The sequence below is a fragment of the Mycoplasma sp. 1573 genome, assembly GCF_053851775.1.
The window spans coordinates 173,014-230,684 of the sequence record NZ_JBSQBG010000002.1 but is presented as its reverse complement, the minus strand read 5'-3'; the positions used below and the strand labels follow the sequence as shown (position 1 = coordinate 230,684).

The 57,671-nt window shown below is 30.9% G+C and carries 47 protein-coding genes, 10 tRNA genes and 1 other RNA gene (2 of these 58 only partly in view); 53 read left to right on the top strand and 5 right to left on the bottom strand.

Translation table 4 applies throughout. The features are described 5' to 3' along the window. The 6 genes from hisS to ssrA form a co-directional block, all read left to right on the top strand. Window positions 1-161, top strand: the 3' portion of a protein-coding gene (gene hisS, locus ACWXVT_RS02560; RefSeq protein WP_455967977.1) for a histidine--tRNA ligase. The gene continues 1,114 nt to the left of window position 1, outside the view; only the last 161 of its 1,275 coding nucleotides appear in the window; the start codon falls outside the window, past its left edge; it ends in the stop codon at window positions 159-161. A gap of 1 nt (window position 162) precedes the next feature. Then, window positions 163-1,860 (top strand): aspartate--tRNA ligase, encoded by a 1,698-nt coding sequence (aspS, locus tag ACWXVT_RS02555; protein ID WP_455967975.1) that lies wholly within the window; start codon window positions 163-165, stop codon window positions 1,858-1,860. A gap of 3 nt (window positions 1,861-1,863) precedes the next feature. Next, complete coding sequence (secG, locus tag ACWXVT_RS02550; protein ID WP_438341704.1) at window positions 1,864-2,106, top strand: preprotein translocase subunit SecG; 243 nt, start codon at window positions 1,864-1,866, stop codon at window positions 2,104-2,106. Then, window positions 2,096-4,255 carry a ribonuclease R gene (rnr, locus tag ACWXVT_RS02545; protein WP_455967974.1) on the top strand — a complete coding sequence of 720 codons (2,160 nt, stop codon included), beginning with the start codon at window positions 2,096-2,098 and terminating at the stop codon, window positions 4,253-4,255. The genes secG and rnr overlap by 11 nt, the downstream gene beginning before the upstream one ends. Continuing rightward, window positions 4,233-4,667 carry an SsrA-binding protein SmpB gene (gene smpB, locus ACWXVT_RS02540; protein WP_455967973.1) on the top strand — a complete coding sequence of 145 codons (435 nt, stop codon included), beginning with the start codon at window positions 4,233-4,235 and terminating at the stop codon, window positions 4,665-4,667. The genes rnr and smpB overlap by 23 nt, the downstream gene beginning before the upstream one ends. Window positions 4,668-4,697: 30 nt before the next feature. Next, window positions 4,698-5,079, top strand: a transfer-messenger RNA (tmRNA) gene (gene ssrA, locus ACWXVT_RS02535). 90 nt (window positions 5,080-5,169) lie between these two features. Here ssrA and ACWXVT_RS02530 read toward each other — a convergent pair. Beyond that, a complete protein-coding gene (locus ACWXVT_RS02530; protein WP_455967972.1) occupies window positions 5,170-5,310 on the bottom strand; it encodes a hypothetical protein in 141 nt (46 codons plus the stop codon). 93 nt (window positions 5,311-5,403) lie between these two features. Continuing rightward, a complete protein-coding gene (locus ACWXVT_RS02525; RefSeq protein WP_455967971.1) occupies window positions 5,404-5,901 on the bottom strand; it encodes a nitroreductase family protein in 498 nt (165 codons plus the stop codon). A gap of 99 nt (window positions 5,902-6,000) precedes the next feature. On the opposite strand from ACWXVT_RS02525, the gene prfA reads away from it, so the two are divergent. Genes prfA through ACWXVT_RS02485 form a run of 8 tightly spaced genes read left to right on the top strand, consistent with a single transcriptional unit; the run spans window position 6,001 to window position 12,678 of the window. After that, entirely contained in the window at window positions 6,001-7,083 is a 1,083-nt protein-coding gene (prfA, locus tag ACWXVT_RS02520; protein WP_455967970.1) for a peptide chain release factor 1, read from the top strand. A gap of 5 nt (window positions 7,084-7,088) precedes the next feature. Further along, window positions 7,089-7,802, top strand: coding sequence for a peptide chain release factor N(5)-glutamine methyltransferase (locus ACWXVT_RS02515; protein ID WP_455967968.1), 714 nt, complete (start codon window positions 7,089-7,091; stop codon window positions 7,800-7,802). A 27-nt stretch (window positions 7,803-7,829) separates the two neighbouring features. After that, window positions 7,830-8,966, top strand: a complete 1,137-nt coding sequence (gene dnaJ, locus ACWXVT_RS02510; protein ID WP_455967966.1) for a molecular chaperone DnaJ — start codon at window positions 7,830-7,832, stop codon at window positions 8,964-8,966. Window positions 8,967-9,012: 46 nt separating this feature from the next. Beyond that, window positions 9,013-9,417, top strand: coding sequence for a hypothetical protein (locus tag ACWXVT_RS02505; RefSeq protein WP_455967964.1), 405 nt, complete (start codon window positions 9,013-9,015; stop codon window positions 9,415-9,417). A gap of 2 nt (window positions 9,418-9,419) precedes the next feature. Further along, a complete protein-coding gene (gene cmk / locus ACWXVT_RS02500; protein WP_455967963.1) occupies window positions 9,420-10,091 on the top strand; it encodes a (d)CMP kinase in 672 nt (223 codons plus the stop codon). Between the two features lie 4 nt (window positions 10,092-10,095). Beyond that, a complete protein-coding gene (gene der / locus ACWXVT_RS02495) occupies window positions 10,096-11,412 on the top strand; it encodes a ribosome biogenesis GTPase Der (RefSeq protein ID WP_455967962.1) in 1,317 nt (438 codons plus the stop codon). Further along, on the top strand, window positions 11,405-12,400 hold the full coding sequence (locus ACWXVT_RS02490) for an NAD(P)H-dependent glycerol-3-phosphate dehydrogenase (RefSeq protein ID WP_455967960.1): 996 nt from the start codon (window positions 11,405-11,407) through the stop codon (window positions 12,398-12,400). The genes der and ACWXVT_RS02490 overlap by 8 nt, the downstream gene beginning before the upstream one ends. 2 nt (window positions 12,401-12,402) lie before the next feature. Next, entirely contained in the window at window positions 12,403-12,678 is a 276-nt protein-coding gene (locus ACWXVT_RS02485) for an HU family DNA-binding protein (protein WP_455967959.1), read from the top strand. Here ACWXVT_RS02485 and recU read toward each other — a convergent pair. Further along, the gene (gene recU / locus ACWXVT_RS02480) at window positions 12,668-13,159 is read right to left on the bottom strand and encodes a Holliday junction resolvase RecU (RefSeq protein WP_438341716.1); all 492 of its coding nucleotides are present in this window, start codon (window positions 13,157-13,159) and stop codon (window positions 12,668-12,670) included. The two genes, ACWXVT_RS02485 and recU, sit on opposite strands and share 11 nt — an antisense overlap. A 93-nt stretch (window positions 13,160-13,252) precedes the next feature. Between recU and ACWXVT_RS02475 the strand changes: the two genes are divergently transcribed. The 35 genes from ACWXVT_RS02475 to ACWXVT_RS02305 all read left to right on the top strand — a co-directional run bounded on the left by ACWXVT_RS02475 (window position 13,253) and on the right by ACWXVT_RS02305 (window position 42,120). Further along, window positions 13,253-13,549 carry a 4'-phosphopantetheinyl transferase superfamily protein gene (locus ACWXVT_RS02475; RefSeq protein WP_438341717.1) on the top strand — a complete coding sequence of 99 codons (297 nt, stop codon included), beginning with the start codon at window positions 13,253-13,255 and terminating at the stop codon, window positions 13,547-13,549. A 9-nt stretch (window positions 13,550-13,558) separates the two neighbouring features. Next, window positions 13,559-14,422 (top strand): lysophospholipid acyltransferase family protein, encoded by an 864-nt coding sequence (locus ACWXVT_RS02470; protein ID WP_455967958.1) that lies wholly within the window; start codon window positions 13,559-13,561, stop codon window positions 14,420-14,422. Between the two features lie 5 nt (window positions 14,423-14,427). After that, the gene (locus tag ACWXVT_RS02465; protein ID WP_455967957.1) at window positions 14,428-15,192 is read left to right on the top strand and encodes a segregation/condensation protein A; all 765 of its coding nucleotides are present in this window, start codon (window positions 14,428-14,430) and stop codon (window positions 15,190-15,192) included. Next, window positions 15,179-15,799, top strand: coding sequence for an SMC-Scp complex subunit ScpB (gene scpB, locus ACWXVT_RS02460; protein ID WP_455967955.1), 621 nt, complete (start codon window positions 15,179-15,181; stop codon window positions 15,797-15,799). Before ACWXVT_RS02465 ends, scpB begins: the two co-directional genes overlap by 14 nt. Further along, window positions 15,792-16,631: a pseudouridine synthase gene (locus ACWXVT_RS02455; protein ID WP_455967953.1), complete on the top strand. Its 840-nt coding sequence runs from the start codon at window positions 15,792-15,794 to the stop codon at window positions 16,629-16,631. The genes scpB and ACWXVT_RS02455 overlap by 8 nt, the downstream gene beginning before the upstream one ends. Before the next feature lie 9 nt (window positions 16,632-16,640). Then, the gene (locus ACWXVT_RS02450; protein ID WP_455967951.1) at window positions 16,641-16,934 is read left to right on the top strand and encodes an Asp-tRNA(Asn)/Glu-tRNA(Gln) amidotransferase subunit GatC; all 294 of its coding nucleotides are present in this window, start codon (window positions 16,641-16,643) and stop codon (window positions 16,932-16,934) included. After that, the gene (locus ACWXVT_RS02445; protein ID WP_455967950.1) at window positions 16,927-18,246 is read left to right on the top strand and encodes an amidase family protein; all 1,320 of its coding nucleotides are present in this window, start codon (window positions 16,927-16,929) and stop codon (window positions 18,244-18,246) included. The genes ACWXVT_RS02450 and ACWXVT_RS02445 overlap by 8 nt, the downstream gene beginning before the upstream one ends. Further along, window positions 18,246-19,652 (top strand): Asp-tRNA(Asn)/Glu-tRNA(Gln) amidotransferase subunit GatB, encoded by a 1,407-nt coding sequence (gene gatB, locus ACWXVT_RS02440; protein WP_455967948.1) that lies wholly within the window; start codon window positions 18,246-18,248, stop codon window positions 19,650-19,652. Before ACWXVT_RS02445 ends, gatB begins: the two co-directional genes overlap by 1 nt. Before the next feature lie 76 nt (window positions 19,653-19,728). Then, window positions 19,729-20,673, top strand: coding sequence for a YihY/virulence factor BrkB family protein (locus tag ACWXVT_RS02435; RefSeq protein ID WP_455967947.1), 945 nt, complete (start codon window positions 19,729-19,731; stop codon window positions 20,671-20,673). A 37-nt stretch (window positions 20,674-20,710) separates the two neighbouring features. After that, window positions 20,711-21,715, top strand: a complete 1,005-nt coding sequence (locus ACWXVT_RS02430) for an ECF transporter S component (RefSeq protein ID WP_455967946.1) — start codon at window positions 20,711-20,713, stop codon at window positions 21,713-21,715. 1 nt (window position 21,716) lies between these two features. Continuing rightward, complete coding sequence (locus ACWXVT_RS02425; protein ID WP_455967944.1) at window positions 21,717-26,504, top strand: valine--tRNA ligase; 4,788 nt, start codon at window positions 21,717-21,719, stop codon at window positions 26,502-26,504. Window positions 26,505-27,323: 819 nt separating this feature from the next. After that, complete coding sequence (locus ACWXVT_RS02420) at window positions 27,324-27,539, top strand: DUF2188 domain-containing protein (RefSeq protein WP_455967942.1); 216 nt, start codon at window positions 27,324-27,326, stop codon at window positions 27,537-27,539. After that, a complete protein-coding gene (locus ACWXVT_RS02415; protein ID WP_455967941.1) occupies window positions 27,539-28,414 on the top strand; it encodes a bifunctional 5,10-methylenetetrahydrofolate dehydrogenase/5,10-methenyltetrahydrofolate cyclohydrolase in 876 nt (291 codons plus the stop codon). The genes ACWXVT_RS02420 and ACWXVT_RS02415 overlap by 1 nt, the downstream gene beginning before the upstream one ends. Window positions 28,415-28,499: 85 nt before the next feature. Beyond that, on the top strand, window positions 28,500-29,876 hold the full coding sequence (locus ACWXVT_RS02410; protein ID WP_455967939.1) for a glycine--tRNA ligase: 1,377 nt from the start codon (window positions 28,500-28,502) through the stop codon (window positions 29,874-29,876). Then, a complete protein-coding gene (dnaG, locus tag ACWXVT_RS02405; protein ID WP_455967937.1) occupies window positions 29,863-31,791 on the top strand; it encodes a DNA primase in 1,929 nt (642 codons plus the stop codon). Before ACWXVT_RS02410 ends, dnaG begins: the two co-directional genes overlap by 14 nt. Beyond that, window positions 31,778-33,319 carry an RNA polymerase sigma factor gene (locus ACWXVT_RS02400; protein ID WP_455967935.1) on the top strand — a complete coding sequence of 514 codons (1,542 nt, stop codon included), beginning with the start codon at window positions 31,778-31,780 and terminating at the stop codon, window positions 33,317-33,319. Before dnaG ends, ACWXVT_RS02400 begins: the two co-directional genes overlap by 14 nt. Before the next feature lies 1 nt (window position 33,320). Continuing rightward, the gene (locus ACWXVT_RS02395; RefSeq protein ID WP_455967934.1) at window positions 33,321-34,100 is read left to right on the top strand and encodes a Nif3-like dinuclear metal center hexameric protein; all 780 of its coding nucleotides are present in this window, start codon (window positions 33,321-33,323) and stop codon (window positions 34,098-34,100) included. A gap of 52 nt (window positions 34,101-34,152) precedes the next feature. Further along, the gene (locus ACWXVT_RS02390; RefSeq protein WP_455967933.1) at window positions 34,153-35,331 is read left to right on the top strand and encodes a potassium channel family protein; all 1,179 of its coding nucleotides are present in this window, start codon (window positions 34,153-34,155) and stop codon (window positions 35,329-35,331) included. Further along, on the top strand, window positions 35,324-36,154 hold the full coding sequence (locus ACWXVT_RS02385) for a deoxyribonuclease IV (RefSeq protein ID WP_438341735.1): 831 nt from the start codon (window positions 35,324-35,326) through the stop codon (window positions 36,152-36,154). The genes ACWXVT_RS02390 and ACWXVT_RS02385 overlap by 8 nt, the downstream gene beginning before the upstream one ends. A gap of 79 nt (window positions 36,155-36,233) precedes the next feature. Next, window positions 36,234-36,386 carry a 50S ribosomal protein L33 gene (rpmG, locus tag ACWXVT_RS02380; RefSeq protein WP_438341736.1) on the top strand — a complete coding sequence of 51 codons (153 nt, stop codon included), beginning with the start codon at window positions 36,234-36,236 and terminating at the stop codon, window positions 36,384-36,386. A gap of 26 nt (window positions 36,387-36,412) precedes the next feature. Next, on the top strand, window positions 36,413-37,453 hold the full coding sequence (locus tag ACWXVT_RS02375; protein WP_438341737.1) for a M24 family metallopeptidase: 1,041 nt from the start codon (window positions 36,413-36,415) through the stop codon (window positions 37,451-37,453). A 71-nt stretch (window positions 37,454-37,524) separates the two neighbouring features. Continuing rightward, a complete protein-coding gene (gene obgE / locus ACWXVT_RS02370; protein ID WP_455967930.1) occupies window positions 37,525-38,790 on the top strand; it encodes a GTPase ObgE in 1,266 nt (421 codons plus the stop codon). A gap of 90 nt (window positions 38,791-38,880) precedes the next feature. Next, window positions 38,881-38,957, top strand: a tRNA-Pro gene (locus ACWXVT_RS02365). 8 nt (window positions 38,958-38,965) lie between these two features. Beyond that, window positions 38,966-39,042, top strand: a tRNA-Ala gene (locus tag ACWXVT_RS02360). A gap of 4 nt (window positions 39,043-39,046) precedes the next feature. Further along, a tRNA-Met gene (locus ACWXVT_RS02355) sits at window positions 39,047-39,123 on the top strand. A gap of 23 nt (window positions 39,124-39,146) precedes the next feature. Further along, window positions 39,147-39,223 (top strand) — tRNA-Ile (locus ACWXVT_RS02350). A gap of 2 nt (window positions 39,224-39,225) precedes the next feature. Next, window positions 39,226-39,316, top strand: a tRNA-Ser gene (locus ACWXVT_RS02345). Between the two features lie 42 nt (window positions 39,317-39,358). Continuing rightward, window positions 39,359-39,434: transfer RNA gene (locus tag ACWXVT_RS02340), tRNA-Met, on the top strand. 5 nt (window positions 39,435-39,439) lie between these two features. After that, window positions 39,440-39,515: transfer RNA gene (locus ACWXVT_RS02335), tRNA-Asp, on the top strand. A 4-nt stretch (window positions 39,516-39,519) separates the two neighbouring features. After that, a tRNA-Phe gene (locus tag ACWXVT_RS02330) sits at window positions 39,520-39,595 on the top strand. 164 nt (window positions 39,596-39,759) lie between these two features. After that, a complete protein-coding gene (locus tag ACWXVT_RS02325; RefSeq protein ID WP_455967929.1) occupies window positions 39,760-40,134 on the top strand; it encodes an MG284/MPN403 family protein in 375 nt (124 codons plus the stop codon). Beyond that, window positions 40,115-41,287 (top strand): MHO_1580 family protein, encoded by a 1,173-nt coding sequence (locus ACWXVT_RS02320; RefSeq protein WP_455967928.1) that lies wholly within the window; start codon window positions 40,115-40,117, stop codon window positions 41,285-41,287. The genes ACWXVT_RS02325 and ACWXVT_RS02320 overlap by 20 nt, the downstream gene beginning before the upstream one ends. Next, the gene (locus tag ACWXVT_RS02315; RefSeq protein ID WP_455967927.1) at window positions 41,268-41,783 is read left to right on the top strand and encodes an MHO_1590 family protein; all 516 of its coding nucleotides are present in this window, start codon (window positions 41,268-41,270) and stop codon (window positions 41,781-41,783) included. The genes ACWXVT_RS02320 and ACWXVT_RS02315 overlap by 20 nt, the downstream gene beginning before the upstream one ends. 8 nt (window positions 41,784-41,791) lie before the next feature. Beyond that, window positions 41,792-42,019, top strand: coding sequence for a phosphopantetheine-binding protein (locus ACWXVT_RS02310; protein WP_438341741.1), 228 nt, complete (start codon window positions 41,792-41,794; stop codon window positions 42,017-42,019). Between the two features lie 26 nt (window positions 42,020-42,045). After that, window positions 42,046-42,120: transfer RNA gene (locus tag ACWXVT_RS02305), tRNA-Trp, on the top strand. A gap of 104 nt (window positions 42,121-42,224) precedes the next feature. Here ACWXVT_RS02305 and ACWXVT_RS02300 read toward each other — a convergent pair. Further along, a tRNA-Thr gene (locus ACWXVT_RS02300) sits at window positions 42,225-42,299 on the bottom strand. Between the two features lie 79 nt (window positions 42,300-42,378). Here ACWXVT_RS02300 and ACWXVT_RS02295 point away from each other — a divergent pair. Beyond that, window positions 42,379-43,095: a pseudouridine synthase gene (locus ACWXVT_RS02295; RefSeq protein ID WP_438341742.1), complete on the top strand. Its 717-nt coding sequence runs from the start codon at window positions 42,379-42,381 to the stop codon at window positions 43,093-43,095. A 50-nt stretch (window positions 43,096-43,145) separates the two neighbouring features. On the opposite strand, the gene ACWXVT_RS02290 is transcribed toward ACWXVT_RS02295, so the two are convergent. Then, a complete protein-coding gene (locus tag ACWXVT_RS02290) occupies window positions 43,146-44,519 on the bottom strand; it encodes an FAD-dependent oxidoreductase (protein ID WP_438341743.1) in 1,374 nt (457 codons plus the stop codon). A 413-nt stretch (window positions 44,520-44,932) separates the two neighbouring features. Here ACWXVT_RS02290 and ACWXVT_RS02285 point away from each other — a divergent pair, with 413 nt between their 5' ends. The 3 genes from ACWXVT_RS02285 to ACWXVT_RS02275 all read left to right on the top strand — a co-directional run. Next, window positions 44,933-52,903: a hypothetical protein gene (locus ACWXVT_RS02285; protein ID WP_455967926.1), complete on the top strand. Its 7,971-nt coding sequence runs from the start codon at window positions 44,933-44,935 to the stop codon at window positions 52,901-52,903. Window positions 52,904-53,287: 384 nt separating this feature from the next. Continuing rightward, a complete protein-coding gene (locus ACWXVT_RS02280) occupies window positions 53,288-53,590 on the top strand; it encodes a hypothetical protein (protein ID WP_455967924.1) in 303 nt (100 codons plus the stop codon). A gap of 404 nt (window positions 53,591-53,994) precedes the next feature. Then, window positions 53,995-57,671: the 5' portion of a hypothetical protein gene (locus ACWXVT_RS02275; RefSeq protein WP_455967923.1), read on the top strand. 886 nt of this gene lie beyond the right edge of the window; only the first 3,677 of its 4,563 coding nucleotides appear in the window; the start codon lies at window positions 53,995-53,997; the stop codon falls past the right edge of the window.

Below are 57,671 nucleotides of genomic sequence, written 5' to 3'. Positions count from 1 at the left end.
TTAAAAAAGCAGAGCAAATTGAAGCAGACATCATCATTTTCAAAGAGTTAAATCAAGCTAAAAATCACTATAAGATTAAATATGTTGACAAAGGAAAAACCTTACTGTCTGAAAAAACAATTGAGCTAAAAAATATCGAACAATTTATTGAGGAAATTTAATATGAAAACAATATTTAACACAAGTTTGACCATTAAAAACGAAGGACAAAAAATCACTCTTTATGGTTGAATAGCAAACAAAAGAAAATTTAAAAAACAACTGTTCGTTGACTTGAGAGATAGAAGTGGAATTATTCAAGTAATTTTTACTGATGTTTCAGATCCTTTATTAACTAAAGAAAGTGCAATTGAAGTAACAGGAACTGTAACAAAAAGACTGGAAGCTAATCCAAATTTAGCAACTGGAGAGATTGAAGTTCAAGTTGAATCATACAAAATCCTTAACAGTGCGAGTCAAATTCCTTTTGAAATCAATGACAACGAAAAAAATACTGAAGCTAATGAAGACCTTCGTTTAGAATATCGTTTCTTAGATTTACGTCGTGAAAAAATGCAACAAAACATTGCTTTAAGACATAAAGTTTCACTAGAAACCCGTAAATTTTTCGATGCCAATGGATTTTTGGAAATTGAAACTCCTATTCTATGTAAATCAACACCGGAAGGAGCACGTGACTTTTTAGTTCCAACAAGAAAAAAGGGTAAATTTTTTGCACTACCACAATCTCCACAATTGTATAAACAACTTTTAATGGCTTCAGGGTTTGAAAAATACTTCCAAATAGCAAGAGTTTTCAGAGATGAAGACTCACGTAAAGACCGCCAACCTGAATTTACTCAAATTGACTTCGAAATGTCTTTTTCAACAGAAGAAGAATTGTTTAAACTTGTAGAAAATTACTATCAACACATTTTTAACTCATTAGGTTTAAAATTGAACATTCCATTTAGAAGAATGGATTTCTTTGAATCAATGGATAAATATGGAAATGATAAACCAGACACAAGATACGGATATCTTCTAACTGATTATTCAGAACTACTAGCAAGCGAAGATGCTTTAAAATTTATTGCTTTTGATAAAGATAGTTCAAACGATTGAAAATACATAACCGAAATAGCAACAAAAAATAATGCTAAAAATTTTGCTATTTACAAAATTGAATCTAACAAAATAACAGACCAAATGACAATAGGGAATAGTCTAGACAATAACCAACTTGAAAAACTACTATCGAAAGCAAACATTAGTGATGGTTCGCTATTTGTATGCTTTGGTAAATATAGTGACATAACAAAATCTTTAGGAGCTGTTCGTGTTGTTTTAAATGATTTATATCTTCTTGCTGATCCAAATCGTTATGATTTCTTATGAATCGTAAATTGACCAATGTTTGAATTTAATGAAGATAGTCAAACTTATGAACCAGCTCACCATGCTTTTACTATGATTGATGAAAAAACTATGTCTTATTTTGAAAACAATGAATATGACAAAGTTCGCGCTCGTTCATATGACTTAGTTTTAAATGGATATGAACTAGGTTCAGGTTCAGTTCGTATTAATGATCCAAAACTTCAATCATTAATGTTTGAAAAATTAAATATGTCGCCAAAAGAATATGAATCAAAATTTGGATTCTTCTTAAAAGCATTCAAATATGGTCTTCCGCCGCACTGTGGAATGGCTTTCGGACTTGAAAGAATCTTGATGATCCTAACTAATTCGCAATCAATTCGTGACGTTATTGCCTTTCCAAAAAATGCAAAACAAATTGATTTATTATCAAACTCTCCTTCAATGGTTACAAAAGACCAACTAGATGAGTACTTTTTAGCAATGAAAGGAGAAAAATAGTTAATGACTATTTGATTAGTTTTAATTGCTATAGTGGCAATCATAATCATCATTATTTCTTTTTTAATGTCACCAGATTCAAATGGTTTCAGTGGTGCCCTTGTAGGTAGTGGAGACCTTGACTTATTTAAAGTTTCAAAAGAAAGAGGTTTCAAAAAATTTCTTAAATATTCAATGATGATTTTCGGTTTTTTATTAATAATTATTGCTATTGTCCTGAGAGTTGTAATTCAAAATGGCAAATAGTTATAAACGTTTTAATTTACAAACTAAAGATATTGTTGACTTACTAAAAAAAGAAAAAAAACCACTTCAATTTATTGAAATAGCAAAGCAACTAAAAGTTGCTAAATTTCATAATAAAGAACTGTCCGAATTGATTTTTGAATGCGAAAAGCTAAGGCTAGTAGAAAAAAACCGTGAAGGTCAATATTTTGCTCTTGACTATGTAACAGGTGGTTTTTTTGAAATTTCAATAACTAACAAAAGATTAGGTTTTATTGATTTTGAAGAAGATAAAAGTGCTCTGGCTTTACCATTCCAACTAAACAATGTTTTAGACAAAGATATTGTCCATGCTGATATTTACGGCTATGAACAAGAAGAAAAAACATTTTATCGTGCTTTTGTTACTCACGTTAAGGAACATCAAAAGAAAGTTGTAGTTGGTAAATTTGTAAAAGGTTTTAATGTACCGACATTCTTTTTTGAAGCTTTTGATGATCGCGACAGAGCCAAATATTTTGTGCAAAAATTGCCAGATGATTTTGTTTACGAAACCGAGCAATTGGTAAAAATGGAAGTCTTAAGTCCTAAAGCAGGTGGGTCACGAGTAGATGTTAAGTTTATTGAATACATAGGTAACATCAATAATCCACGTGTAATAGAAAAGAAGATCATAGCTCAAAATAATATTGAAATAGATTTTGAAACTGAAGTTGAACAGCTTTCAAAATCATTACCACAAGAAGTTTTAGCTTCTGATTATCAAAATCGTAAAGACTTAACCCAATTATTTACTGTTACCATTGATGGCGATGACACAAAAGATTTTGATGATGCAATTAGTTGTCAAAAAAGATCTGACGGAACTTTCGATTTGTGAGTTCACATAGCTGACGTTTCACATTATGTCAAAGAAAATGATGCAATTGACAAAGAAGCATTGGAAAGAGGAACATCAATATATCTTCCCGACAAAGTTATTCCTATGCTTCCTTTTGAATTGTCAAATGGAATTTGTTCACTAAATCCACAACAAAAAAGATGTGCAATGACATTGCAAATGCACATTGATGAAAATGGTAAAAATATTTCGTATGAAATTTATCCATCAATAATTGAAAGTAATTATCGTTTAACTTATTCAAGAGTTAACGATTATTATGCTCAAAAACCTCACATTTTTGATTTTGAGACAACTTATTTGCTTGATACAGCATTAGATATAAGTAAACTAATTCGGAAAATAAAAAATGACGAAGGGTATGTTGATTTCGAAATAGAAGAGCCAAAAATTATTATGGATGGTGACAAGGTAGTAGACATAGTAATAAAAAAATCAGGTATCAGTGAAATGATGATTGAAGATTTTATGGTTCGTGCGAACGAAACAGTTGCGACCATGATGGCAGACAAGAAAATACCTTCAATTTATCGTATTCACGCCGAGCCAGAACCGGAAAAAATCTTTAATTTGCAAGAAGTTCTAAACTTTTTAAATTTAAATGTTAAAGTTCCTGACACTGGGCTTTCAAAAGATTTTGCCAAAATGATTGACAAAATAAAAGAAAAAGATCATTTTGATGATTTTCTTAAGGCTCACTTACTAAGAACCTTATCAAAAGCAAAATATTCAGAAATAAATATTGGTCATTTTGGGCTAGCAAGCAGTTGTTATGCTCACTTTACAAGCCCAATTAGACGTTATCCTGATTTATTATTGCATCGCCTAATAAGAGATTATATTTTTAATAGTCAGCCATTAAATGATGAAACAAAGGAATTATTAGAAAATAAAATCAGTGACATCGCCCAAAAGAACACTGATTCAGAAGTTGTGGCAATGTCAATTGAAAGAGATGTAGTTGATCTTAAAAAAGCAGAATTTTTTGAAGCTTTTGTTTCGCAAAAATATAAAGCTAAAGTGATCAGTTGTGAAAAATTCGGGGTATTTTTCGAATTGCCAAACTATAAAACCTCTATTCTTCTTAGGTTCGAAGATATTCAAAGAGAAATGGTTTCACAAATCTCGCCACTTCTTGCTAAGGGACCAACTTTAGAATTCAAAGCTGACAAAAATTATGAAATTGTAATTGCAAGCGTTGATAAAGCAAAGGGTCAAATCAACGCCTTATTACCAGAGGATTATTATGAAGCAAATAGTAAAAAATAAATATCCTCGTTATGAATATGAAATTAAAGAAACATATGAATGTGGTATTTCTTTACAAGGATGAGAAGTAAAATCATTACGAGCTCAAAATGCCAATTTAAATAATGCTTTTTGCACCATTAAAGGTAATGAAATGTGAATCAATAATTTTTACATTTCACAGTATATGAATGTTAAAGGTGATTTAGAAAGAACTAGAAAGCTTTTACTTCATAAGAATGAAATTATTAGAATTCAATCAAAAGTAGAGAGATTGGGACTGCAAATCATTCCAACTCTAGTTTATTGAAAAAATAATCACATAAAAGTAGAGATTGCTCTTGCTAAGCATTTGAAAGTACATGACAAAAGACAAAAAATAATTCAAGAAGAAAATGATAAAAAATTGCAAAAAATCTTGAAACAATACTAACCATAGCTTATAATTGCTATTGTTATTAATGGGGGTGTAATGGCTTCGACAGGCACAAGCTCCTTAAAAGCGCAGTAGTGTGGCAGACTATAATTGCTTCTAGGCTTTCAATGACCGGAAAAACTAGCAAAAACGAAGAACTATCAGTTTCACCTGTATTCTTCAATCGTCAATCAAATCTATTATTCGCTTAATGAATTTTAGTCAACTTTTCTATGCCCGCTAGAAAAAGTTGTCGTTAGGGCTTAGGTTTCAAAAGTGCAACTATTTTGAAACTGAAAAATGAGTTGCCATTAACAAATTGATTTTGTTGTCTTATTGATTTGTTAATGTATTTCAAAGACAACTAAACTGTAGTACTTGCAAGTAAGTTTGTGTGTGGACCGGGGTTCAATTCCCCGCATCTCCACCATTTTTTTATATCTTTTTTGCTAAAAAGACTGAAAAAGTAACAAAAAACTAGGAAAAAATTATCTTTTTCCTAGTTGTGAGTGTGTTTATTTTATTTGTTTTGTAATTTAAGGTCTCAAATTTCTTCGATTTCTTTAGTATTCATGTTGTATCTAGATGCACTTAGAATCGAGGCTTCATAGTATGAATATGCTTTTTTATCTGGAGCTAGTTTTGTAAAGTAATCTTCCAATTCTTTACTATATCTTTTAGCTTCGATATCTAATGAATCAATGTCATATTTACCTTCAAAAACCCTATTTAGTTTAGGTTTAACACTAACTTCTTAATCAGGATATCCAAGTGCTAAACCGATGACTGGAAATGCCTGACCTTTAATGTTTAATAGTTGTCTTAGTTCCGGAATCATTGTTCTTACTAAACCTAAAAAGCAAGTACCTAAACCATTCGAAATGGCAACGTCTTGTAACATAGTAGCTTGAATGTAAGCGTCTCCAGCAGCAACTAAAAATCCTTCTGTTGTGTGTAAATCATATTTAATTTCTGGGTAGTGCTTCTGAGCTAAATTCATGCGATTGAAATCAGCCACAAAAACAACAAACATTGCACAGCTTTCAACAGCTCGAGCAAATTTATTTGCCTGCCCGATTGCTTTTAGTTGTTCTTTATCGGTGATTATTATTGCACTTGAAGAATGTCAATTAGAAGAGTTAGGTGCCAATTTGATAGCATCGAATAATTTCTTTTTTAATTCATCGTCAATTGCTTTATCTTTAAATTTTCTAATACTTGTACGTTTTAAAATTGCTTGGTATAAATCCATATTTTTCTCCTTTTTTGTTATATTTTAGTCCAAAAAGGTTATTTTTGTCCAAATCTTAGTACCCTAAAGCAAGACAAATTATTGTATAATAATTTAATCATGGAAAAGACAATGCTTTCAAGCCTAAGTGCTATCAAAACTAAATATTTGGATATTCAAGAAGATTTATTAAAACCAGAAATTTACAATGACACCAAAAAATATGCAAAATTGCAAAAAGAACAAAATGCAATTCGTGACATTTATGAAAGCTTCGTAAAATGAGAAAAAAGTAATGATGCTTTTATTCAAGCTAAAGAAGTATTAAAAAACGAAAAAGATGCTGAATTGTTAGAATTAGCAAAAATGGAAATTGAATCGCTTGAAGAAGAAATGACCACTCTTGAAGAAGAACTAAAAATTCTTTTATTACCTAAAGATGAAAATGACGAAAGAGACGTTATCATCGAAATTAGAGGAGCAGCCGGTGGAGATGAAGCTAACATTTTTGCTGGTGACTTGTTTAGAATGTATCAAAAATATGCTGATCTAAATGATATGAAAGTCCAAATGATCGATTCAACATTTGGAGCAGCCGGTGGATTTAGTCAAGTTGTCTTTTCAGTGAGTGGAGATAAAGTCTTTTCAAAATTAAAATTTGAAAGAGGAGTTCACCGTGTACAAAGAATTCCTGCTACCGAAACAAAAGGTAGAGTTCATACCTCAACTGTTACTGTAACAGTTCTTCCTGCTGTCGATGATGATGTTGAAATTGAAATCAGACCTCAAGATTTAAAAGTGGACACTTTTCGTTCTTCAGGAGCAGGTGGGCAAAGTGTTAATACAACCGATAGTGCTGTCCGTATTACTCACATTCCAACAGGTTTAGTAGTTACATCACAAGACGAACGTTCACAAATTGCTAACCGTCAACAAGCAATGAAATTAATGAAATCTAAACTATATGAAATGGAAGTAAGAAAAAGAGAAGAGGAGGAAGGAACTATTCGTAAACTTGCTGGTTCAGGTGATAGAAGTGAAAAAATTCGAACTTATAACTATCCACAAGACAGAGTTACAGATCATAGAATAGGATTTTCAACTTCGCTTAAAAATGTTATGGATGGAAACATGACTTCACTAATTGAATCATTATTAGCTGAAGAAAGAGCAGAAAAAATTGCTCAAATTGGAGAACAATAATTAACATGCCTACACAAGAAGAACTTTTGCGTGAAAAACACCGAAACAATTTAGAACTAAAAGTTTCAAAGAAAGAGCAAAAGCTTCTTAAAAAAGGTTATCCAGTACAAAGAATAATCGGCTTTTGCGAAATGCAAAATGTCCGAATTTTTTTAAATCGATTTGTGCTAATTCCTCGTTATGAAACGGAAGAACTTATTTTAGAAGCTTATAACCACATTAACAAAGACTCGACAGTTTTAGATCTTGGAACAGGCAGTGGTTTCATAGCAATAGCAATACAAAAAAACAAAAAATGCTGTGTTGACGCAGTAGAAAAGAACTTTTTTGCACTAAAACAAGCCGAAAAAAACTCTTTTTTTAATGAAACTAAAATCAATTTTATTCGCTCCAATTGATTCAAAAAAGTTACAAAAAAATATGATGTCATCATTTCTAATCCGCCTTATCTGAACTATCAAGAAGTCATTAACAAACCAAAATTTGATCCTAAATATGCCTTGTATGCTAAAGATTCAGGCTTTAGAGATTATTTAAAAATTCTTAAAAAAGCGCATTTATTTTTAAATAAAAACGGTGTTTTAATATTTGAAATCGATGATTTTGTAGCACCATTTTTCGAAAAAAATTATCCTGAAAGCAACATTATTAAAGACATTAATGGCAAGAAAAGAATAGTAGTCATAACAAAGCAAGAATTAGAAAATTTAGCACTCTAGTCCTTTTTGTGCTAAAATATATTTATTATGGCAGATAAAAAACGTGATTACTATGAAGTATTAGGAATTTCTAAGACAGCAACTGAAAAAGAAATTAAATCAGCATATCGTAAACTAGCGATGCAATATCACCCGGACAGAAATAAAGAACCAGGAGCAGAAGAAAAATTTAAAGAAGTTTCGGAAGCATACGAAGTTTTAAGTGATCCAGAAAAAAGAGCTAAATACGATAAATTTGGACATGCTGCTTTTGACCAAATGGGTGGAGCTTCAGGGTTCTCGAACGCGTCTGATATCTTCAAACAATTTTTTGGTGGATTTTCAAAAGCATTTAGCTTTGATGAATTCGATGGCTTTGGTGATTTCTTTGGTGGTGCCTTTGGACGTTCAAAACCCAATGGTCCAACAAAAGGAGCTGATTTAGAACAAAGAATAACAATAACATTTCTTGAATCAGTATTCGGAGTCAAAAAAACCTTAAAACTTCAAAAAATCGAGATTTGTGATTTATGTAAAGGCAAAGGAGCTGAAAAAGACGAAGACTCTAAGAAGTGTTCTACTTGTGATGGCGGGGGTAAAGTTGCTTCTTCAATGTTTGGTTTATTTCAAAGTGTAACAACTTGTCCTGATTGTTCTGGTACTGGAAAAATAATTGTCAAAAAATGTTCAAAATGTAAAGGTAATGGTTCAATTAGAACTAATGTTGAACAAGAAGTTGACATTCCAGCAGGAATAATGAGTGGTCAAGTTCTTTTGCTAAAAGGGTTCGGAATTCCATCAAAAAATGGTGGACAAACCGGAGATATGCGACTTGTTATTGAAGTTAAACGTCATGACTACTACCGTAGAATTGATAATGATATTATTTTAGAAGTTCCTGTATCAATTAAATCAATAATAGCTGAAGAAACCATTTATGTGCCAACGCCATATGGTGAAAAACCAATAAAACTTGACAAAAAAAATCAAGATGGTGACACATTCATAATCAAAGATTGTGGATTTAAGTTCTTAAACCAAAATAAATATGGAAAAATGATTGTAAGAATTAAAACATTTATTCCTACTTTATCAGATTCAGAGCGAAAAATCGTTGTTCAAGCTCTTGAAAATAATAAAGATAATACCTATGAAAAATGAGTTAAAGAAGTTAGTAAAAAATAGCTAACTTTTTTATTTTTTTAAAGCATTATGTGGCTATAATTCTTTTATGAATTTGCCTAGTAGAAAGCAGCATTTTAAAAATTATCGTGAAGAGCTGAAAAAGACTAGTTCTTTAGTAAAAACTATTAAAAAAACCCGTAAAGAATATTTAAAATTAAGAGATAAGCTAACGGGTTATTTAGAAGATTTTGAAAAAGAATTTAACGATTTCAAAACTTATGTTGAAAATGAGACGATCATTAAAGAAAAAGTGAATTCTGCTAAACCAAAATCTAGTAATGATGATTTCATTACAAAACAAATTGCAAATCTTGAAACCGTTAAACAAAAAAATAAGTTGGATGGTGAAATGATTTATGAGCAAAAATTCTTGCCATTGTTGCATGATGCAAAAATCGATGCAATTCAAAATATCGTTGAAACAGAATTAAGCAAACTAAGAGGAGAATAATTATGGAAAAGCGCATTAACATAGCAATTGATGGTCCAAGCGGTGTTGGTAAATCTAGTGTCGCCAAACTTCTAGCTAAAGAATTAGGTTATTTCTTTATCTCAAGTGGTTCAATTTATCGACTAATTGCCTTAAACGCAATTGAACAAAAATTGGACTTAACAAATGAAAGCCAAGTGAATAGTCAATGAAATTTCGAAGACATCAAAATTGATGAAAAAGAACAAGTGTATTTTAAAGGTCGTAATGTTACTCATGATTTAAGAAAAGATGAAGTTTCCAAAGCAGCAAGTGACATTGCAGTTTATCCTTCTGTTCGTAAAAAAGTAGTTGACTTTTTACAATGATATTCTGTTTCTTATAAAGGAATTATCATTGATGGTCGTGATGCAACTTACCGTATTCTTCCTACTGCTGAACTTAAAATTTTCTTATGAGCTGATGCTGACATTAGAGCAAAACGTAGAGTTTTACAAAATGCTGAATTAGGTTTCGATAGTGACTATGACAAAACATTGCAAGAAATTATTGCAAGGGATGAACAAGATATGAATCGCAAAGAAGATCCATTAATATGTTCACCAGGTTCGATTAGAATTGATTCATCGAAAAAAAGTCTTCTAGAGGTTTATGCAGAAATACATGCTTTAGCCTTAGAAAAAATTAAGGAGTAAAAGCATGAAAGAATTAGTAGCAATTGTTGGAAAGCCGAATGTTGGTAAAAGCACTCTTTTTAATAAATTAATCAATAAAAGAAAAGCAATAGTTCATGATCAACCAGGAGTTACAAGAGATCGTTTATACGATGAAGTGACTTGAACTGGAACAACTTTTAAAGTTGTGGATACTGGTGGAATCACGGTGAGTGATGACCAAATGCAAGACCAAATTTCAATTCAGGCACAAATAGCAATTGAAGAAGCAAATATTATTGTCTTTATGCTTGATGGACGCCAAGATTTAACTAATGAAGATTATTATGTAGCTAATTTGTTGCGTAAATCAGGAAAACAAATTATTCTTGCCATTAACAAGTGTGAAGGCGAGCGTGGTGAATTTAATCCTATTTTTTACTCGTTAGGCTTTGATGAAATTTTTGCTCTTAGTGCCATTCATGGAGAGGGTTTAGGTTCGTTGCTAGATGCGATTGTTGAAAAAATTACCAAAAATGATGAAGATTTTGAAAAGCATTTCAAATTAAGCATAATTGGAAAACCGAATGTTGGGAAATCTTCACTATTAAATGCTCTTAGCGGTTCGTATCGTTCTATTGTTAGTGACGTTAGTGGAACAACTCGTGATAGCGTTAGTGATTTAGTAAAAATAGAAGACCAAACATTTGAAATTATTGACACAGCCGGAATCAAGAAAAAATCTAAGCTTATTGACAGTGTTGAACATTATGCACTAATGCGTGCAATGAATAGTTTGGAAGAAAGTGATTTAACTCTTTTAGTACTAGATGCAACTGAAGACATTAGTCACTTTCACTTACGTATTTCAGGTTTTGCTTTTGAACAAAGAAAACCAATTATTATAGTTGTTAACAAGTGAGACTTAATCGAAAAAGAAACTAATACAATGATTCGTCATGAAGAAATGTTGCGAGAAAAATTTAAGTTTATAGATTGGGCTCCAATAGTTTTTATAAGTGCTAAAAGTCACAAGAGGCTAGATAAGTTGAAAAAACTAATAATTACAGTAAGAGAGAATCTTGAGAGAAAAATACCTACATCAAAACTAAATGAAGCAATAATGCAAATGCAATTATTCAAGCCAGCACCATCATTAAAAGGTAAACGTTTAACAATAAATTTTGCCCAACAAATAGAAGGAAGAATACCAACATTTGTGTTGTTTGTTAATAATCGTGAGTATGCCCACTTTTCATATTTGCGTTATATCGAAAATCAAATACGTGAGTATTTTGACTTTGAGGGAACTCCGATTAATATTCTGTTAAGAAACAAAAATGAAGGAAGAAATTATGAGTAATAAAATCACTGTTATCGGTTCAGGTTCAATGGGAACAGCTTGTGCAAAAATTTTGCACAAAAACGGTCACGATGTTACTATTTATGGTGTTGATACAACTGAATTAGAACAATTAAAACAAGGCAAAAATTTAAAGTACTTTCCAGAATCAATATATTTACCAAATTTTAAAACAACTAACAATCTCAAAGAAGCACTAGATAAAACTAATTATGTTTTGTTAGCAGTGCCATCTAAATTTATGGATCAAGTATTTAATGATGTTTTGGCAAATTTAAATTCTGAAGTTATGTTTATCAATGTTGCTAAGGGTTTTTATCCAGGAACAATTATCCCTTTACACACTGCTATGAAGCAAAAAACAGCTAACAATACAAATGTGAAAGGTGTTGTTAGTTTAATAGGTCCTTCACACGCTGAAGAAATTGTTAAAGACTCAATAACTGTTGTTGACTCAGTAGATTGCGATGAAAATAAAGCAAAATTGGTACAACAACTGTTTTCGAATGATTATTTCCGTGTTTATACTCAAACAGACGAAATTGGAGCTGAAATTGGTTCGATTTATAAAAACGTTTTAGCTATTGCATCAGGCATTCTGGATGCAAAAGGTTATGGAATTAACACTCGAGCAGCACTAATTACTCGAGGACTTGTTGAAATGCGCAAATATGCAGAAGCTAACGGTGGAAAATTAGAAACCTTGTTTGGATTGACAGGAATAGGTGATTTAATTGTTACTGCATTTAGTGAGTTTTCTCGTAATTTTAGTTTTGGTAAGCTTTACGGTCAAAAAGGTAAAGAAGCCCTTGATACAAAAATGACTGTAGAAGGTTTAACTGCTTTAAAAGCGATTTATGATAATGTTATAAGTAAAAAACAAATGGAATTACCGATAACTGAAGGTTTATATAAAGTAATTTATGAAGATTATGATTTAGAACTAATGTTGAAAAATTTGATTAAAAGAGATCTTAAAGGAGAATAGTTATGAACAAAAAAGAATTAATTAGCGAAATTGCTCAAAAATTAGACAAGTCAATTAGCGAAGTTGAACAATTTTACAATGCTCTTGAAGATGTAATTGTTGAACAATTATTACAAGGAGAAAAAGTTGCTATTTCAGGTTTTGGAACATTCAGCACAGTACACAAAGACGAAAAAGTAACTATCAACACTTTTACAAAAGAACAACTTATTGTTCCTGCTAAGGTAGAACCTAAATTCAAATTTTCAAAAGTTCTAAAAAGTAAAATTAACAAATAAAATCTAAATAATTTAATACCCCAGGAAATATCAATTCTAGCTTGTTTCCTATCTTGTCGAGATCACTCATTTTCAGTGATCTCTTTTTTTCAAAAAACGTGTGTAAATGAGTACTTTTTACTCAATAAAAGACATCATATTTTTTGAAAAAAATTATGTAGAAACCACACCCTTGATGCCGATTAATTAAGTCCAAATATTCGATTTGATGCTTACGTATATTTTGATAGGAAAAAGTGTCACCTTCACATTCTTTTGCTTCGAAAGCAATGAATTTACCTCTATAAATTCCATAGTAGTCGACTGTCGATTTTTGCACTATTTTAGCATCTTCAATCAGTAATTTTTTGTCCTTTTTTACTACTTGTTTGAATTTAATATCAAGATTCTTTTTGTGAATTAATGCAAGATTAAGTAGGGCATAACGTTCATTAGTTTGATTAATTATTTTTTCCAAAAGCATACCTTTATTTTTATTCATATTGTCTCCTACTTATTAAAGTAAGAAATCATAGCCAGAAAAAAATAATTTTTATATTTATTTTAAATATAAACCACAGGTATAATTATAAACATGTATAAGATAGGAATTGATTTGGTAAACATTAATCGGTTTAAAGAAGTAAAAGAACATTTTATTAAACGTTTTCTGTCAGACATTGAATATGTTGACTATCAAAAAAGCGAAAACAAAGATATATTTTTAGCGACAAGATGAGCACTTAAAGAGGCGATTTATAAAGCTGACAATAGTGAATATTCTTTTAAAGATATTTCAATTTCAAAAGATATAACCTATCGTTACAAAAATTTCTCACTTTCAACATCTAGCGAGGGTGAGTTTGTTATTGCTATGGCAATCAAAAATTAAGGAGCAAAAATGAACATTAAGACAAAGATGATTTTGTGTAGCCCATGACTAGGATTAAGAATTCTAGGAATTTTGAGAACGGCTAGAAATTCAAAAAATAATCCAAGCGTCTTTACACTGCAAAAAAGAGTAGATTACTTAGTTAAAAGAGCTAAATGATTATTGAAATTTTTAAAAATCGAATTAGTTGTTAAAGGGTATGATAAATTGCCAAAACATGGCGCAATTTTGTATCCTAACCATGTGTCAAATATTGACGCTATTGCAATAATGGCAGCAATGGACAAACAAACTAAAGATGTTAACGTTGACAATTTAAGACCAACATTTTTAGCAAAACAGGAACTACAAGATAAATATTTAACTCGTAAAACACTTTCAATCATTGATACATTCTACCTAAATCGTGAAAACATTCGTGAAAGCGTTAAAACATTGGAATCCTTTGGTCATTTTGTCCGTGATCAAAGAACTTTGGGGGTAATTTTTCCTGAAGGAACAAGATCACGTGATGACAAATTATTAGAATTTAAAGCAGGAGCATTCAAAGTGGTTAAATCTAATTCTTTTGCAGTTGTGCCAGTGACTATTAATGGAAGTGGGATTGCTTTAGATCCAAAACGAAGAAAAAAAATCACTATTGAAGTAATTTTTCATGATGCTATTGACACTTTGAAAATCAACCAAGCTGAAACAAGTCAAATTGCTAACTTAGTAAAACAAAAAGTACAATCAGAATATCAAAATCAAGAAGTTTACAATTCAAAAAAACAACCTAAAAAACGTAATCCTAAAAAACTAACATACAGCCAAAAACAAGCTAAAAAAGAAGCAAAATTGCAAGAAAAAGCACGTAAACTTGAGGACTTTTAATTTTTATGGAACCAAATGAATCATTAGAACCTTCTTACTTAGACATTAAGCTTTCATCATTCGCAGGTCCTTTGGACTTGCTTGTTACTTTAATTAGAGATAAAAATATTGATATTTGAGAAATTGATCTTAACGAAATTGCTGATCAATATCTAGCAATTATTCACAATCTTAATGAAAATGATTTTGATACCGCTTCTGAATACTTAGTAATGGCTGCAACTTTAATTAATCTAAAAGCTAAAATGATTTTGCAAGATCCAGAAGAACAAGAAGAAGCAAACAAAGAAAAAATTCGTTTGTTGAGTCAAATTGCTGAATATGAACGCTTCAAAGACTTGAGTGTTGTTTTAAAACAGCACGAAGAACAAAGAAAAGATTTATATAACAAAACCATTAGTGATTTACGTCCTTTTGTGCGAAAAGGTGATCCTAATGAACTAGCAGGACACTCATCAGGTTCAAGACTTGCTTTAGTGTTAAGAAAAATGTTTGAAAGAACTTATGCTGAAACATTAAAAAATATTTCACTTTCAACTAAAGCAGTTTCGCCAGAAGAGCAAAAACAAAGAATTTTGCAATTATTTGAAACTAAAAACACTGATACTCTAAATTTTGAAGATGTTTTCAGTGTTCCGACATACGGGCATTTTGTAATTAGTTTAATTGCTTTACTAGATCTAGCACGTCAACAAGTAGTTGTTATCAGTGAAAATGAAGAATTAGAAATTGTTGCAATCAAAAAAGGAGAAAAATATGGTCAACAATAAAGTTATTGAAGCACTTTTATATGTTCAAGGTGACCAAGGTCTTTCAGTTGAACAAATGAAAGAAGTATTCAATCTAAATAATGAAAATGAAGCTTACACACTTTTACAAGATTTTCAAAAATACTTTAATTCTTTGTCAAGAGGAACTGAAGTTCATGAATTTAACAAAGTTTTCAAATTTTTAACTGCTCCTTTAGCAAAAGAAGCAATCAGCAATTTAGTTAGTGTCACAAAGAAACAAACTTTGAGTCAAGCAGCGGTCGAAGTTGCAGGAATTATTGCTTTCAAACAACCTATCACACGTTCAATGATCAATAACATCCGGGGAGTAATCAGTGATCATATTGTGATAACTTTACTAGCTAAAGGATTGATTGAAGAAGTAGGAGTAGCTTCTACACCAGGACAACCTATTTTGTACGGAATTACCAACAAGTTCTATGATTATTTCAAAATCAAGTCACTTTCAGAGTTACCAATTTTTGAAGAATTTGACAAATACGAAGAAGATGAGCAAAAAGTTGAGGCAGAACGTTACGACTTATTTAATTCACAACGTCGTGATGACGAAGATGCAATAGTTCAGGATTGAGAATATAATGATTAAACTAAAAGCAACAGCAAATGATGAAGGTAGAACTTTATACAAGTTTTTAATCAAGAATTGTAACAATGTTCCAATTTCAAAAATTGAAAAAACATTTCGTCAAAAAGATGTTCGACTAAATGGTAAAAAAACTAATGATAAGTCCTTAAAACTAAGCAATGGTGATGAAGTCACAGTTTATGGAATTGACAATGCCAACATTGAAAAAAGAGTGCAAAAAACCAATGTAACTTTCAAAAAAGTGTATGAAGATGACAATATTTTAATCGTCGATAAAAAAGCAGGTGTGACAATGGTTGGTGAAGAAGACTCGCTACAAAATCAAGTTTTAACATACCTAAAATATGAAAAATTTGCTTCTTTTGTTCCTGATTCAATTGGTCGCTTGGATAGAGTAACATCAGGACTGATAATTTATGCCAAAAACTATAAAACATTAGTTGAACTAAAAGCAAGACATAATGATTTTGAAAAAACATATCAATTCATTAGCGATTTTGAAGGTGATGAATTAGTAAGTGTTAGATTAAAAAAAGACATTGAAAAAGAAAAGATGGTAGTAGATCGTGATAACAAATTTGGAGTAAAAGCAACAACTCATTTTTTCACACAAAACGGTAAAAAATTTGCTACTTTAAAAACTGGTAAAAAACACCAAATTAGAGCAACTTTAGCGCACATGCAAGTGCCGATTCTAGGGGACACAAAATATGGTGGCAAAAAATCGCATCGTGTCTTTTTACATGCTTATCGCATTGTTATCAGAAATTTACAACTTCCTGAACTTGATTATTTAAACGACATGGAATTTGTTTCATATCCAAAATGATAGGAGGCTAATGTGGAAAAAGCAAAAATGATTAAACTAGCTAATGACTTATTGTTTGAACCAAAAGAAGAAGTTTTTTTATTGCTAAATGAAGAACATGAAAACATCAAAAAGCAACTTGAATTATTGAATAGTTTTGACTTAGACCATCTTGAGCCCATGACACACATTAACGAAAAAGCTATTGATTTTGATATGTTGCGTGAAGATGAACCTAAACCAGGTATAAGCAAACAAGAATTATTAACCAATGCATACGACAAAGATGACACTTTTGTTAAGGTAAGAAAGGTTATAAATGATTAACAAAGGAAATTTGCAAAAAGCGCTCATAGAAGCAGCAAATGACACAAATAATGCAGTCAGTTATGTGTATCAAGATGCTAAGTTAAATAATGAAGGGACTCTTGCTAATTGTGTTTACTCGCTAAAAAGTAACTACGCAACCAAAGACAGTATTTCACATGCTTCTAGTCATATTCTTGAAAATTTCATTCCTTACTATGATGCAACAATTGTTAAATTATTACAACAAGCAGGTGCTACTTTGGCTTTCAAAACTCATCTAGACGAATTTGGTTTAGGTGGAACCGGACAATTTTCTTATTTTGGTTTAGTTCGCAATCCTTTAAACAAAGATTACTTGGCAGGAGGAAGTTCTTCAGGAGCGGCCGCTTCATTTACTGAAAATGTAGGTTTTGCAATAGGTTCAGATACTGGAGATAGTGTGCGTTTACCAGCTTCATACGTAGGTAGAGTAGGATTCAAGCCCACATATGGAGCAGTCAGTCGATATGGTCTTTTTGCCTTTGCTTCTTCACTTGATACTGTTGCTTGATTTAGTCACAATGTCAACGATAGTTTTGAAATTGCGCAAGTGTTATTCAAACAAGATTTTTCAAACGACAACACATCTCTAGATTTAAGTTTTAGCAAAGAAGAAATAAAAACTAAAAAACCGCAAAAGATAGCCTACCTGGATTGTTTTGACTATTTAAGTAAGAGTGTAAAAGATAGTTATCAAAAATTATTGAATAAATTGTCACAAGAAGGAGTTTCATTACAACCTGTAAAAGTTGATGAAAAATTACTAAAATCAGTGTCTGTTGTGTATCAAATCATTGCTTTTACGGAAGCAAGCAGTAATCTTGCTAATTTAAATGGAACAGCTTTCGGATTAAGACAAGAGCAAGATAATTGAATGCAAACATATATTAAAACTCGTCAATTAGGATTAGGGCCAATGGTTCAAAGACGTTTAATTTTAGGTTCGTATTATTTAGAACAAGAAAATCAAGAACGTTACTTGAAAAAAGCTCAGAAAATGCGTCGTTTGCTTGCTAACTATTTCGCTAATATTCACCAAAATTGTGATATTTTCATATACCCAGCAGCTAAAGATGTTGCGCCACGTTTTGACGCCCAATCTGATGAATCATTCATGGATTACATTTTAACTTATGCTAACCTAGTAGGTAATCCTTCTTTAACTTTACCCCTTGGTAAAAATGAAAATAGTATGCCTTACTCGCTTGCGATTGACAGTGCTAAATATCAAGATGTTAAAATGTTGCAGCATGCTTTATGAATTGAAGATATTATCAAAGGAGAAAAATAATGGAATTTGAAGCAGTTATAGGGATTGAAATTCACTTAGAACTAAACACAAAAACCAAAATGTTTTCTTATGCCGCTAATGATTTCAATCTTCAACCAAATGAAGCAGTGAGTGTCATTGATTTAGCATACCCAGGAACACTGCCATTACTTAATAAACAAGCAGTCATAAGTGCAATCAAACTAGCTAAAGCGCTAGATATGCAAATTGATAATGAGCTTCACTTTGATAGAAAGAATTACTTTTATCCTGACTTGCCAAAAGGTTTTCAAATTACTCAACAATTTCGTCCAATTGGACGAGATGGAAAATTGCCAATTCAAATAAATAATGAAACAAAGTATATAGCAATAGAACGTATTCACATGGAAGAAGACACTGCTAAGCAACTTCACGAAAACGGGTCAACTTTTATAAATTACAACCGTGCGGGTGTACCTTTAATTGAAATAGTTTCGCGTCCAGTCATGCACTCAGCTCAAGAGGCGGTTGAATATATTAATATGATTCGTTTGACTGCTTTGAGTTTAAATATCAGTGATGCAAAAATGTCAGAAGGTTCTTTACGCGCTGATGTTAATATTTCGATTCGTCCTCAAGGATCAAATTCATATGGAACAAGAGTTGAAATCAAAAACTTAAATTCTTTAAATAATATTGCCAAAGCAATAGAGTGGGAAATTGAGTGACAAAAAGCTAAATATTTAGCAAATGAAACCTTTGAACAGCAAACAAAACGTTTCGATGAACAAACTCAGACAAATAAAACTATGCGTAGCAAAACAGGAGCAGTTGACTACAAATATTTTTCTGAACCTAATATTCCATTCGTTCACTTATCAAATGAATTAATTTCAAGCATAAAAATCAATGAACTGCCTTGACAAAGAAGACAACGTTACTTAGATAATAAGTTAAATGACGTGCAAATTGGACAATTAATTGAAAATATTGAATATGCTAATTTTTTAGATGCAATCGCTTCTAATGACTTTAAAAAAACAACCAACATTTTCTTCAGTGATATTGTTTCATTTTTAAATGAAAAAAACATCGTACTAAAAGATTTAAAAATTTCAACTTCAGACTTAAAGCAGTTGATTTTGTTACTTGAAGAAAATAAAATACTGAAAAATTCAGTAAAAATTGTGTTAGAGCAAAAACAATCATCAGATTTGAGTCTAAATGAAATTCTTAATATAAATAACTTATATGCAAAAGATTTAAGTTCCGAAATTGATTCAATTATTGACAATGTTTTACAACAATATCCTGATTTAAAAACAGAATACAAACAACGTCCTGAAAGAGTTAATAAATTTGTCATAGGGCAAGTAATGAAGCAAACAAAAGGACAAGCCGACGCACAAAAAGCACAAGAAATATTAGCTAAAAAACTTTCATAACATGAGTCAAAGAAATCGCAGAATTAGATCTCGATCAATACGAAATTCACGCTTTAGCAATCTTATTGAACTAATTATGAAGCGTTTCATTCTTTTGATTGCTAAAGTTGTTGTTCCTTCATCTAAGCTTTCAAAAGATAAATTGAATAAAATTACTGACGAAACTTATACAAGAATAAGAAGTAAAGAATTTGCTTACATTCCAGCTGGAACAGCTCTTTATTTGTTCGTTTCATTTATTCCGATTTTGGTAATCATTAGTACAATCGAACTAATTCCTAGCCCTTATATTAATCAAGTCAATGGCGAGTCAATCACATATGCTAATGTTTTGAGTGAAGACATTCTTGCTCGTTTGATTCCAGGAATTAATAAAGTTATGCCTAACTTGACTGGTTTATTTGCTAAAAACCAATCAGGTGGAAGCTTAATTGCAATACTATTAATTGTCAGTGCAGTGTGAATTTCAAGTCGAGGTTATACTCGCTTTATTGAGTCTATTTCGATTTTTTATAATCACGATAGACCATCAAATTTCTTCAAAACCAAAATTAAAGCCTTGTGAATAGTAATTTGTTTGACTGCATTTTTATATGTTGTGATCTTACTTTTTACCTTGTTCTTAGCTTATTTACGTTCTGAAGGCTATGATCACAAAGGATGACAATTTTTACTAATTTATTACATATTGATGACATTTTTTGTTGTTGTCTTCTTTATAATTGGTTACCTACTTTTATTTAAATTTGCAGCCAATTTTAGACTTAAATTTTCTGATATTGCAATTGGTGCTTTTATTAGTGCTATTCCTTCGTCAATTTTTAGTATTACCTTTGGTTTCATTTCTTCGATTGCAAAATATGAAAAATGAGGATCTGTTTCTTCATTTATGTATGTGCAATTGTTTATTTTGTTTATGTCTTATTTCACTTACATCGGAATATTGTTTAATGCAAGTTATTACAAGACCTTTATTTCTAGTGTTACAATTGACAAAAATCTAAAATTATCACGTTACTAATACTTTATGTATTAAAATTATTGAGAAAGGAGAAAATATGGATAAATTGCCAGGTGGAATTCGTCACTATCTAAGTTGACTAAGAGCACAAACTGACATCAATTTTAGTAAATGAAATTCTAAAAAAATTGCCTTTGTTGGAGTTTTAATTGCAATTAGTGTTGTGTTTTTTATCATTAGTGTGCGAATTGTACCAATAAGTGCTTTACCAAGTTTTAAATTCTCTTTTATAGGTTTACCAGTGAAAATTACTGGATTTTTGTTTGGACCTTTCATCGGAGCAATTACTGGTGTTTTGGCTGACTTAATATCTTTTGCGCTAATTCCCACTTACTACAATGTTTTATACACAATTGCAGTTGCAGTAGCGGGAATTGTGCCTGGAATTACTGCTTGATATTACTTTAATGTGGGAGGACTACTTTTCTCTAATCGTTATCGTATTTATCGCTTAAAGCAAATTATTGATTACTTTAATCTTTGTCAACAAGAAGCAATCAATAAAGAAGATTTAGATCAAGCACAATATTTTTCCGAAAAAGTCGCTTATTATGAAGTAAAACTAATTTTAGTTGAATCTAAATCTAAACCATATGGATTAATTAATTTTGCTTATTTTTCAACAATGATTATTCTAGCAGTGCAAATCTTGATCATTTTTGCAATCTTCGCTAGTTTATCTGACACAATTTTTGCTAACAACCGTTGAATTAAAAGTAAATGATTCTATATTTTAATAACTACTGCTGGATTCGCCACTATGATGGTAGGTGTAACAATATATCGTTTAGTGTTACGAAGAAAATATCAACGTTTCATTGATATGATGGCCATTGTTTCTTTCTGTGCTATCTTAGAATTTTTAAACGTTTTATTACTTTCTTGAGGGGACACAATGTCTCTAAAAGTTGATTTTTGAGTTAACTTAACTTCTCATACTCTATTGAGTCCTGTCAAAATTTGATTTAATCTTTCTGTCATTTATGCAACTTATACTATCGTTTCGCCTTTAATCCAAAAAAGGGAAGTAACTGGTTTCTAACATGGAAAGTTATTCAAAAAAGAAAACTTTCTTACAAGCAATAAGATTAGGTCAAATTTCGCAAAATAAACAATCAATTGATGTTAACGACATCAATTTTTCTCTTTATCCTAATCAAATTCTTTCTATCATTAACACTAACAAAAATACACAAAATGCAATTTTCGATATGTTAATTGCATCACGCAAAAGTAAAAATAACAATTTAGGTTTTTTAGTGTTTAATGATAATTTCATATTCAGTAAAACATCACTGAAACAACAATGAAAAAATTATCGTCATTTTTTAGGTTGGGGCTTCCGAGACGCTTGAAATAATACTGACACAAAAACTAAACTAATTGATTACCTTTATCAATATTTTATTGACAGCGACACTCACAAATTTAATTCCGAAGATTTTCTAAAAGACTGAAAAAACGTTCTTGTTGAGTACCAAACAGCTTTATCTATTAACAGAAAACAAATAGAAGTTGAATACTACAATGATTTAGAAGAGTTATTTAACAACTTCTTTTCTACACTTAATACTTCGACTGCACAATTGAAACAAAACAGTACTGAATATTTGACTGAATTTTTTAATCTTGCAAATGATTTTCTAATTCAGCACTTAAAGTTAATTACTAAGACTGAAAAAAATATTATTGAAACTTATGTTAGTTATCAAGAACGTTATCGTGAAGGAAAATTATTTCTCAATTACCAAGAAATAAATAATTTACGGCAAGAAAGAAATGATTTCATCAGCGAGCATACAAGTAATGATGATTCGGATAATTACAAAACTAATGTCGATCAACTACTCAAGTTAGTAAAAACGAAGAAAACAAATAACAAACAAGCAAAACATGTTGTTTTAAAATTTATTAGTGATTTAAAAATAAAAGTTAAATTTTATAAAAATAAGTATTTGGAAACAACTAAAAATCTAGAAGCATTTATTTATTTTTATAAAAAATATTATGCTAATAAACTGATGCTAAAAATTTTGCTATTTCACTATCGTTTAATTACTCGTTTGAGTCCGCAAAATTTAGAATTGTTGTTACTAGAAATTAATGCTAAATTAAATGCAGCAGGTGCTTTGGTTCTTTTCTATCGAAACAATTCACAAAGAAAAGACTTAATTAAAAACATCAAAAAACAAGTTGAAGATGTTGTAAGTTTAAGCTTTAAATCTTTCAAGAGCGATTACAAATCACAACAAAAAGATTATTATGCTAATTTTTTTAGTCGTTTAAGCAATCTTTTCAATATTAATGGTTTGATTAGTAGTAACGAGAAAGTGAATTTTTCAACTAAAGATCGCTTAAAACTAAGACGTTACGACTTTTTATTAAATGAACTAAACTTAAATAACCGCTGAAATCGTGAAACTACTCTCAAAGAAATTTCATTCAAAGAAAAACAGATTGAAAATCAGTTGTTTTTAGTTAAAAATAATGTTCGTAAGCAAGCTAATCAATTTAATAATTTAATTAAAAACTTCAATAGTGAAATTTTGAAAATCAATCGTTTGCAACCAAGTTTACCTTGACTTTTAGATATCAAACCGAAAGCCAAATATTTAAATTATTTAGATGATAAATTAAAACAATATCATCTTGATTTAAACAAGTTATTAAATGTTATTACTTATAAATCAGAAGTTAGTTCATCTTCAGTTTTATTATTTTTATTCAAACAGTATCTATACAATGTTTTGTCAGTCTATGATTTAAAAGCACACATTTTAGAGCGCAGTGTGGCGAATTTAGATGAAACGACAATTGCAAAAATTAGGGTTGCAAACATTTTTAATAAAAATCCTAAAGTTATCATCGTCGGTAGTGAAATAAATAAGTTTAGTACTGAAACAAAAGATTGAATTTTAAAAGAAATAAATAAATATGTGTTTGAAAAATCAGCCATGGCAATCTATTTTCTCAATGATATGAATATCGCAGCTAATTTTTCAACCCATTTATTCATAATGCATGACAATATGGTTGTGGAATCTGGTAAAACTTCTTCACTCACACAAAATCCAGTTCACGCCATCACCAAACAATTAATTAACAACCAAAAAGTAATTTTTCAAAATGAACCTAACAAGCAAGTTCAATTATTCAAAATTGACGAAAATCATTCAGTTTATTGCTCGATTAACGAATTTGTAGCTTGAACTAGTCAAAATAGTGAAATTAAAGTCACAAAAAAATCAAAAACCAAAAACATTGTCGATAATAGCATATTAAAAGATACATTAATAATCGATTTAGCAAATAGTAAATATGAAAGGAAAGAAATGGATAAGAATTTTGATCACAAAATCGTTGAAAAAAATCGTTACCAAAAATGACTTGATAAAAAGACATTTCAAAAACACGATGAAGCTAAAAGACCATTTACAATCATTTTGCCACCTCCTAATGTAACAGGACAACTTCACATTGGACATGCTCTTGATACATATATTCAAGACACAATCATTCGTTACAAAAAATTACAAGGATACGATACATTATTTTTACCAGGTACTGATCATGCTGGTATTTCAACACAAGCAAAAGTTGAAGCCATGTTACAAGAACAAGGCAAAAATAAGCACGAAATGGGTAGAGAAGAATTTCTGAAAGTTGTTTGAGAATGAAAAGATAAATATTCAAATATTATTCACGAACAATGAGCAAAATTAGGTTTAGCTTTAGACTATTCTTCAGAGCGTTTTACACTTGACAAAGAAGCTAACGAAGCAGTTCTTAAAGTTTTCATTGACTTATACAACAAAGGAATAATTTATCGTGGTACAAGAGCAATAAGTTGAGATCCAGTTCAAATGACAGCACTTTCTAATGTTGAAGTTTTAAATGAACCAATTGAACAAAAAATGTATTACATTAAATACCCGTTGCAAGATTCTAATGAATATTTAGAAGTTGCAACAACAAGAATTGAGACATTGCCAAGTGATGTTGCTGTAGCATTTAACCCAACTGATGTTCGTTATCAGAAATTCTTAGGTAAAAACATCTTGCATCCTTTAACTAAAAAACTAATTCCAATAATTTCTGATGACTATATTGATCCTAGTTTTGGTTCAGGAGTAATGAAAGTTAGTGCCCATGCTACAAACGATATTGATATCATTAACAAGAATGGTCTTGAAATCAATGAGTGTATCAATAAACAAGGAAAAATGACTGAACTGGCAGGTGAATTTGCTGGCCTAGATCGTTTTGAAGCAAGGGACAAAATTGCACAAAAACTTGCCGACGAAGGTTATTTAATAAAAGTTGAAAAAACAATTTCTAATGTTGGTTTAAGCGAACGTTCAAAAGCGCCAATTGAAATTTTAGTGCAACCACAATGATTCTTAAAAATGAACAAAATGTCACAAAACATTTTAGAAAACATTGAAAAAGAAGATGGAGTAAAATTCTATCCTGAAAGATTTAAAGATGTAATTAAACAATGAATGGAAAATGTTTATGACTGAACTATTTCTCGTCAATTATGATGAGGACACAGAATCCCGGCATGATATAAAGGTGAAGAAATTAAAGTCAGCCTAACTAAGCCAGGAGAAGGTTGAGTGCAAGACGAAGATGTTTTAGATACATGATTTAGTTCGGGATTAGCACCTTTCGTTTTTCTAGGATGACCACAAAAGACTGAAAAAGTACAACGTTATTTCCCTACTCAAGTTTTAGTAACTGCTTATGATATTATCTTCTTCTGAGTAGCTAGAATGTATTTTATGTCATTAGAGTTTATGAATAACATACCTTTTGAACATGTTTTAATTCACGGTCTTTTAAGAGATGAACAAGGACGCAAAATGTCCAAATCATTAGGAAATGGTATAAATCCAATTGAAGTAATTGAACAACATGGTTCAGATGTTTTAAGAATTGCTTTATTATTTAATTCAACTCCAGGTCAGGATATAAATTTTGGTAACTCAAAACTTGACACAGCGAAACTATTTGTTAACAAGTTCTGGAATATTGCTCGTTTAGTTAACAATTTTGAAATCAATAAGTCAACAAACTCAAAATTAGATGCCTATGATGCCTATATTGTTGATAGATTAAATAAATTTGAAGAACAAATCAACATCAACATGGATAAATATGAATTCACTGTTGTTTATAAAGAAATTCAAAAGTTTATAGTAAATGAATTTAGTGGTTGATACTTAGAGTTTGCAAAATTTAAAAACAAATCAACTGTTATCCACAAAATCTTTAAAAAAATCTTGATTTTGATGCAACCATTCTTACCTTTCACAACTGATTATTTATTCGAACAAATGTATAATGAAGACTTATATGAATCTAAAGTTCCAGTTTTTGATGCGGTAAAAGACACAACAAAAGCGGAAAAAATGATTGAAATAATCACTGAGTTACGTAAATACCGTGAACAAAAAAATATCTCGAAAGCTAAAACATTATATTTTGCAATTGACTTAAAAATATTGCAAGAAGAAGATTTAAACATAATTTCCAAACTAGCCAATTTTGAATATCAAGCAAATGAAGACACATTAATTCAAGCAAGTGATTTCAAAATATTTGTAGTAATGGATGAAGAAACAAAACAGGCTGAAATTCAACGCCTAGAAAAAATGATTGAACAAAATCAAGTTGATATTGACCATGCCTCAAAAATGTTAAATAATCCAAACTTTATGCAAAGAGCAAAACCTGAAAAAATCGTTCAAGAACAAGAAAAATTAGCAATGTTTGAAGCTAAAAAAGCATCATACGAACAAGAGTTAGATAAACTGAAAAACAAATAATGAATAAAAGCGGGGTGATTCCCGCTTTTTTTTGATAATCGCATTGAAACTTTTAAGTTTATTTTTTAAGAAAAAAGTCGCATTTCTGCGACTTTAATATGTTATTTTTTCTTTTGACCAATATTTAATTCAAAAATATGATTAGAATCTACTTATAACATTTTTGTTACTTATTGTGAAATATATTGCTATTCCCAGAGTGATAGCAAATAGTCCTAAAGACAATAAATTTATTGAAAATATTGCATTATTGTATATAGAAGAATGGGAAATATTACTTCTAACAAAGACAAAAAACTTTAAATGTTAAGTAAAAAGCAAAAGATTATTAGTTCCTTTTGCTTGAGTGGATAATGAGAATGTGTGTTATTGAACAATGAAATTTTTACCAAAAACCAAAAACAATAGTTTTAGTCGCACTTTTATGCTATATCACTGTTAGCATTGATAGCGTTTTTGGTATTAATATTTGTGTTGTTAAAAACCAATTACAAAAAATTTCAAGTCCATCTTTTGCCACAATAACGCTTCAACAAAGGACAATATTAGCGCTTTTACATCTTTAGTTTTTCTATATGTTAAAAATGACATTTTATAAAGTAGAGAAATTACATTAAGAGCACTTTTTAATGTAAATTGAATTTTTTAAGATTGTGTGTCTTAACATTAGGTTCAGCAATTCAATTTAATTTAAAATTTAGTAAGTAAACAAGAATGGCTAAAGTAAGAACTTCGGTTCTTGCTTTTTAGTATAATTTTTTTGATAACTTACACGTGAAATATTAATATCAATATAAAACTCAGTAAAGGAGTGAAAAAATGGCTGAAGTAGTAAAAAAAGAAGCATCAACAGTTTACTATGTTGTCAACCATACTGATTCTTTAGGCAACAAAGGTTGAGGTATCAAGGTTCGTGGTGGAAGAATTCTGAAACACACTAAGACTCAAAAAGAAGCAATAGACTATGCAAAATCGATAAAAAACTGCGAAACTATTATGCTTCAATCTAAAGAAGGATCATTTAGAAAATTATAATGTCCAAAATACTAGATGGTCGAATTATTCGTGACAAGATTAAACAAGATATTCTTGACTTGGCGAAGCAGTATATGGGTAAAATGCCTTCAATGGCCATAATTCAAGTAGGAAACTTATTTGAATCAACTATTTATGTTAATAATAAGATTAACTTTGCCAATCAGTTAGGATTTAAGGCAAAGTTATTTAATTATCCAGATTCCATTCAGGAAAATGAACTAATTGCAGAAATTAGAAAAATTCAAGTAAATTGTGATGGCCTTATTGTTCAATTACCGTTGCCTAAACATATAAATAAGCAAAATGTTTTAGATGCTGTCGACATTGAAAAAGATATTGATGGCTTAAACTCAAAAACTCTTAGTTATTTGGAAAAAAATAACGATGTTTTTTTACCTGCCACTGCACTTGGAGTTGTGTTGCTGATGAAATATTATAATATTGATTTTTACACTCAAGAACTGGGCATAATTGGTCAGTCAAATTTGGTTGGTTATCCATTATATTTGGCACTTAGAAAACATAATTCAAATATCAGTGTTTATACCAAAGAAACACTCAAAAAAGACTGAAATAGACACAAAATTTTAATCGTCGCCACTGGTGTAAAACATTTAATTGATGTGAGTCAAACTAACAATGAGGCAACAATAATTGACGTTGGTATTCATCGTGATGAAAACAACAAAATAACTGGTGATTGTGACTTTAATTCATTGAATGGTTTTGTTAAAAATATCACTCCTGTTCCAGGCGGTGTAGGACCGATGACAATACTTGCACTTATAATTAATTTAATGAAAGCGTTCGGCTTAAAAAACAAGGAATTTTATAATCATTTCAAACAAATAATTGACTTGGCGAAATTGTAGTTTTTGCCATTTTTTAGTATCCAAAGATAAAATTGGTATAATAATAAAATAATTTATTTTATTAGATTTTTTAATTGGGGTTGTGATGGAGAATAATAAGAAAAATATTGCTGAAATAATTAATCACTTAAAAATCAATGGGTTTGTTTACCAAAACTCGGAAATCTATGGTGGACTTGTTAACACATGAGATTACGGACCATTAGCGACAGCAATGATGAATGTAATCAAGAACAAGTGAATTGATTTTTTCATTAATGAAGAATCAAATAATTTTCAAATTGACTCAAAAATTTTAATGAATCCACTAGTTTGAAAAGCAAGTGGGCACTTGGATAACTTTAGCGATTTTTTAATTGAAAACAAAGTAAATCAAAAACGTTATCGTGCAGATCACATCATTAAAGATTTGTTTCCTGAAGTTGATGTTGAAAAGATGTCGAGAGAAGAAATGGAAACATTTATTAAAGAAAAGGTTTCTGTTTATGACAACACTAAGTGTGAATGAAATAATATTCGTTCATTCAATTTAATGTTTAAAACCCAGGCCGGAGTAGTAGAAGGCAGTGCAAGTGATATTTATCTACGTCCTGAAACAGCACAAGGAATTTTTGTTAACTTTAAAAATGTTCTAAGAACAATGCGTCCTAAACTACCTTTTGGAATTGGACAAATTGGTAAAAGTTTTCGCAATGAAATCACACCACGTGACTTCATCTTTAGAACAAGAGAATTCGAACAAATGGAACTTGAATTTTTCTGCTCAGAAGATCAAAGTATGAACTTTTACGAATATTACATTCAAAAATGTTTTAATTTCGTACTAAAAATGGGTATTAGCAAAAATTCTATTCGCATTCGTCCACATGAAGCGGAAGAATTAAGCCACTATTCAAAAGGAACAAGTGATATTGAATTTATGTTTCCATTCGGTTGAGGTGAATTGATGGGAATTGCTAATCGTGGTAACTACGATTTAACTCAACACATTAATTTATCAAAAGAAAATTTGTACTATGTAGATGAAAACGGACAAAAGTCAATACCATATGTTATTGAACCTTCAATTGGTTTAGATCGTTTACTATTAGCAATTTTAGTTGAAGCATATGAAGTGGAAAAAGTTGATAACGATGAAGACAGAGTTATTTTAAAAACTTCATACGATCTTTCTCCATATCAAGTTTGTGTTATGCCATTAGTTAAGAAATTAAATAATGAAGCTGACAAAATTTATCAAATGTTGAGAAAAAATAAAATTAGAGTATCGTGAGAAGAAAGTGGTTCAATAGGAAAAAGATATCGTCGTCAAGATGCAATCGGAACCTATTTTGCAATTACTTTTGATTATGATTCTTTAAACGATAATAAAGTAACTATCAGAAACCGTGACACAATGCAACAAGATCGTATTGATATTGACAAGATTTTAGATTACTTGAATCAATATGCAAGCAAATAATCAAAGTATTTGAAAAGATGTAGTCGATAAAACAAATATTGTCGATGTCATTGGTGAGTATGTAGCATTAACAAAAAAAGGAACTAATTACACTGGTCTTTGTCCCTTCCATGGTGAAAAAACACCATCATTTGTAGTTAGTGAGAAAAAACAATTTTTCAAATGTTTCGGATGTTCTAAATCCGGAAACGTCATTAAATTTATTGAATACATTGAAAACATTAAACCTTTTGAAGCACTAACAAAATTAGCTAAAAAAGTTAATGTCGATGTATCACAATTCCAAAAATACGAGTATGTAGAAAATTTAACAGATGCTGAATTACTGGCGATAAATAATGATGCATTGAACTTTTTTCAGCGTAATTACCTAAAAGAAAAAAAGAAAAATAACATTTCTTTAGTACAAGCAATCAAAAACCGCCATCTAGAAGATTTAACTTTTGCAAATTTAGAAATTATTAACCATTTCAAAGTAGGTTTTGCTCCCAGTGATATTTCTATTTATGATGAATTAATAAATCGTGGTTACAATGAGCAAAAAATTGTTGAAGCAAGTTTAATTTCATCCCACAACGTAAAGCAAAATTTTTTCAATAATCGAATCATTTTTCCTATTTTTAACGATCAATTGCAATGTGTTGGTTTCAGCGGGAGAACCATTGATGCACATGATGATGTTAAGTATTTAAATACATCAGAAAATAGCATTTTTCACAAAAACAGTTTGTTTTTTAACTGACAAAATGTTAAAAATAACTTGATTCGTGATAAAAAAGTTTATCTAGTTGAAGGACAATTCGATGTCATTGCTTTGTACCGTGTCAAAATAATTAATGCCTTAGCAGTAATGGGTACTGCTTTAAGTTCAAAGCACTTGCAAATGCTAAGAAATTGCCACATTGTTTTGTTTTTTGATGGTGACAAAGCAGGACAAAATGCAACCATTAAGAATTTGAAAATTATTTTACAAAACAAAGAGAAATTCAAACTTAACGTTGGCATAATCGAGAATATCACTAAAAAAGATCCTGATGAGCTTTATTTTTCTTTGCCAGGCGGTAAAAATCTTGTATCAGTAATTGAAAAAGAAATTTCTTATTTAGATTACATTTACGCTGTAAGTTTTGGCCAAATTGATGCCACTTCTTCATTGGAACAAAAGCAAGAAGCAATCAGTAAATACCAAGATTTTTATCCATTTCTATCTGAAATTGATCGTGAATATATTAGCCAAAAAGCCAAAAATCAATTTCAGGAATTAACTAAAGTTATTGACTTAGCAGAACAAGAAGCACTCAGTCATCAAACTAATTTGGTGATACAAGATGATAATACATACCAACCAAACACTCCACCAGTTATTAGTGATGATTTAATTGAACAAATCAACCGCGAAAACCAATACAATCGATATGAAAATAATAATTCTTTTAGACAATATACGAGAACAAAAGCAAACTCAATTCCGCTGCAACGTGAGACAAAAAAACTAAATCGTTTTTACTCAAATCGAGAAATCACGGAAGCAAAAGTTTTATATCATTGCCTTAAATATCCAGATAAACTGAAATGATTAGTAAAACTTTTTTCTGAAGAACAAAATTTACTTTTAATCATTAATCCTCCTTTTTCAAAGGCAGTCAAAAATCAAATTTTAAGCTTTGCAATCGAATTAATAGAAGTAAAAAAAGAATTAACTTTTGAACAAATTTATTCAGCTATTGAAAATTATTCTTACTGAAACCTAGAAACTAAGCAAGAAATGCTAATTGAAATTGATAAATGTAAAAATATTTATCAAGATTATCACGGTTTTGCAGGTGATGATGAATTTGTTACTACATTTCAACGGGTTGTAAATGACACCAAACAGCGTTCAAAATCGAAAGGATTACGTTATGTCAACAAATAAAGATGAAAAACAAAGTTTAAATAATTTAGTAAAAGGTCTTAAGACTCACTTAGAAAAAATACAAACTAAAAATAAGAAAAAAACCGCCCTTAGTCAAGCGGAAATATTCGAGTTTTTTGATAAAAAGAAAGTCTTTTTAGATGAAGATGTTACAGTTGAGTTATTTGACTTACTAGCAGACGAAGGTTTATTAGAAGATGAGCTAAGTGAAGAAGATTTAGCAGAAGTAACTGAAAATGATTTGCTAAATGATATTAAAAGTGACAAAAAAAATAAAAATAAAAAACAAAGCAAAAAATCACTTGATGACGATGATGAAGAAATAATGAGTGACGATCTAGATGAAGACGGTTTAGATTTTGAAGATGGTGACGATCTAGATGATGAAGACTTTGACGATAGTGATGAATTAAATCTAGACGAATATCACGATGATTCAACTACTCGTGATGAAGATGAAGACAGCGACGAAGATCAAGAAGAAGATGACACAGAAAAATATGCTGATGTTGATTCACACGTTATTTCTTATCTGGATGATGATGAAGAAAATGTTGAAGATCTTTTAAAAGACTATGACGATTATTATGATGAAAGTGAGAGTGATGAGGACACATTATCTAATAATCTAAGTGAAACTAACGATATTGTTAAATGATACATGCGTTGAATTGGAAAATACGGTAAATTACTAACTCCAAGTGAAGAAAGAGAATTAGCCGAAACAATGGCTAAAGCAAAGGAAAGTGGTAACAGACGTAAATTCAAAAAAGCGCGTGATACACTGGTTAATCGTAATCTTCGTTTAGTAATCAACAATGCCAAAAAATACAAAAATAGGGGATTATCATTTATCGATTTAATTAGTGAAGGAAATGCCGGAATTTTAAAAGCTGTTGATAAATACGACTACACTAAAGGATTCAAGTTTTCAACATATGCGACTTGATGAATTCGTCAAGCAATCACTCGGGCAGTAGCAGATCAAGCAAGAACTATTCGTGTGCCAGTCCACATGGTTGAAACAATCAACAAAATTATCAAAATTGAAAGAGAATTGCAACAAGAAACCGGAAATGCGCCAACAGATGATGAAATTGCTCGTCGTTATGGTGGCGATATGGATGCTGACAAAGTTCGTTACATTCGTAAAATCAATATCGATCCAATTTCATTAGATAAATCAATTGGTAAAGAAGAAAACTCAAATTTTAGTGACTTTGTTAAAGATGAAAATGTTATTAATCCAGTTGATTTTTCAGCAAAAGAAGAACTTTCAGGAATCATTGATGACATGTTAAGAAAGCATTTAGATGATGATGAAAGAGTCTTAATTCAAAAACGTTATGGTGTGGGAACAGACGAAAATGGTATCCCATATCACGTTCATACACTTGAAGAGTTAGCACGTGAGAAAAATATTTCAAAAGAAAGAGTTCGCCAGCTTGAAACTAAAATTCTTCGTAAACTAAAACACCCACAAAAACGTAAAAAATTAAAAGAGTTTTACCAATCTGAAAGCGAATAAGATGTTAGTTAAAGATTTTGTTTTAAATCTAGCTAAAGAATTGAAAATTGCTGAAGCAGAACCTTGAGATCCTGTTGGTTTTTCAATCTCACCACGAGGAAGAAAGAAATTAACTAATGTTTTAATCACTTTAGACATTGACCAAAATGCCATCGATATAGCAATCAAAAATAACGTTAATTTAATTATTAGTCATCACCCATTCATTTTTTATACAAAAGAAAAAGAATTTGCTTTTTCTCAAGCAAAACAAAAACAGTATGAATTACTAAAACAGCACAAAATTTGCACTTATTCATTTCATACGGCTTTTGATAAAACAAGACAATTGACTGCTAAATCAATAGCTTTAGGACTTGGTTTTGAAGAAAAACAATTTATCAAAAAAACACAAGAAGAATTCGGTGAATTTGTGTTGTTTGTTAAAGCAAATATTGACACAAAAGAATTGATTCAGAAAATAAAAAGACTGAAAATAACACATATTCAAGCCAATTTTGACACTGAAAATCAACAAATCAAAACACTCGCAATCTTCCCGGGTTCTGGTCCTTATTTTGAACTAATTAAAGCAGCCAAGAAAGCTCAAGTTATTGTTTCTTCAGATGCTAAATGAAGCGATTTAGTAACTTACAAGAATGAAGGTGTAAGACTAATTAATGTTAGTCATAGTCTCGAAGCACAATTTATTAATTCAATGTTACCATTTGTGCAAAAAGTTATAAATAATGAAGGTCAAGTGTTAGTTTCTTGACCGCAAGACTTGCTAAAAAACATTTAGCAAGTTTTTTCTTTAAGAACAAAAAAGCATTCATTTGTAGTATTATTTTTGTATGAATTTAGCAACCAATATTAACACTAAAATGCACAAAACTAATCAGCCTAGAATCACATTTTTGACTGAATGTTTAAGAATTATTGTGTGAAGTGAAGCTAAAATCGCTACTCACTTGAGTGAGTACAAGACGAGAATTAGGATATTACGCTTCATTTACGCACTTTTAATTAGCTTTTCTTGTTTGGTATCGGCCTTATCATTGATTAATCCGTCACCAAGTTTTCGCAATACATATTTAGAAATTGTCAAGTTTTCGCAAATATTTACTTTTTTTGTTTTTATTATTGACTTTGTTTTACACTTTATCACTTATCGTTACCGCAAGTCGATGATAGGTGCTAATTTATGAAAAGCTAAATATGGTTTTGCTATAACATTTTTAGGAATAATTTTATTGATTTGCATTCTAGGTTCAGTACACGTTGTGCAATATTTTGGAGCCGATACTGAATCAATAAAAGGTTTTAATTTCTTCCGTTCACTGAATGTCGCAAGATTTGTGAGATTGTTTTTTATTCTTTCTTTATTTTCACCCTTTGGAATTATTTTGAATGTTTTTCAAAAACAAAAGAGAATTTTGATTGTTGCTTTTGTGATGATAATCATTTTAATTTTGATATTTTCACTAGTTGTCTGAAATAATGAATCTGCTTATTTGAGTCAAAAGCAATACGAATTCTTGCTTCCTGAAATTCGTAAACTATATACTGAAGCACCTTTAACAGTAGTAAGAAATAACTCCAGTCCAGAAACGTTGCAATCAATTGTTTCCACTTGATTCAACAGTAACATTGACACATTCATAAACAGCTTAAAAACTAAAAATGATATCTTGACCTATATGTCACTTTGGTATGAAAAAATTAGTCAAAATGATGATTTCCAAGCCTTAGGAAATGGAGTAATTCAAACATTTTATGATGCATTCTATTTTATGACTATCACTTTAACAACAATTGGGTACGGAGATTTTGCGCCTCACGCTTTTGAGTCTCGAGCAATAGTGATTGTTGTTGCTTTACTAGGAGTTGCAATCATTGCTATTCCTTCTGGAATTGTAGCAGGAGCATTCTTGTCAAATATGCAACAATATTACACAAAAGAATCAAATAACACTGAAAAAGACTCACATAACACTGAATCCAACACACAAAAGGAGACAAGCAATGATTAAATTAGGTAGCCATATTTCCTTTAAATCGCCAGATTATTTAGTTTCTGCTTGTGAAGAATCAATTGCTAATAAAGCAAACACCATGATGATTTATTTAGGTGCACCACAAACTACAAAAAGAGTCGATGTACAGCTATACAATCTAAAAAAATACCAAGAAAAATATTCATCACAAATTAAAGCTGAAGACATCGTAGTTCACGCGCCTTACATTGTCAATATTTCAAATCCCGAAAAAGCTTTATTTGGAATTAATTTTCTAGTTCAAGAGATTAATCGGATGAATTATATTGGTGCTAAATACTTAGTTTTACACCCAGGAGCGTCAACAACATTTACTCGTCAAGAATCTTTGGAATGCTTAATTGAGTCATTAAAGAAAATCTTGTCACTAACTAAAGATGTTGTTATATGTTTAGAAACAATGTCAGGTAAAGGAACTGAAGTCTTTATTAATTTTGAAGAAATGAAATATGTTATCAAAACATTGAATGAGTCAAGGATCCAAATGTGTTTAGATACTTGCCACATTTGAGATGCTGGTTATGATATTAAAAATTATGATGATTTCAAAAAACAATTAAAAGACTGAGATTTGTTACAACATATCAAAGTAATCCATCTAAATGACAGTCTAAATGATTTGAATTCCCACAAAGATCGCCATGCTAACATCGACAAAGGATACATTGGACTACAAACACTGCAAAAATTTGTTTTTGACCCAGATTTTGACAACATTCCAATTATTCTTGAAACACCGTGAGTTGACAATAAACCAATTTATGATGAAGAAATTAGTATGCTTCTAAATAAAAAATAGCACTATCAAAATACCTTATTAGGTTATAATATTAAATATTTCAATTACCAAATATCGATATTTTAGTAAAGGAGTAAAAATGCCAAGAGATGGAATCACTTTAAGATGTGAAGAATGTAAAATGGAAAATTACATTACCAAAAAGAACAAAAAGTTACATCCAGAAAAAATGGAAGTTAAAAAACACTGCCACAAATGTAACTCACACACAACTCACAAAGAAAAAAAATAATTAGTAAGTAAAAAAAAGGACGCAAAATGCTAAAAAACGAATTATTAAAAACCTTTGATAACCTAAAATTAGATGCCATTATTTCAGAAGCGCCTGAAACAAGACTATGAATGGCAGAAGTACAAACAACAGATGGTGTTTTAGTTATTGAAAGAAATAATGCTTACCTATTTGTTGATGGACGTTACATTGAATATTGTCAATCAAAAGCTCGTAATGTCGAAGTTAGATTATTACAAGCAAATTCATTAAAAGAATTTTTAAGCCAAAAAAATTACCAAAACGTTGGAGTTGAAAAAGACTATCTAAAATTAGATATGTTCAATCGTTTTAAAGCAATGATGCCAACAGCTAATTTCCATGAAGTTGTTGGACAACAATACCGGATTAAAAAAGATAGTCGTGAAGTTTCAATCATTGAAGAAGCATGTAGAATTTCTTTAGAAGCTTTATACGAAGTTAAAAAATACCTAAAAGTTGGAGTTTCTGAAAGAGAAATCGCTAACAAATTAGACTACTTAATGCGTTTATTTGGAGCTGAAAAAGAAAGCTTTGAATCAATCGTTGCTTTTGGTAAAAATGCAGCTGAACCACACCATCACCCAACTGAAGCTACTCTAAAAAGTGGTGACATTGTTAAAATCGACTTTGGAGCTCAATATGCAGGTTATGCAAGCGATATTACAAGAACATTCTTCTTTGGAAATGCTAGCGATGAAAAATTAAAAGAAGTTTTAGATGTTGTTGTTGAAGCACAAAGACTGGGTCGTGAAGCCGTTAAACCAGGAATGAAAACCAAAGATATTGACAAAATTTGCCGTGACTACATTGAACAAAAAGGATATGGTGAATATTTCACTCACTCAACAGGACACGGAGTTGGAATTAATGTGCACGAATTACCAAATGTAAGTGCTTTGAGTGATTTTGTTCTTGAAGAAGGAATGATCATCACTGTTGAACCAGGAATTTACATTGAAGGTTTAGGTGGGGCTAGAATTGAAGATACAATTTTAGTAACTGCAGATTCACACAAAGTTTTAAGCCGTCCAGAAGATTACAAGTAAGAGAAATCACTTCGGTGATTTTTTCTTTTGCCTTAAAGGGTTAAAATCGAATTTATGGTATTATTTTTATTATGAAATTTATAGATGATGCAAAAATTATTGTAAAAGCCGGAAAAGGTGGAAATGGACTAATCAGCTTTCGTCGTGAAGCCCATGTTGATCGTGGAGGTCCTGATGGTGGTGATGGCGGTAAGGGTGGAGACATTTATTTTATTGGTGATGCCGGAGTTAATACTCTTCTAAATTTTCACTACCAAAACAAAATCACTGCTGAAGATGGTGAAAATGGTAAACGCAAAAACGCTTACGGACGAAATGGAAAAGATACTTATGTAAAAGTACCATTAGGAACATTAGTTTTTCACAAAAAAGAATTAATTGCTGATATTGTTGAACAAAAACCTTATTTAATTGCTAAAGGTGGAAGAGGTGGAAGAGGGAATGTTAAGTTCAAAACTTCTTCTAACACTGCTCCACGGCTATCGGAAAACGGTGAAGAAACTAAAAACATTGAATTATATTTAAGTCTTAAAGTTTTAGCTGATGTCGGATTAATTGGAAAACCTAGTGCAGGGAAAAGTACATTACTTTCTTCCCTTTCTAATGCTCGTCCAAAAATTGCCGACTACGATTTTACTACCTTAGTGCCGCAATTGGGATTAGTTAAATATCATGAAAATAGCTTTGTAATCACCGATTTACCTGGACTAATTAAAGGTGCAAGTGAAGGAAAAGGATTGGGACATCAGTTTTTAAAACACATTGAAAGATGCCGAGTACTTTGCCATGTTATTGATTTTGGTAGTGCTACTAAAGATCCAATCAAGGACTATGAAGAAATTAATAATGAGTTAAGCAAGTACAACCTTCAACTTGAAAAAAGAACTCAAATAGTGATTGCAAACAAAAGTGACTTAGAAGATTTTGATGCTAAATATCAACAATTTAAACAAAAATATCCAGATTTAAAGATTATCAAACATACCTTTTTAGATGAGAAAAAATCATTGGATGAGATAAAAAACAGTCTATGAAATGCAATTAAAGAAGCAGAAGATCTAATTTTTGCAGAAACTAAACAAAAAGAAGTCACAATAACATTACCGGAAGATAATTTCAAAGTAAGAAGAATTAACATTGACCACTTTGAAGTAACAGGTGACAAGGTTGTTGAAATTTATCAAAGAATTCCGTTAAATTCACACGATAATTTGTTAAGATTTAATAGCAAACTTAAAAATTTAGGGGTTTGAGAAGAATTAATGCGAATGGGTATCAATGAAGGTGATACTGTTCGGATTGAAGGTTATGAATTTACCTGAAATAATGAAGATTAGGTCAAAAAATTCATAAAAATAAATTACAAAAAATTTAAAATTGTGTATAATAATATAGCAATTATTAAATGAAGTAATTAGCAATGTTGTGGAGAAGTAGCTCAGCTTGGTAGAGCACTTGACTTGGGCTCAAGCGGTCGCAGGTTCGAATCCTGTCTTCTTCACCATTTGTTATGGGGGGGTAGCTCACCTGGCTAGAGCGCCTGCCTTGCACGCAGGAGGTAGAGGGTTCGACTCCCTTCCTCTCCACCATTATGGCTCTGTAGCTCAGTTGGTTAGAGCGTCCGGTTCATACCCGGAAGGTCAAGAGTTCGACTCTCTTCGGAGCCACCAAACGGATATACTCAATAGGATTTGGACCCATAGCTCAATTGGTTAGAGCAACCGGCTCATAACCGGTCGGTCGCAGGTTCGAGTCCTGCTGGGTCCACCAATGGGCAATTACCCAAGAGGCTGAAGGGAGCAGTCTTGAAAACTGCCAGGGGCTTCACGGCCCGCGGGGGTTCAAATCCCTCATTGCCCGCCATATATTTACAGAAGGCCAAAGCCCAATGTAAATTCCTCATATAGCGGAGTGGAGCAGTCGGCAGCTCGTTGGGCTCATAACCCAAAGGTCGCAGGTTCAAGTCCTGCCTCCGCAACCAAATACGGTCCAGTGGTAAAGTGGTTAATACGTCTCCCTGTCACGGAGAAGATCGCGGGTTCGATTCCCGTCTGGACCGCCATTATGGCTCTGTAGCTCAGTTGGTAGAGCAACGGACTGAAGCTCCGTGTGTCGCTGGTTCGATTCCTGCCGGAGCCACCATATCAAGCTGATCAAAAATATTAACACCGCAAGGTGTTTTTTTCTTACTTTTTTGCTCATTTTTTCCCAAAACGCAAAATATTAATAATTTGAAGGTAATAAGTGAAATAAAATAAAAATAGAGTTGATATTCGTTGTAAAAGACTCAGTCATTAAAATTAAATTTGAAAAGGGGAATAGAATCAAATTCACACTCAAGTGAATTATCACTATCAGAACATCGCAAACAAATTCGTGAATATTGTGCCTTTCTGAAACTTAAGTACCATGATGAAATAGTAAAAAATCGTCGTAATTTTATAGAAAGTGCAAAAAACAAAGCTAGTTTGAAAACGAGATATAAAACGTATGTAGCCATAATAGATTATTTCAGCCAAACACTATCTGAAATTGATAGGCTAATATTTTTCAATGAGTTCTGAGAAGTGAATGAAGATCAATTTTGATTCCTTGACTATTTTTCAAAGAGTACATATTATCGTCGTATCAAATCGGTTATAAATTCATCTTGAAGGTATTTTGGACACAGTAACCTATAATCAAAATTATCAGCAACGCGAATTTTTAGATAGTTTGATTGCCAAACATTTTTTAATTAAGATTAAAAGCGAAAAATTGAGCCAAGATTTATCTGATCATAACAAACTAAAAATTCGTCTTAACCGTGAATTACCAAGCGATATATTACACTTTGATTTTGAGTACCAAAACACAAGCGGTAGGCAAATTTTTATAGTTGTTCAAATTAACAACGATATTCTTCCAGTTTTTGATTCATGAAGTGTCGAAAACAAATTTAGCTTCTATTCAGGCAAAGAATTAGATAAAAAAACCAAGATTAAAAACTACAAATTCCAAGACATAAGGCATATAAACGTTGATATTTATCAACAAAATGGTTCACAACGTAAGCTAATGTGGGCAAATCACATTGAAATCAATCATCTTAGTCAAGCAAATAGTGCTCCTGATACAACAGGAAAATATAATGTTAGTTTTCCAAAGATGCTAGATTTTGATATCAATCCCGGTTCTTATCAAGAAGAAAATGATAGCCGTATGATTGATTTTGAATATGTTGATTTGTATTTTAAGGCCAAAAAATTACTTCAAAACATTAATAACAAAGATATTTATGACATCAGTGGAGCAATAAAGAATGGTAACAGAATAATTCGACCAGTTTATTTTGGTGAACTAAAAAACTTCAAAGTAAAACAATTCATAGTTAATGGAGAGGTTTTTAAAGACGTTAATATTAGCCTAAATATTCAAAATTCACAACAACTGCCAACTGGTGAATTTGTGATTGGTCAAATTGAAATCTTGAGTCCATTTTACTATGATTACCAGAAACGCAAAACAGTGTCAGGATTCAATCTAAATAGTGATTTTGGTTATATGATACCTTTAGATTTCAGTGGTATTTTGTCACACACGATGGCATTTTCTATTTTCGACGAAAAGTTAATTTTCGTTGTCGGCTACCAACAAGAAATCAAACGTCCTTTACTCAATATCCGTTCTGGATTGGTGAAATTAAAGATTGAAAAAGATGTTGCAACTGCTAACCACATGTACTGGCTAAAAATAAAGAATGCTGATTTTTACCAAATCTATCAAAATGAACTAACTTTAGACAATTTAATAGACATAAGTAGAAATAATGCCAATGCGAAAGCTCTCAATTAAGAAAAAATACATCTTTATCTTTATTTCCTTACTTTTAGCCTCTGCTGGAGCAACATTGTTATATTATTTTTGACCTTTTAGTCTCAAAACTACTCAAGATAAACCTAAAAAACCGATTGACGATAAAGTGAATAATGATGAACCTAAAATAGAATCTAAGGATAATAAGAGTCCTGAAACCGATAACAAGCCTAAGGTTATTAAAAAAGAAACAATTGACAAAAATGCCTTGCAAGCTGAAAATATTTTTCCCGATATTTCCATTTCTGATTATTATGATTTAATTCGCATTGAAAAAGGTATGCCAGTTATTACTGATGACATGATTGCTTATATTATTCAAGATGTGATTAAAAAATTATCAGTCAATTATGGTGATGTTGAAGCCGGATATTTCCAACCTACTAGGCAACAACTCCACCTTGATTTTGTATGGAAATATAAAAATCAAGAGGTCAACAGAAAGTATTTATTTACAGTCGGATATGAAGTATAATTAAAGACATGAAAAACATTGAAAACACTGTTATTGAAGAACTAAAAACCATGACCCGCAAACCTATTTCACGTGATTCTGAAATTAAAAGTTTAGGTATAGATTCACTAGATTTAGTGCAAGCGGTCACTGAATTGGAAGAAAAATTAAACATTTCTATAAGTGATGAAGAGCTTTTATCAATCAAAAAAGTATCGGACATCATTGATTTAATTAATAAAAAGCAGGCTAAATAATGTATAATATCTTAGCATGCTTATTTAGGGGTATAGTTCAATGGTAGAACAACAGGCTTCAACCCTGTGTGTTGTGAGTTCGAGTCTTGCTACCCCTGCCATTATTGATAGATTTAGAATCGGCTAAAAGCCGGTTTTTTGTTTGTTTTTTAGCCAAAAAAGCACAAAAAAAGTAGCTCTGGCTACCTCGGACAATTTCTTGAAATGGTGCCGTCAACTGGATTTGAACCAGCGACCCCTTCCTTACCATGGAAGTGCTCTGCCCCTGAGCTATGACGGCAACTAATTAATAAATTAATTATACTTGAAAAGTCTAAAAAAATTAGTTTTTAACTATAATTATTATCTAAAGAGGAGCTATGCAAAATAATCAAAGTGAAAAGTTACAGAAATTTATTTCAGCATCAGGGTTGATGTCAAGAAGAAAAGCCGAAGAAGAAATTCAAAGAGGAATGTTTAAAATCAATGGCAATGTGGCAAAATTAGGTGACAGAGTAACAAAATATGATGCAGTTTTCTACAAAAATAAAAAGCTAGTAATTGATAAAAAAAGAGTTTATGTTTTACTGAATAAACCTAAATACGTTATTACTTCCGTTAGCGATCCGCAAAACCGAAAAACAGTTAAAGACATTGTCAATCTTAAAGAATATATTTACCCAGTAGGAAGACTGGATTTTGATACGTCCGGAATCATTTTGTTAACTAATGATGGTGAGTTAACTAATAATTTATTGCATCCGAGCAATGAAGTTGAGCGTGAATATATTGCTACCTTACAAAAACCTTTATCTGATTCAGAACTTAATTTTCTTAATTCAAAAGATGTTTTCATTGAAGGAAAACGTTCACTTCAAAATGTAACTCATATTCAAAACAATGATTATTCAGTAGTTTTAAAAGAAGGACGTTACCATCACGTTAAAAACTTGTTTTTAGAAGTTAATAATAAAGTTACTTCACTACATCGTCAAAAATTTGCTACTTTAACCGATAAAGGTTTGAGAGTTGGAAAATGAAGATTTCTAACTGATCAGGAAGTCAATAATCTCAAAAAAATGATAGTAAAAAAATAAGTCCCAACCGGAGAAACGGTGGGACTTTTTCTATCTTTAAGCCATGTTAACTATTTTTTGTATTTTAGACCTAAAGCGTGTAGCATTGGAACTAAGAAGAAGTTGAATGGTTTGTTGAAGTGTGGTAAGAAGTAAACGTCTGTTAGAGCGATTTCTGGAAGTGTTAATCCTTTTTGTAGTGCTAAAGCAAACATGTAAATTACTTCAGTGTGGATTGCTTTACCTCAAGAACCAATTTGAACTCCTAAAAGTTTAAAGTTTTTAGGGTTGTAAACGATTTTACATGAAACTTTTTCATAGTTTGACATAAATTCTGGTCTGTCGTTGTCTGTTCATGATGATTCAGCAACTTCGTCTTCTTTAAATCCTAGTTTCAGAGCCATTTGTTTTGTCAGTCCAGTTGATGCATAGTGACAATCAAATACGTTAATAGCATTTGTTCCTGCAACTCCTGGGAATGGAACGTTTAGTCCTGCTAGGTGTAAAGCAGCAACTAGTCCTGATTTAACTGCGTTTGTTGCAAGTGCTGTGTGTGCGTAGTTGTGTAGAACAACGTTTTGCATTGCAGCTGAATCTCCGATTGCATAAATATCTTGATCTGAAATTGATCTTTGGAATTCATCAACTTTGATTGCTCCGTTTGGTAATTTTTCAACTCCGTCAATAGCATCTGTACGTGGTTTAAATCCGATACATAGAATTACTAAATCAGCTTTGTATTCACCTTTGTCAGTAACAACACTTGAAACGTGTTCTCCATCTTTTGATTTGAATTCTTTAACTGATTCACCAAGATGTAATTTAACTCCAGAAGCTTTCATGTTGTTTTCCATTACATCTGTAAATTCTTTATCAAAGTAGTTAGGTGTTACTCTGTCTTGTAGGTCAATTAGAGTTACATTTTTACCTTTTTGGTGGAATGCTTCTACTAATTCAACTCCAATGTATCCTGCTCCTACAACAACAACATCTTTAATTTTTTCATCGTTAGCTTTTTCAACGATTTCTTCAGCGTGTTGGAATAGTTTTGAAAGTAAAATGTTTTTGTATTGACGTCCTGGGAATGGAGGTTCGATTGGTCATGTTCCTCCAGCAAAAACTAGTTTGTCATAACTATCTTCGAATTCTTCACCAGTTAAAACATTTTTAACAACTACTTTTTTATTTGCACGATCAATTTTAATTACTTCATGGTTGATTTTTAGATCAACTCCGTACTCATTTCTTAGAATATCTGGTGATGAGTAGAATAATCCAGCAGGATCAGTAAATTCTCCCCCAACTCAGATTGCGATTCCACATCCTAAAAATGATGTGTTATTGTTACGGTCATAAGCAACTACATGAGCATCAGGATTAACAGTTTTTAAAGTTCTTAAAAATGATGTTCCAGCGTGGTTTGCTCCAACTACTAAAATTTTCATAGTTAGTTTCCTTTCTTTTTAAAAATTATTTATACATATTTGTAACCTAATTTTATTACAAATGTAAATTGATATTATCAATTTTTCGTACGTAAAAGACTCAACTAATGCATCGTTTTAGCAGTCTTTGTCCTGCTTAATATTGATAAAAAAACAAAAAGTAGTTTTTTCAGTGTTTTTTTACGCAAAAAACCACTTTTTTAAAAATATTAAAGCTGTTTGATAGTGCAACAAAAAATTAAAAAGACTGAAAAAAAATGAATTGTTTTCAAAATTGTAATTGTTTTGTTTTTAGTGGCTAAATAGTCAAATTTCGAAGCATTTAAAGGCTGTAAGTAATGTATAATTAAAGATATTAAAAATTACATTTTTATTTATGTTTACAAAACATTAATTTATTTAGGAGTAAAACAATGAGTAAAAGCAAAAAAGTTTTATTGAGTAGCTCTGCTGTTGTTTCAACAATTGCCCTATCAGGAGCAATGTTGTCTGCAACAACTTCAGAAGACAATGCAACTTTAGAAGCGGCAAGACAACGTGTTCTTGATTATTTACCTAATGCAGGATTAGGAGATAAAGAAGAGACATTTGCAGCTAAAATTCGTGAAGACAAAGTTGAAAATTTCACAAACGGTGGAAAAAAATGATTTGACGCCGTTAACGCTTATGCTTCACTAGCAAACGAAGCACAACAATTAATTAACAAAATTGATGATGCTACAACTACACAAACAAACATTAAAAGCAATTCAGAAGTTAGTGCAATTTTTGATGGTAGTGCAGATGTTAAATTATTAGAAGCATTAAACAAAAAATTTGCTAGTGAAAATGCTAAAACATCATTCAGTGCAAAAACAAGTGAAATCAAGCAATCATTACAAACTTTAGCACCAGAATTTAATACTGACGATCAAGGGAATGTTTCATATTCTAACAATGATGCAAACCAACAACTTGTATCAAAAGCTCAAAACAATTATCAATCAGCATCATTAGCCTTAGATGGTCTAAGCACTTTAAAATCAGCTCTTGAAGTTGTTAAAAACTCAGACTTGTCAGATGATATTAAAGGATTTTTAAACTTAGTTTTAGCAAATGCTCAAAACTTAGAAACTTTAAATTCAAGTCTAGAAACTGCAAAACTTTACATTACTGCTTTAGACAATGCTAATCAAGCATATCAAGACTATGCAAAAGCTCGTAGTGAAGATAAATACAAAACATTACGTGACTCTTCAACTCAAGATAAGTACTCAGCATTCAATGGTTTATTGAGTCAATTAGGTTCTTTAGCAACTGCAGATCAAACTTTCAATGCACGTAGTTATCCAAGTCAATCAATCGAACAAGTAAATTCTGAAGTTGACAAATTATCAGCTAAAACTAGCGCTGTTGTGAAAGCATTTGCTACTTTAGATGGAGATAAACAAAAAGCCAAAAATGATATTAATGCTTTAGATCTAGAACAAAGTAAAAAAGATGAATACTTACAAAAAGTTCAACAAGTTGCTACCAACACTCTTTTAACATATGATGCAAATCAAGAAACATTAAATTCAATTGTTAAAGAAGCAACTGAATTTTCACAGTCATATTTAAATTCACTAAAACAAGAATTACAAAAACAAATTGACAATATTAGATCACTAACAAGCGAAAAAGAAGAATTCTTAAAACCTTATGTTGAAAAAGTAGCAAGCCAAACAATAAGTGGTAACGATTTAAAAGTTGCAGTTGACGAATTAACAAAAGTATTCTATGAAACAAAACTACAACAAGCATTAGATAAAGCAAGCAAAGTAGAAAATCAAAGTGCTTCACTTTCACAAGCAGTAGCTAGCGTTCAAGCAACTCTTCAAAATTTAAATGATGTTTACAAAACTGAAGGTGCAGTTGACCAAGTTTTAACTAATTTCGAACAGGCATACAACAAAAACAACTTAGAATTAGCAGTTGAAAAAGCAGAAGCAAGTGCAAAATTAGCAGATCAAAAAGTTGATGCTTTAGAAGAAAATAGTGACGTTAAAGCAAAACTTTCTACCGCTTTAGAAACATTTAAACAAAATATTACTGAAGCAAAAGAAGCATTAAGCCAAGAAGGAGCTACTGAAGAACAACTTAACCAAAAAGCTGACCAACTAAATCTAGCAAATGCTGTTTATGGAGCAAAACAAGATATTGAATTAGTAGTTAAACAAACTAATCTATCTCAAGATCCAGTTTCAAACCAAGTAAGTCAAGGATTAGCAAATCTAGAACAACTACTTTCATCTTCAAATTCAGTTCAAGAAATCGAAAAAGCAGACCAGGATTTAGTACTTTTAAGTGAAAAGAACCTATTACTATACGTTGTAGAATCAATTGAAAAAGTTCAAACTAGAAACACTACTCTTGAAGAAGCATTAGGTTTTGCAAAACAAAGACTAAACGAGCAAACAAGAGTTCTAAGTCAATGAAGAGCTTGAGGTCAAGAAGCATTAAACACATTAAATACATACAACTCACAAGTCGATAAATCAAAACAAAGACTATTAAACTTAATTTCAGTTGCTCAAGATACTGTTAATAGTGACAAGTCTAAAGAATTTTTAACTGCTAAAATCACTGAAGCAAATGAAGTTGCTAACAAAGAAAATCAAAGTCCTGAAGACTATCAAAATGCTTACTTCAGTCTATTTGTTGCTATTGCTAAAGATGCTTTAGTACAAAAAGTTTACGAGGCAAATCAAGTTGCTGATTTACAAGCAGAAACTAAAGAAGCTATTAATGAAGCAAGCCAAGTTATCGAAGTTGATGATAGTGAAATCAGTCCAAAAATGGTTTCAGATGCTATTGCTAAAATTGACAGTGCACTAGTTAAAAATGCTTTATATGTTCTAATCCATGCAAGTCATGACAAAACAAACCCATATCTAGAAAGAGAATTGTACTTTGCAAGAGAATTGGCTAAAAAAGATGCTGTTACAGAAGCAGAAATTCTTGTAATTACAGCAAGAATTACAGATGTCGAAGCAAAACAACCACTATATGATGTTTTAGAAGATGCTTATGATGTAGTTAACAAGTCAAACAATTTAAAACAAAACATCACAAAAGCTACTGATTACTTAGCAAATCCACAAAGAGCAACCCGTTCAGCCGAAGATTATCAAAATGCTGCTAAAAGTTTACAAAGAGCAATTAAACTAAACGAAGCATACTTAGAATTAGCAAACAAACAAAACTCAGAACACTTTGGTCTACATCTATACAAAGCAGTAACAGAAGCTCAAAACAAACTTGCTGATCTAACTAACACTGATGAAAACTTAGCAAACGATGTTATTGCAAGCTTAGTTTTAGCTGAAAACCAAGACATTATTAGCAATGAAATTGATAGAGTTAACCAGGATCAATTGGCAGCTAAAGCATTGCAAAATGAATTACAACAAGCAAACAAAGCTTTAGAAGATACAAACCTTGACAATCAGAAAGCAACTGAAATTGCTTCAATGTTACAAAATGCCTTAACTAACTATGCACTATCAAGATCTTCAGCTTATAAACAACTACAAGATACTTACTTAGCAAATGTTCAATATCAATGAAATTCAGCTGCTAAATTAGTTTTAGATGAAGCTAAGAAAATGTTAGACGACAGCAATAGTTATGAAGCAAGTGACTTTGAAAAAGCAACTCAAGCAATTGAACAAGTAGTAATCAAAATTAAATTACAACAAGCAATTACTAATGCTAACAATCAAGCCACTTTAGATAAAGGACTAAGCTCACAACTTTCACAAGTTATGGCTTCAGCTGCTAATAGTACTGATGAAAGTGTTGAAAATCTAAACAACATCATTAGCCAAATCCAAACAGCAACTGCTAAAAACAGTTTAAATCTAGCTTTAGATAAAGCACTAGCAATAGAAAATAAAAACCCACTACTAGTACAAGAAATTGCTACTTCACAAGCACTTTTAGCAAAAGATGGACAAAACTACAGCCAACAAGCGCTAGCACTTGAATTGCAAATAAGCAGAACTAACTTAGTAAACGCTATTAATCTAGCAAGTATCTGAGTAATTGAAAATAACGACCAAAATTACTATGCTAATTCAGATCTAAAATCAGTTATTGACTTTGCATACAATGAACAATACGAACTATTCTTAGAAAATGTAAAAAGATACACTGCTCCTTCGCGTGAAGCAATTCAATATTATGATCAATTAACAACTAATGTAAAATTAGCTGTACTCAAAGCTAAATTACAAACTGCTTTAAAAGCAGCTTCAACTGCTTACGGACTAAACCACTTAGACGAAGTTAAACAAAATGCTAAAAACTTACTAACAACATTCAATTCAGAAATGTTAGAAGATAGTCAAAAAGCAGCTCAAATTCAAAAAGCTACTGACGACATTTTCAAAGTTTTAGCTACTCAAGAACTACAACAACTTTCAGATACAATTGATAAAGAAGAAAATAGTCTTCCTGAAAACGTAACAAGCTTAAATAATGAAGCAAAACAACTCCTAAATAATGTTTTAGAAGACTCAACCAAAACACAAGATTTCTTGTCAAAAGCAAAAGAATTGCTAACAGCCTACACAAACTTCTTAAAAGAAAATAATTTATTAAAAGACAAAAAGGCTGTTACAATCAACTACTTCAACACTTTAATTTACAAACATTCAGCAAGTGATTTAACCAAATTAGTAAATGAAATTAATGCTAGCCAGGATGCTAAGAGTGATAAATTAAATACCGAACTACAAAATGCTCAACAATTATTAACAAAACAAGATGCTACAATTGAAGAAATCGCAACTCAATATAATAATTTACAAAAAGCACTACTAAGAAATGAAGTAAACAACATAATCAAAGACGGACAAGAACACAATGCTTGAATTCACAAAACACCTACTTCATTAAAAGACCGTGCACAAGCAATTGTTAATGACAAAAACGCTTCAGTTTCTGATTTAACTAAAGCTCTTGCATATACAAAATACTACCTAGAAGATAATAAAGTTAATGTTTTAGACAAAAGTTTAGACCAAGTTGAAAAAATTAGTCCTGCTTCTTCAGAACTAAAAACTTGACAAACAAAAGCAAGTGAATTACTATACTCAATTCCTTACTATGCAATGGCAAAAAGCCTAAACTCAAGTTCTGATTTATTAATTACTCGTGCTTTATATGAGGCGATTAATGATGCAGCACCAAGCCTAAAATTAAACGATTTACAAATTCAACTTGATGCTTATAACCAAGAACTAAAATCTCAAGCAATTAACTCAACATTGACTGATTTATTCAACTCATTAGTTACCAAAGCTAATGAATATGTTGCAAATCCAAACCAACCAAGTGTTGAGGAAGTGCAAACATTAGCAAACCAAATCAAATCAGCTCTATTAGTTAATGAATTAGCAAACTCAGTTTCACAAGCCAACATCTTAGTAATCTCAGGTGCTTTACAAACTGCAATTGATGCAAGTACACAATTAGTAAACAGCCAAAAAGAAGCGATTCTAAACAATCAAGATTTTGCTGCTAACGATACAAAAGTTGAAAACCAAACAACTGAATTAAAATATGCAATTGCTTCGAATAGATTGGCATTAGTATTACAAAAAGTTGCTACTTTACCAAAACTAGCTACTGCTTTAGATGCTGAAAATAAAAAAGCACAAACAACATACGAAAACAAAGCACTTACTCAAAATGATTACACAGTTGCTTCTGAAGAATTACTATCAGCTTACAATGCAGAACTAGAAGCAAAATCTGAGGCAATGGAACAACTTCAAAGTTTAATCAGCGAAGCAGATCCATTAGCAAACAAAACTGATGAACTAAGCAAACAATTACAAAGTGCTAAAGAATTATCTAATGATGCAACAAGTGAAGAAGTTAATACTCAAATCAGTGATCTTGAAAAAGCAATTCTACGTTCAAAAATGACAAACAATGTTACTGTTGCAAACCAATTAAGCGCACAATCATCAAACTTAAGAAAAGCTGTTACAGAAGCACAAAACGCATTACAAAATGCTGAATCTAACACAACAGCATTACAAGAAGCACACAAAACATTAGTGCAAGAATTACGTCAAAACAAACTAAAAACCGCAATCGAAAAAGCACAGCATGCTCAATCACAAATTACTAAAGATTTAGCAAGAGATATTCAAAGAGCACAAAATGTATTGCAAAGCTCGCAAGTAATTAATGATTGAAATAAAGCAGCTGACAACTTGAATTTAGTTGTTGACAAAGAATTGTTACGTAATTTAGTAACTAAAGCAAATGAAATCGCTAACCCAACTCCTAAATTACAACTTCAAATTGATTTAGCCACTCTATATCTATATGAAGTTCCAACAAAAGCAACACACGTTAGCGAAGCATTAAAAAATTTAGATAAAGCAATGCTTGCTGAAGACTTACAAAAAGCTATTAATAAAGCAAAACTATATCTATCAGTAGACGCTAAAAATGATGAAGAACAAGCTAAGAAAGACAGTGTTGCTAAAGAATTAACTCTAGCTGAAGCGATCTACAATAACGAACAAACTCTAAGTGCTGCTTGATACAACTACGAAGCACAAAAACTAAATAATCTTCTAGATGGAAAAGAAGAACAAACCAATTTAGCTTCAGAACTACAAACTATTGTTGATAATGCTAAGAAATACATTGAAAACCCTACTCAAGAACAACAACAAGCAATCCAGGATATTCAACAAGCAATCACAAACAATCAAATTACTAGTGAAATCGTTGCTAAAGCAAATGATTTACAAAGACAAACAAATATTGCAAGAATGGCAAAATTATTAACACAATTGCAAGGATATGAAGACTATCTACCTACTGCTTTACCTAAACTAGAAAGTGACTTCAATGCTTATGCAAATGGTTACACAGATGACTATCAAACAACATATAACCAATTGCAAAATGCAATTAACTTGCTAGACTACATCAGCAAATGAAACAACTACAAAAATAACATTGTTGTTCCAAATCCAAGTGTTGACAGTGTATTTAATGCTTCAAAAGGTATCGATTCAATCAGTGGAGACAAATTAGTTCTAAATTCTAGCGATGAACTAACAAATGAAACAATAAGCAAGTGAACTAGCGCACTTGAAAATCAAGCACAAGCTGCTCTACTACAACTAGCAGTTGATCAAGTACAAACAATTGCTAAAAAATCAAACGATTTACAAACTGCTTTAAACGAAGTAAACAATGTTTTGGATCAATACAAACATGCTTCAGACTCAGAACACAATCTAGATGCACAAATGCCAGCAACAGTACAAGAATTGCAAGATTTAGAAGCAAAACTAAGTACAAAAGCTGAAAATAATGCATACATGACCAATGTAGAATTATTGCAATCAGTAAAACCTTACATTGATGAAGCTATTGATGCAAAAGCAAAAGAACTAGAAACTAAGGTTAACACAAATCTAGATAAAGCATTGAGACAAGTAAGTGGACAAAAAGTTGAAAATGCTCCGAGTGCTGATGATCTATACAATTTAGCAAATGAAGTTGTCACAATGATTTCTTCACAAAAAGAAGAACTTAAAACTCTAGTAGTTTCAGCAAATGAAATTCAATCAAAATCAATGGACTTAACTCCTGCTATTAACAGAGCTCGTTTAGTATTGAATGATATTAACGCAACTAGTGCTGAAATTACAAAAGCACAATCGCAATTACAAGACGCTGTTAATAAAAATGTTCTAACTGAAACAATTAACATTGCAATGGAATTAGAAGATCGCTCAGAGTTCTTAGAATCAAAACTAAATGAAGCATTAGACGTTTACAAAAACTCAAGTGCTACTCCAGAACAAATCAAAGTTGCCTTAGAAAATCTTCTAAAAGCGCTAAGTGGCCAAACAGTGGGAGATAAATTTGCTAAACTAAGCTTCAACCATCTAAATAAGGGTCAAAAAGCTGCATTAATAAATGAAGCTTACCAAGGTGAAAAATCATTTGATGATTTAAATAAAGAAGCTACTGATTTAAATCAAGCAATGAGTAAATTAAAAGACACTATTGCTAATAAACAAATCGACAAAGACAACCTAAAACACTTATCTGCTAAGAGTTTAGCTGAATACAAACAAAACTTAGCCGATTCACAAGAATTAGTAAAAGCCGATTCAGAAACAAATGCAACTTTAGATGATGTTAAAGCTAAAGCAGAAGCATTCGATAAATTCAATGATGAAGCAAGCAAAAACAAAGCTAAAGCAATCAAAAATAGAAAATACATGATCTGAACTCTAGCAACATTACCATTCATCGTTTTAGGAGCTGCAATTTACTCACTAGGACTAGTTAGAGCTAAAAACAAAAGAAACAAATAATAATTTCTAGTTAAAGTGCCTGTCGGGCACTTTTTCTTTGTCCTGACACAAAAGCAACAAAAATTAACCTAAAAAGGCATAAAAATTGTGCTTTTCTTTTAAACTTCACTTTTTTAACAATGTAGTAAAATACTATTCCATTGGTTTAAAATAAGAAAAAAGCACCAACAAACAAAAAATGACTCTAAATTAATATATGATTTAGAAGCTTTTTAAAGCAGGAAATGCCTCAAAAATAATCAGATAAATGTTGGTTTTTAGACTTCCTATATTCAGATTTCATGAAGTTTATTTTAGTTAATATTTCTTTGATTACTCTTGTTACTTTATTTTGTAAGTACAAGAGGATTTGCATGTTTTTTAAATTTAAAATCAGGAGAAAAAATGACAAAAGTTAAAAAAACTCTGTTAGCGATGGGATTAGTCTTAGCATCAGTTATTGCTATTTCAGCACCAGTAATCTCTTGTGGAAACAAAAAAGAATCCACTACACCTGAAAGAGACAAATTAAGAGTAACACTCGACAAACTTGTAACAGCATACAAATCACTTGGAATTTGAGACACACTTAAATCTCAGTTAGAGCCTGTTTTTGCACAACTTAACAACATAACAGAAGAACAAGCAAAAATTGTTAACGATACTTGAACCAAAACATTAGAAGGACTGAATTTGTCACAACACTAAAATCCAAGTAAACACTAAACACAAGTATAAAAAACCGTGAGCTTATTACTCGCGGTTTTTAGACAAAAAAACACTCGCCTTAGCGAATGTCTTAAAGAATTGATTATCTTAAGTGTGCAAACATTGCAATTAAAGAAATTATTGAACCCACTAATAAAATAGAACCAATAACAATGTATTTTAGAAAACTTTTTTCTTTATTACTTTCATTTTTCATAACAATAATTATATAGCACAAAGAGTTAATTCAACCGAAATAACTAATAAATAAACAAGTAAGTATTTGAGTACTAAATGCTAGCGTTTTTTGTGTCAAGATTGTTAATAAACATTAACACTTTTTTTACAAGCATTACAATTTATGTATGACAATGCTACATTTTTGCATTGTATAAGGAGAAAAAATGAGAAAAAGCAGCAAAATGCTGATTTCAGTCAGCACTTTAAGTTTAATAGCAATTTCAATAAGTATTGCATACCTTATTTATAACACTACTAAGAGAAGAGTGAAAGTAGTTTACACAAAACTAGAACAAATTCTTAATAAAGTTGACTCGTTTTTGGAACAAAACAAAGATCAACCAGGATTCGAAGTGTTGCGCAACGTTTATGAAGAAGTTTCTAAGCAATATAAAAGTTACGATCAAAAATCAGTTGATGAAAAAAGTGCATATTTAGAAAAGACGTTAAGTGATGCATTTGAAGCATTAAGAAAAATTTTGGACGATGTTTCAAAACTTAATGATGCCAAAAACGAAAATGACAGCTTAGTAAAAACTATTCAAGAGTATATTGAGCAAGTTTTTGGTAATAAACTACCGCAAAGTTGGCAAGAACTTAAAAAGCAAATAGCCGATGATTTGGATTCTATTAACAAAGCATACAAAAATAAAGATATTGACACTATTTTGAAGTATGCACAATCATTGGAACAAAAATTTAATCAATTAAAAGATGATTATTCATTAGCGCAAACAAATAATTTAAAAGAACAAAACCAATCGCTTTTCAAAACTGCTAGTCAGTTAGTTTTAGACTTGAAATTGCAAAATGATCCAATTCAAAAAACAATAACAAGCAACTTTTTTGCAGCAGATGACAATGATAAAACCATTCAAGCAAAAAATGATAATCTTTCAGCAATAATAACAAGTCTTCAAAAACGAAAAGAAGAATACTTACAAGTTAATAAGGCAAATGAAGAACAACTAAATAGAGCTTTGGACATAAAAACTAAATTAGACGAGTCAAATAATGTTTTGAACGAAAATCTTAAAGATAAAATCACAGATGCCATAAATGCAAATAATGAAATCTATCCTAAATTAACTAACAATGAAAGTCGCTGAAACGAAGTTAAGAAATTACAAAAAACTAATGACGAAGTTGAGCACGACTTTTTCTATAATAAATATCAGTTAGCAAGCAAAAAAGCGAATGAAATATACGCGTATTTAGCACAACAAGAAGGTGCTAACGATTTAGCACCAAAAGCTAAAGAATTAATTGATAACAATATTCAAACAAAAGATTCAAGTAACACTGATTTACAGAATTCTTCATATTCACTGACTAAAATTTCAAGTGAGCTAGAATATTGATATCAAAGAAGACTAATTAAGTCTAAGAATCAATATTATGAAACCTTGTTGCAAGCTGAAAAACTAAAAAACTTCCTTGTTAGTGCGATGCCAAACGAGTCAACTGATGAGTTAAAGAGCTTAATCCAGGAACTAACTAAAGCTATTAAAGATAATGATAATTTAATTAGCCAAGATAGCAAGCAATATGATCTAAGAGTGCAAAATTTGACTCAAAATATGAATTCTATCAAACAAAGAATGAACAATTTGACTGATGTGGCACACAAGTGATACGAGCAACAACATAATGTTGTTTCGCAATTACTAACTACTTTAACCAATGAAAAGCTTAAAAATTACTTGACTCAAAGATTACAAGAAAATAGTAACTTAAAAGATCAAGAATTAAAAACTTATGCCAATGCGGCTGCCAATTTAGAAAATGCTTGCAACAAAGTACTAAGTTATCAAGAATTTGAAAAAGAAAAGACAGAAATTGATACCTGGTTAGAACAAAATCCAAACATTTCTGATGAATACAAGACTCAAATTACTGATAAGAAAACTCAAGCACAAACTAATATTGATAATCTTTTGGATGAAAATAACAAAAACTCACAAGCAATGTCAGATGTAGTTTCATCCCTAGAAAATTATTTTAATCACATTCGTTTAAATGCTAAAAAAGATGAAGTGAGTCAGTTCCAAACACAAAACAATCAAGCTTTAGAAACTTTAAATAGCAAATTAGAAGAAGCTAAAGTGCGTCAACAGTTAGTGAGTGAAATCAACACTAAAATCCAAGAAATTGAAGACAAGATTTTACAATCAAAAATCTTGGATAATGAGGCAAATCAAACTGAAATAAACATTAACAATTTTTTAAAAATAGCAGTTAATTCAATTTCAAAAGCTCAACTTCAAGATAAAAGTAATGAAGCACAAGATTGAATTGCAAAAAACAGCCAAGCTATTGGAAACGATCGACTTGAGACATTGAAAAATATAATTGATGATGTTAATCAAACAATAAACCAAAACCCCGATTTAAACTTCGACAACTTAAAAGATAAACTTGTTTTAATTTTCAACAAAACTAAAGTTGCTAAATCAGTTTCTGATTTAAGTAATTTGTTTAAAAATAATCAAAACTTACTTCCAACACTGACTGATAATAGTCTAGAAAAATCAGTTGTTACAGCAGTTAATGATAACATCACTGAGTCACTAAAAATTGCTAACGAGTTGCTAAATGGTAACAAAGTTACAGATAAAGATGAAACTAAGCTTGCTAATGCATTTAGTGATTATCAAAGTATTATTCAAACTGAAACACAACGTTCATTGACACGCCAAAAATACACTGAGGCTAATGATTTTTACAATGACTCTTCAACTACCAGCGAACTGGCTAAGAATATATTGCAACCTACTCTTGCAACAAGTTTAGGCGTAATAGATAGCAAAAATTCGAGTTTCAATCAGTTGAAACAATTAGCAACTTCGCTTGCTAATAAATTGGGATTGGCTAAAGAAGTAGAAAAATACTTTGATAAAAAGACTGAAATTAATAATGATTTTCTATCAAAATACACTGACACAAAACCTGGTTACGTGACTGATTTAGAAGCCAAAATTCAAGACCATGACCAAACAGTTCTTAGCCAAGCTAATGACAACGGTAACAAAGATATTGTCAGCCAGACTTTAAAACAACTAGGTTTAGATTACCAAACTGCTCTAGATGAAAAAGATAATGAAGACTTACAATTGGATGTTTCAAAAGCTAAAACTTGAGCTCTAGCAAATACCTATTTATATGCTTATCCACACTACTTGAATTTAACTAACAATATTGCCCAAATTGAAGCTAAAACTAAGGAACAAGTCAAACAAGAATACCCAACACTTAAATCAGGACTTGCTAACACTTTTGCTTTAGCACAAGTAACAAAAGCCTTAGTTGATACAACTGATACTTGAAATAAATACAAACAAAATAATGATGTTAGCGACTTGCATGGAATCTTAGCTAATGTCGAACAAGATATTCAAGATGTAAAACAAAAAATAGCTTCTTACAATACTTCTACTCAATATCAAGATGTTAAAGATGCGATTGTAAAAATGGTTGCTGATGATTATGTAATTAAATTTAGTAACATTAGTTCAGAACTGTATCAAATTACTAGTTGAAACATTTTTGACATGTGAAGAAGTGCTGAAGACTCTGAATATTTCGAAAAAAGAGGATGATATCATATGTTCATTATTGGTAAAATCGATACTAATTACAAAAAAATCGAGCAAGCATACAATGAGCAAGATTTAGACGCTATTAAACAAGCATATAACAAAACTGCTAGTTGAACAAAAATAGTAAATTATGCAGATGATGACAATCGAAATGAATACCCAGAACTATATCGAAATATCAGCAATTTAGTTGTCGAACATTACAACGAAATCAAGAATGAAGATTTAAAACAATTCAAATC